This window comes from Parapedobacter lycopersici (assembly GCF_040395035.1).
Taxonomy (GTDB): domain Bacteria; phylum Bacteroidota; class Bacteroidia; order Sphingobacteriales; family Sphingobacteriaceae; genus Parapedobacter; species Parapedobacter lycopersici_A.
Map to the genome: position 1 here is coordinate 1 of NZ_JBEBRB010000011.1, position 53,792 is coordinate 53,792.

Sequence of the window (53,792 nt, forward strand, 5' to 3'; positions counted from 1 at the left end):
GCGCGTTCTCCGGGAAGTCCTGATAGCATACTGGCCGCGTAAACCGATAGATAGCGCCCGTTCCGACGGATGTGGACCGCGAGTCGGTGGTTGCCGGAAACGGACCCCCATGTACCATGGCGGGGCTAACCTCCACTCCGGTGGGAAATCCGTTAAACAACAGCCGTCCAACCTTGCGCTCCAGTATTTTCACCAATTCGCCATATTCTTCCAAGTCTGCGGGTGTGGCATGCACGGTTGCCGTTAAATGCCCTTCCAGGCGTTCAGCCACCTGATAAAGCTGCGCTTTGTCTTCTGCCGTTACCAACAGGCTGGACGGGCCGAATACCTCTTCGGCAAGCGCCGGATGGCGAAGGAGCGTAGCTGCGGAGGCCTGCATAAGGTAAGCAATGCCTTCATAGGGGGCATTCCGTGAAACTCCCTTGGCTATTTTACTTACGCCCTTGACCTGTTGCATCCGGAGGACCCCGTCGTTATAGGCCTGCTGTATAGCTGGCGTTAACATGATCCCCGGCGTCGTTGCATTTTTTTCAAGCGCGCCGGCTATTTCACCGATGAAGCTGACCATTTCCGGGCTGTCCAGTGCCAATACCATTCCGGGATTCGTGCAAAACTGTCCGGTACCCAACGTAATGGACGAAACGAGTCCCTGTGCGATTTGTTCCGATTTTTCTTTAATGGCACCGGGTAAAATGAACACCGGATTCGTACTTCCCATTTCTGCATAAACCGGAATGGGCTCCGGACGGGAGCTGGCTGCGGCGAAAATCGCCTTTCCGCCCCGCGTTGATCCCGTAAAACCAACGGCTTTTACGAGCGGATGCGTTACCATGGCCATCCCCACATCAGCTGAATGTCCCTGAATCAGGCTAAAAATACCTTTCGGCATTCCCAAGGCCTGCACAGCCCGATCGATCGCCTGCCCTACCATGGCCGACGTGCCGGGATGTGCGGGATGCCCTTTGACCACCACTGGACAGCCCGCGGCCAGTGCGGAAGCGGTATCACCCCCCGCTACCGAAAAGGCGAACGGAAAGTTGCTGGCGCCAAATACGCACACCACACCAAGTGGAATCTGCCACTGGCGCAGATCCGGCTTTGGCGCGGGCTGTCTTTGCGGCTGGGCACGGTCGATCCGTGCCCCCACCCAGGACCCCTCTTCAACCAGCCCGGCAAATAGGTTCAGCTGGTTGATCGTGCGGGTAAGCTCCCCGTGGAGGCGGGGGAACGGCAGGGCTGTTTCGGTTGTACACACCGCCACCAGCGCGGCTCTATTAGCCTCCAGCTCTTCACCAATCCGCCGCAGAAGCGCAACCCTCTGCTGGGGGGGCTCCCTACGGAATATTTCAAATGCCCGTTCAGCCTCCTGCACAGCGGCGTCAATTTCGGCAGCCGTATGTTCGCGGAAGCCACCGGGCAATGCTTCACCGGTGGCCGGGTTAATCGCGTAAAACAGGTTTTCGGTGTCGTTGGTCGTTTTCATCTTTTGATCATTAGGCTACATAATTCACCAATGTTCCAATGGGCTCAATGGTAATGCGGATCTCGTCGTTGCTTTGCAGGGTAAATTCGTCGGGTGGCACGATACCCGTACCCGTCATGAGATAGCATCCGTAAGGAAACGCACATTCCCGGAACAGAAAGGACGCCAGTTCTTCCTGACTGCGTTTCATTTTATCAATGCCCACCGTATTTGTAAAAATTGGGGTGCCGCCACGTAAGATTTCCAACGCAATCTTCGTATCCGCAGCGAGTGGCGTTTTGTTGACGTACAGGCAGGGGCCCAGACCGGCGCATCCCTCATAAACCTTGGCCTGTGGCAGGTAAAGTGGATTTTCAGCTTCAATTGCCCTGGAACTCATATCATTGCCTATGGTATATCCCTGGATCAGCCCCTGTTTGTTAATAAAAAGCGTGAGTTCGGGTTCGGGAACATCCCACGATGAATCTTTCCGGATGCGGACCACACCGTTGGTGCCCACGGTACGTCGGGCCGTCGCTTTGAAGAAAAGCTCCGGCCGTTCTGCTTCGTACACCCGGTCATAAAAATATCCTCCGCCCTGCGATTCCTCAATCCGGGCTTCGCGGCTCCTGAAGTAGGTTACCCCCGACGCCCACACTTCCTGGCGGGCTATCGGTGGCAACAATTTACCTTGCAGCAGGCGGGCGGCGTGATCTGCCTCCAGCCGCTGGAATTTTTCCAAGTGATCCGACAGGTAGTCAAAAAGGTGATTACGATTCACCAAGCTATCCCAGTTGACCCTTTCCACGCGGTAATAACCAGCGCCATGCGCTATTAAAATACCGCCCTTTATTTTATATAACTTCATGATTATCTGCTCTAAATCACCTATAAAAAGGCCGGTTATAAACGGGGCCTCTGGGGCCGTATATTGGTTCGTCCTGTCCCACCTCCAGCGCACCCAGGTCAGGTGCATTACCTGTGAAATTATCATTGATTGTCGGCAAAGGTACGCCCGCATCTACTGCCCTGCCCTCCGGGTTCAATTTGAAATCAAGGTCAACCGCGTGGTAAATAAATCCCCGTTTATCGGGGTCCGGGATGCTCAGGTTTTCAAAAACAGCTGTGTCCACTTCGATGCCGTGCGTCTCCAGGCCGGTAGCTGCTGTCAGCTCTTTCAGGCGATCAAACGATTTTCCGTTTTCACGTACGGTAATAGCATAGTTCATCAGCTCATTTCCCGGGGGGGCCACCCACCGATAATTGCTGTCTAATCCGTTCGGACGGTATCCGTTATAATCTGACGTCGAATAAGCTGTTGCAAAAGGGAACACCGCGACCGGGCGGCCGGGTGTTCCCGTTCCAATAAACAAGTTATTCCGATAATGGGCATTTGAATAGGTTTGGGAATTGGTATTCTCACTGATAAACGTATTATGCAGGACATACAGGCCGACCGGCTTGGACATAAACTTTAATGCACAGCCCGTTGGTACGTTATAAACAATATTCCTGACAAAATAGGCCGGTCCGCCGAACATGGGCTGTGCGCTTAACCCGCATTGCGCCGCGTTAACACCCCGGTTGCGCATCACGCGGATATTATGCACCCCTCCATCTGTTTCAATGAAATCATCAGCCATCAGGTGGATGTCGTTATTGTATATATCAATGGAAACCGCTTTCAGCTCCTGCTTATTCTCGGGGGTACCATAGGTAGAAACCGTAATCCCGTCATGGAAATACGCCACGTCGTTATGGCAGATTACGTGACCCGAACCGTATACTTTGATGCCAATGTAACTGTACATTTTATTTTCACCGTATACGCTCCGGGAGTTCGCCCACCCGAGCAACCGATAACGATCATCCTTCCCGATTAACACATTGTCAGCAATATAAAAGTCCCGGGAACCCGCATACTCCGATATGATACCCTGCCCCACATCTTCCATCCGGCAATTCCGGATGGTCAGGTTTTTGGCCCCGATCATGTGTTTGTTCCCCGCATGGAATGCGGTCCCGGCATTCCGGATGGTAATGCCTTCAAAAATATGGTGTTCAGTTGCAGAGACATCAAACAGCGTATGTGCCCCTGCTCCGTCAAAAATCACTTCACCATCCCCGGCGGCGCGGATAACGATGGGTTTTTCCGCCGTACCCTTCGCCGTCAGGAAATAGGTGCCGTCAAAGGTAATTCCTTCGGGGTTCACATACTTATGCCGTTCGCCTTCATATAACCCGGCGTGGATTTCGATGATGTCGCCCGGCTGGACTGTTCGCTCGCGGACAATCGACCAGTCGCCGGTACCCGAGCCATAATAAGCACCCTGTAAGGTGGTAAATGAGGGTTCTATTTTTTTTCCGGTATATTTTGCTGGATATACATGCAATACTCGCCCGCCTTCAGCAGCCTTCGGCTCTGTACGCGTCGTTACTTCCACCATTTTTACCGCTTCGCCGCGGACGCCATCGGCATCTTCCATGGTAAACCGGCACTCGTAAGTGGTACCGGGCTTTACATCCAGTATGCTTCCCGCAAACTTGGGGGGAACTTTGTAATCCAGGTATTCCGTTTCTCGGATCACCCGTTCTCCCCCCATTCGATGCAGCGGTAAAGCGGGCTTCCATGTGGAAGTACCTGTTTCTCGGTACTCCACTTTTACGGTTGCATTCCGGTTTTCATCTCCTTTGAAATTCCATTCAAATCCCATATTGATTAATGTGGGGGGTTCTATAATAAATTCGCCCACTTCAGTGGCATTGCCCTGGGCTGTGGCCTTCGTCGAAAAGGCGCACATCAAAAGCAGTAAACCAAGCAAAAAAAGAGACAGGCGGGGAGCCGGGCCATGTGACCACCAATCTACAGCGGGATTAAAATTTACGGCTGTTATGCAGCTACTTTCCATATGATGTTCTATCTTGTTCATTTTATTATTCTTTATCCCACCAAATCCGTGTCGTGAAAAAATCCGGTCCCTGCGCCGCCACTGCGGCCTGGTAATTCTCCGTGTTGACACTGGCGTCCGTTTCCGAATAACGTACCCGTCTCGGGATGGTACCTCCTGTTGCGTTTCCGGGGTAGTCATATGGAATAAGTACCGGATAGCCCGTACGCCGCCAATTTGAATAGGCCTCAACGTTGCTGCACATAAACTGCGCAACCCAGAACTGAGTATGGATCTGTTCCATCTGTTGTTCAAAGCTGCCTCCGGTATAGGGGTTGTTGGCCAAATAGGCAACAGCGGCGGCAGTAGCTTCTTCCAGGGCAATCGCATTGGGGTATATGGTCTGCAATTCAATGGATGCGCGGACACCCTTTTCATAATGTTCCTGCGGCGTACCGGCGGTCTCCCACCCCCGCAACGCGGCCTCGGCCAATAAAAATTCAACCTCTGCATAATGCTGGAAGATCGTGGGCGCATCCAGGTGACCTACTTTATGGATATTCCATTCCGAAAATTCGGAGAGCATTTCATCCGTCCAGGCCGGGATAATTGTACGTATGGAGCTGTTATCCTGGCCTCCGGGCAATCCCCGTTGCCGCTCCGATGCCGAATAAGCGGGCAATTGCGAGATATCTGCATTTCCCTGCCATAACGTTGCGTAAAAGGGTAACCTGGGGTCCTCCGTTTGGACCAGGTAATCAATAAAGGTTTGATTGATTTTAACAGAAGTCCTCCCTTTCGCCGATAGCGGAATGAATTTTTGCTGCAGGTATTGCGTATTTACATTCCAGTTGGTGGCAGATGCGGAAGTATGCAGCAGTCGGGCACCATCATCATTGCTTTGCATCACACCGCCCGCGATCGCTTTTTTAACCCAGGTTTCGGCCATTGCGGGATCCACTTTAGTTAACCGCATACCCAACCGCAACATCAGGGAATAGGCAAAACGCTTCCACTGTTCCACATTCCCTCCGTAGAGAAAGTCGGCATTTCCAAAGGAAGGCTTAGCCGGATCCAGTGCCTGGGCCGCAGCATCCAGCTCATTCAACATATCCGCGTAGATAGCCGACTGTGGATCATACTTAGGTTTATAAATCCCGTCTAAATATCCCTGTCCGGCCTCAAAATAGGGCACATCCCCATACATGTCGGTAATGCGATGGATTACCTCGACCCGCCAGATCCGTGTAATGGAATTTAAGTTCACCAGTTCGGGATCGTCCTTTGTTAATTCCAGGATTTGAACGGGTGCCCGCAATTCAGATGAATAAGCCTGTATCCAAAACCGCTCGTAGTTTCCAGCGAGCTCCAAATATTTATCACCGTAAAACTCAAACAATGTCAACGAAGCCAGGTATTGCACCCAGGCGCCTGCTTCCATGAGATCGGGATCGGAGATCTGTCCGTTTGCTGAGGCATGCTTGATCACGGCATCGGCAAACAGGCTTCCCAACACTGGACTGGTATACGCATTTGGATCCTCATTCATTTCTTCAAACCCTTTATCGCACGATGAAACGAGTATGAGCAGCGTTAATGTTGCCGTCAGTACGGCTGCGAATTTTTTCTTAATATATTTCATGATGATTAATGTCTGATTAAGAATTCCATGTTTAAAACCGCACCTTTAAATCCAGTCCAAAACTCCGGACCGGAGGTACCCCCTGGTTTTCGAGCCCCTGTGAATCGCCGGCACTGCTGTAATTGGATTCGGGATCTACATTATCCATGGCGCTGTATAACAGCAGCAGATTCCGTGCAACCAGTGACAGGCTGGCCGCCTTGATCGGCGTTCTTGCGAGCAGCGACTGCGGGAGGGAATACCCGAAGGTGATTTGGCGAAGTTTTACGAAGCTCGCATCTGACACGAAGAAATCGGTTATCGAAAAGGCGACACCCTGGTAATATTCCTGAGCCGTAATTGTATGGTGATACGGATCGCCGTTTTGATCCACGCCATCCAGGGTTACACCACTTTCCCGCACACCATTTTCCGCGGTTTGTTTATGCAGCCCATAAAACGTTCCATATGCGTCGGTCGACACATACATCTTCGACCCGAACTTACCGTCAATTAAAAAGCCCAGGGAGAAATTCTTAAAGGAAAAATCATTGGATATCCCCATGGTCAACGGCGGCACGCCCCGGCCCAGGCTCATGAGCTCGCTTTGGATCGGCAGCCCGGTGTCTTTGTTATATACGAAATTTCCATTCTCGTCCTGTTTTGGTTTGAATCCGGATACCATACCATAAGGCATGCCTTCGTAATGATAGATATACGCATTTTGAGTCCGCGGCCGGGCACCGACTAAACTGGTTAACCCATCCGCAATCTTCACAACCGTGTTTTTATTATAGGCCATGTTATAGCTGATGTTCCAGTTAAATCCTTCGGGCGACTGGAAGGGGCGGCCTGTTAGGAGGAGTTCAACACCCCGGTTCTGGATCTTGCCGATGTTAAGCCTGACATTGGTATATCCTGACGCCCGGGCTACTGATGCACTGACAATATCATTGGTTGTCGTACGGTCATATAACGTTACGTCCAGTCCGATCCGGTTATTAAACATCCAGGTTTCTATACCGGCTTCCGCTGTGGTCGATGTATAGGGCTGCAGTGCGTTGGGAATTGTATTTCCGCTGATGCTCATCAACTGCTGGCCGAAATGGGTAACCGAATTGGCGACATAACGAAGATTCAACCCGTATGGATCGGGCGCGCCGCCGCCAACCTGCGCCCAAGAGGTCCGCACTTTCGCAAAATTTAGCCAGGAAGGTCGCGTAGACCAGGCATCTGAAAGGAGGAAACTCAGTCCTACCGATGGGTAAAACAGGCTGTTACTCTCCGGAGACAAGGTAGAGAACCAATCCCGCCTTCCGGTGAGAGTTAGGTACAGGTAATTATTAAATCCGATATCGGCAGATGCGAACAGCGAATTAATAGCGAATTCGCTAAAACTCTTGGAAAACGTCTGGCTGGCGCCGTTACTGATAAAATATTGGAACGGAACACTAAACGGGCCGCTGGACAGGTCGACGGATGAAAGGTTATTATACATTTGATTGCCTCCGAAAATCGCATTGACCGAAAAAGCGCCAAAAGTACGTTCAAAGCCCAGCAGCAACTCGGCATTTGTCTCATATGTGGTATTTTTCCCCTCGGTCATCTGCCCGCTTTCCCGATATAGAATTCCGGTTGGGGTGATGTTGTAATCCTCGATATTAAAATAGTCGATCCCTACCCTCGCCCGGGCATAGAGGAAATCAGTGAAGTTATAACGCGTGGTGAATGATCCGATAAACCGGCGGCGTTCATCGCCGTTCTTGATTTTGTTGACCGCAAAATAAGGGTTTACCACATAGGCATAGTCATTCCAGGGAGTTTCATAACCATTTTCGTCGTAGCCCGGCGCCAGGGTACGGACGTCAATATTAGTCCCAACAAGGCCGACCGATGCATTCGGATTGTTAGTAAAATCGGCAATAAAGGTCCGATTTTTAGCTTCTTCGATATTGTATTGCGCATTTCCTTCGAAAAAAATCTTTCCTCCCAGATTAGCATTCGCGTTTAGGTTAAAGGTCTTGCGATTGACCGCTGAATTAGGAACGATCCCGTCATTGTTCATATCCGACATAGAAAAACGGAAATTTGCCCGCTCGCTTCCGCCGGTCAGCGCCAGGGTATTTGTAAACGTGGTTCCGGTATTGTAAAAGTTCTTAATGTTATTTTTTTGCGGCAAGTAGGGTCTTTCGACTCCGTTGGGCTGTATGACCATCGAACCATCCAGCCGGCCACCCCAGGAGGTCCTGCCATTAGCAATAGCCTCGCCCTGTGTTGCGGGCTTCTGGCCGCGTGTTCCTGAACCGTATTCATATTGCCAGTTGGCAAACGTCAGCGGCTCTTCCATGGTGTACGAAGAGTTAAACTCCACACCTAACCCCTCCTGCGCCCTGCCCGATTTGGTGGTAATCAGAATGACCCCATTTGCCGCCCGTGATCCATAAAGTGCTGCGGCTGTTCCCCCTTTCAGTATGGACATGCTTTCAATGTCATCTGGATTTATACTAAGCAGCCCGTCTCCCATATCCCGACCGCCATATGTACCGGCCGACCCCTGGTTGGCGTTATTGATCGGTACACCGTTCACTACATATAACGGCTGATTGTCACCACTCAGCGATCCATTTCCCCGGATCAGCACCCGGCTGGATCCTGCGGGGCCTGAAGCCGTGCTGGTGGCATTTACCCCCGCAATACGACCGGTTAATGCGTTTCCAAGATTAATTTCTCTGGCTTGGTTTAGGTCCTCACCACCCAGTTGCGTCACGGAATAACTCAGGGATTTCCGTTCGCGCGAAATACCCAGTGCCGTCACCACAACCTCACCCAGCTCGGCGTCCTCCATCTCCAGTACCACGTTGATTTTTGTGTTGCCTGTGAGCGCAATCTCCCGGGACTGGTAGCCTACATACGAAATGTGCAATGTCACATTCGTATTGGGGACAGTTAATAAAAATAGTCCTTCCCCATCGGTCAGCGTTCCCGCGCTGGCGTTACCTTTTACATTAACCGAAGCCCCCTGTAATGGGCGCCCATCGGCATCCACTACACTGCCGGTAATACGGATGTCCTGAATAACAGGAAGAGGCTCCAGTTTCTTTTTCAGCAGCGGCCCATTTGGCAACAGGTTGACAATTACGGTACTTTCTATCATTTTGTAGGTCATGTGCTGTTTGTCCATGATCCGTCGCAGCACATCGCTTACTTCCGCGTTTTTCACCTCAATACTTACCGGCTGGGCCTTTTCAATTAGCTCGTCGCTATACAAAAACTCAATCGCCGTCTGTTTAGTGATTTCGGAGAAAAGCCGTTCTATCTTTTCATTTTTCAGGGAAAGCGTAACTTTTTGTGCCATGCCTTCGGCGTGCACCGCAGTTACCAATACCAACAACATAAAAAAAGTAATTTTCATGGTCAGCATTATTTTTTGTAAAACCGAAAGGCAGGGGGTTGTTTTCGGTTCTTTGCCAAAAGAAAAGTAATTCATACTTTTGTAGAATAAGGTTAATTTAATAATGAGATTTAACAGGATTATTCGGTTAGCCTTAACCTTCGGGGGTGCTGCAACACTCCCGTTTTTTTATTCGGCCTGCCGTTTACGTCGGAGAAGGATAAATTCGTTTCATACAGTCCTAATTTAATTCGTAATTGGTTAGTTAAAAGTTACGGTTATCTGTCGGCCCGATACCGCGAACTGTGCACCACTGAGGTACGTCAGCATGTCCAGTACTTTTGATAAATTGACCTCCCGGCGAATTCTTCCGTTATATCGCTTTCCAAAGGAATGTCCGTCGTACTTCACTTCGACGTCGTACCAGCGGGCAAGCTGATCCATAATATCTTCTATATGATCACTTTTGAAATAAAAATAACCGTCCTTCCAAGCGATTACCTTATCAATATCCGCGGGATGTACGGTGATGTTTTGGCCTATCCGCGCCTCTTCGCCGGGTTTAAGTAATTGTTGGCCTGATGCATTGGTTATCTTGACCGAGCCTTCTACCAGCGTAGCGGTTAACTCATTGTAGGCATTCACATTGAACTGCGTTCCCAGCACGCTAATTTGTGTGCCATTTACACGCACGATAAATGGCTGCTTTGCATTATGTGAAACATCAAAATAAGCCTCGCCTTCCAAAATCACCGTTCGTTGCGCACCTGAAAAATGTAACGGATACTTAAGCGATGAACCCGCATTGAGCCACACTTTTGTTCCATCTGAAAGAGTTGTTTGATATTGGCCTCCGCGGGGTGTGGTAAGGGTTAGCTCAATGGGAGATTGCATGTTGCTATCCCCGCTTACTTCCACCAGCGAAGTACCGTCATTATAGGTAAGATCATCTCCGATAATTACGCCTTCTTTATCGGTATTTAATTCCACAACCCGGCCATCCGACAACGTAAGTGTCGCGCGGTCACCGCCAGCCGGTATGTCATCGCCATATCGGCTTGCTAACGATTGTGTGGCTTCCTGACGGGGCATCAAATAAAACCAGCCCAACCCAGCGGACAGGAATACCAGAATGGCCGCGGCCGCCAGCCATACCCTCGGCCGCAACCTGCGGTTTGGCCGTCCGATTAATGGATAGTGGCTTTTAAAACGCTCAAGCGCGCCAATGGTATCCACATTCAAAAATGACTGTTCATATGCGTCAAAATCACCGGCCTGCGTCATCTTTTCAAAGAGGTTACGATTAGTAGCGCTGGCACCCAGCCACGTGTCCAGCTGCTGCCGCTCGCTGTCGTTAAGCGTTCCTTCCACATGCTTCCGAATGAGCGAAGCAAGCTGAAAAGCCTTATTTACGTGCTGGTTTTCCATATCGTTATAATTGGCTTGGTCAAACCGCATCACGGTTTTCCCCGGTATTGTTATAGAAACCGGTTACCTGCACATTCTGTCCAAAAGAAAATTGATTTTTTTAATGGGTAGCCTACGATGGCCGCGGGCCTCAGCCCAAAAAGCGATCACTGATCGGATAGCTCATTACAATAGCCCACATCAGCAGATCCAGGTCTTTGTCAGCCAAGCGCTCCCGGAGCAGGGATAATCCACGTGCTTTCTGGCTGTTGATGGTACTGATGGAGATATTCAGTTGCTCCGCTATGTCGGCCGGCTTTTCTCCTTCCTCAAAAATCAACCGGATGATTTTCTGGCATTGCTCCGGCAATGTGGAGATGGCCGCCGACAGCGACGAATAAACTTCGGCCCGGATGATTTCTTCAATGACCGGCTGATCAACCTGTGTACCTAACCGTGCGTACTTATCCTGGTTTCTGGAGCGGTTCCGCGATTTGCTCAATTGATTCAAGGCAGCATTCTTTGCAGAAATATACAGGAAGGCTTTCAATGACCGCACTTCCGGAAAATCTTTCCGCCTTTCCCACGCTTTGTGAAACACATCCTGAACCACCTCTTCAGCGGTATCGCCATGCTCCAGAAAACGTGCTGCAAAAAGCAGTATTAATGGATAAAACCGATGAAAAAAATAATCAAAAGCGCGCTCATCTCCAGCACGCAAGCGATGCAAAAGCACATCTTCCCGATTATGATGTATAGGCTCGGACATGGTTAGTGTAAACCCAAAGTTAGGGAATTGGAATTAGTATATCAAATGCAGGCTGAGCTGACACATTGGGAAAGGCATTGCAGCTCCGTTAAAAACCAAGCGCCCCGAAAAGGGGCGCTTGGTCAGTTACAGTGGAACAGTAAATAAATTTATGGTTTATCCCACCACACCCTTCCCAGCAATGCGTCACTTTGCGCTTTAATGCTGGGGTCCAATGGGAATCCCTGCCTTGTCAGTGCCTCCTGCTGATTTTCGTTATTTGTTGCCCGTTCATCCGGATAAGGGAGTCTGCGGAACATTTCTCCGCCGGTTACCGAGCCCGGGTAGGGTTGGTTTCCTTCCCAGTTTTTAAAGTTGAAAGCCGGGTATCCTGTGCGCCTCCAATTGGCCCACACTTCATAATCATCTCCGAGGAGCGACAGCCATTTTTGTATGGAAATCTGTTCCAGCCGTTGCGCAAAGGTTCCGTTTTCATTATACGGATAGCCTGTTTCCAGGTATTGGGCAATGCGCTCTGCCGGAATATTGCTATCGTTCGGTGACAGCGAAGTCACCGTAGGCCACAACGCCCATTGTTCCATTGCACGCGTTACGGCAAGGTCATAGGCTGCCTTCTCGGTCACACCATTGTACCAGCCCCGCAATACTGCTTCCGCTACCAAAAGCTGTGCTTCGGCAGGTCCCAGAATAATCAGCGGTGAGGAATCGCGGTTCCACCAAAGCGGTGAATATTCGGAATAGCTGGTAAAATCAGCCGGGTAACCCAGCACCGAGCCCGGTACCATACCCCGTTGCGCCGCCATGGTAGTGTCCGGAACAAAACCATCTTCCGTTTCTTTCCACACCACGGAAAGTACATAAATGCGTGGATCATGGGTGGCCTTAAACTGATCTATCAAGGTGCTGGCCAACTTGCGTCCCTGCGCATTATCCGGATCCTGCGTGGCCTGGTACTCTCCAAAAGGTGCACGCGGATTCGTGGCTGTTGCGTTAAACTGAAGATATGCAATATCATCGATATCCGTCATCACCCCTCCCTCAATCGCCTTTACGGCGTACGTCTGTGCCGTTGCCGGATCTACATTTGAAAGCCGCATGGCCAGACGCAACATCAGCGTATAGGCAAACTTTTTCCACTTCGCGGTATCGCCTCCGTAGAACACGTCGGCCCCGCCGAATGTTGGCATATTGGGCGTCAACGATGCCGCTGCCTCATCCAGCTCCTTCAACATGTCGTGATAGATGAATTCCTGGGTGTCGTATTTAGGCTCCAGCACTCCGTCCAGTGCACCCATGGCCTCCGAATACGGAACATCGCCGGTTGCGTCGGTCAAAATATGGTATCCATATGCCCGGACAATGCGCAGCAGCGCAATCTTGTTTACATCATCCGAAGCCGTCAAAGCGTCCATACATTGTTTAATGGCATTAAATTGCTCGGAATAAATATCAAACTCAAAACCACCAATGTAATCAAACTGCTTGCCGCCAATGTCCGGCACATCCTTATACGTAGAAACATACTGCATGCCGCCGTGTAGCCCGCCATTCTGATACGGCATATTCAATTGAATCTGCGAAAAAAGATATTCGGGGATAACATAATCAACTTTATCCGGGTCGATATTCAAATCGGTCAGCTCATCCGGATTACACGCTGCCGTCAAAGCAACCGTAGCCATCAACGCGACCTTTGTCCTTGTCTTGAAAAATACATTCTTCATTGCGTTACAAATTAAGTGCGTTAGAATTTAATCATTAAATTGAGGCCAAATGTCCGAGCCCTCGGCATATTCACCCCTCCGGTACCCTGTGCGTTTGCAGTGGATTCCTGAAACTCCGGATCCAGGCCGGCTTCTTTCACACGCTTGTCTCGATAAAGAATCAGCAGGTTATTCGCCACTAAGCCAATAGAAGCCGACTGCAGTGGCAGATTCAGCTTGTCTACCGGAATACTGTAGTTCAACACTGCCCGACGCAGTTTAACGAAATCCGTATTATACGTAAAGAGTGCCGAATAGCCCCGTCCAATCTGGTTGTAGTAGGCCTGGATGTTCTGCGGCTCCCACAGGTAGTCAAATGGCGCTCCATTTTCGTCTACACCAGTTAATTGCAAACCATTGTCTCGGCCCTCCAGTGTCATTGGTGCTAAACCAAAGCGGGTAGCATAGAACATCAGGTTATTGTACCCCACTGCACCGAATTTACCGTCAAACAACACATTCAATGAAAAATTCTTGTAGCGGATGTTGTGGCTAAAACCAATGGTATGGGGTGGGTTCCCTACACCATAGGCCACCTCTTCCCCTTCCGGGAAATGGCTGATGGAGTTGTAAATCGGCGTACCGTCTGCCGTATGTTTCGGCTGGATAACCATTACCGTTCCATAAGGCAGGCCCGGGCGGTTTACAATGCGCGCACCCTGAATACCCTGGCCCAATGAGATCTCTGCTACCGTAGGCGCCAATTCCACAATTTTGCTCAAGTTATACGAATAGTTTAAGGTCATGTCCCAGCTGAAGGATCCGGAACGCACCGCGGTACCGTTTAACAATGCCTCAACCCCTTTATTGGTTACTTTGCCAATGTTCACGTTTCCTCCCGTAAACCCGCTTGCAGCAGTAATATTAACTCCCACAATGTCATTGCTGGTTACCTTGCTGTAATAAGTCAGATCCAGCCCAAGCCTGTTGTTGAACAACCGCGTCTCAAAACCTGCTTCTGATGTAGTCACCGTCAGCGGCCGTAAATCAGGCGTTGGCAACCTGTCTGAAACGATCTGCGTAGGCAGGTTGTAGCCGTTATTTGTAGAGATGGTATACGTCTGGTTTACCTGTCCGGCATTAATCGTAGCACTACCTACCTGTGCCCAGGATCCCCGAAGTTTCAGGAAGCTGATGGCCGAGGGCATTTCAATCAGGTCAGAAAGCACCACCGAACTACCCACTGATGGATAAAAGATGGAGTTCGTGCCCGGGTTTAGCGTGGAGAACCAATCATTCCGTCCGGTGAACGACAGGAACACCACGCCCCGCCAGTCAAAGTCGGCCGATGCAAACAACGAGTTCGTTCCCGTCCGCGTTTCCCGGTGGAATGGATTATTACCCGTGGCCGTCGTGGTAATCGTTTTCAGGTTTGTCAAGCTAATAAAGTTTGGAATAACAAAATCCCGACCGCTCAGGTTGTTCCGGATAAACGCCGCCCGTTCCATATTTGCGCCCGCCATTGCACTCACATTAAAATCACTCAGGAAAGACGTATTGTAGTTAATGGTTCCCTGAATGTTCGTAATCTGCTCCGTACCGTTACTGGTATTCATGGCACCAAACGGTGTTGAATTCTTTCCAATCGGCACATAGTCCATCCGCTCATACGATTGGAAGTCGCGCTGTGCCTTACCCAACAGGAACAACTTCGGACTCAGGTTCATCTGGATACTGGCCGACGCAATGTACCTTCTCGTTTTATCAGCGTTTCCCATCCGGTTCACGATAAAATACGGATTTGGTGCCTCCGGAGCCGGGTTCCAGGCTAATTCCTTTCCGGTTTCAGGATCGTATCCAGGGGCCAGATTGCGAATATCCACCGTGTTACCTACCAGGTAAATTGGCCAGGCCGCATTCATTTCAGCATAACCCACGGTTGGCCGGTTCTTGCCCTTTACCAGGTTATATTGCACATCCGAACGGATCACGAAAAGATCGTTTTTACCCAGTTTGGTCATCATCGACAAATTAGCCGTTTGGCGTCCATATGTAGAATTCGGCTGCATACTGTTTGAACGTAGGTCGGATAATGACAACCGCCCTGTAAACTTCTCCGTGCCAGCGTTAAACGCGATCGTATTCGTAATATCCGAACTTGGCCGATAAAAATTCTTAATGTTTTCCTTCACCGAAACCGGTGCATAAGGGTGCATTTTGCCATCTACCTGCATGTATTGAATAGAAGGATCTACTTTTGGGCCATAAGAAAGCCGCCCGGAAGCCTGTGCTTCAGCAACCGTTGTAGGCACCGTGCCATTCTGTCCCTGTCCATATTGATTCTGAAAATTAGGAAACTCGCTTGGTAGCCCGATGGTAGCAACCGAGTTAAACTCAATACCCAATCCCTGCTGAGCCTTACCCGATTTAGTGGTAATCAGGATCACCCCGTTTGCCGCCTGGCTGCCGTACAGGGCTGCTGCCGCACCACCCTTCAGTACCGAGATCGATTCAATGTCATCCGGGTTGATCATCGATACCCCGTCACCGCGGTCGATATTGAGTCCGGTGGTATTCTGGCTGGCCCCGTTATTGCTATTGTTGATGGGCAAACCATTTACCACATATAGAGGCTGTTGGTTCGGGTTCGATCCGCTCAACGAGTTGTTGCCCCGGATCACCACCCGGCTGGACCCACCCGGGCCGGAGTTAATCTGCGTAGCATCCACCCCCGCAATCTTACCGGTCAACGCGCTTGCAATGTTATTGTCGCGCGCCTGTGTAAAGCTTTCACCTTGCACCTGGGTCACGGAGTAACTCAGCGATCGCCGCTCACGGGTAATACCGAGTGCCGTAACAACCACCTCCCCCAGCTCTGACGCATCGCTGGCCAACACAACGGCCAACGTTCCGCCCTGCCCCACAGGCACCTCCTTCGAAACATATCCGATATAGGACACGATCAACACCGCATTTCTGTCTCGGACGTTGATCCCGAAACGGCCTTCATTATCCGTAGTGGTGCTGCCGCCGCCCCCCCTGATGTTGACAGAGGCCCCCTGCAGCGGGGTACCCACGGAATCGGTAACCACACCGGTAATCCGGATATCCTGCTGCAACACGGGTGATGGAGCCGGTCTTTCCGGCGATTCGGGAATGAGATCAACCGACACGGTCCCTGCGATCACTTTATACCGCAGCCTGCGGTTTGCCAGTACGTCGCGGAGTACCTTTTCCGCGTCCCTGTTGTTAACCCGGATGGTTACCGGTGCCGTCCGCCGCGCAACGTCGTCGCTATACACGAAACGGTAATTGGTCTGTTTGCTGATCTCCTCAAAGAATCGTTCGATTTTTGCGTCTTCCAGCGTAATTGTCACCTTTTGGGCCGCTACATTGGCTTGGGCAGCGGTGGTCAGTACGAACAGCAAAAAGGGGATGGTTTTTATCGTTTTTACCCAAAAACGGGTTTCGACCGGAAGACGGGGAGTCCGCTTCGGCCTTTTGCCAAATAAAAAGTAATTCATACTTTTACTGAATTAAGGTTAATTGAATGAGTTAATACAACGTGTTGAAACACTTAGCCTTAGTACACGGGGGTGCTGCGAACACCCCCGCTTTTATTTCTTTCAAGGAGGATAAAATGGTCTCATCATTGGCATTGGTTAGTTTGTGGTTCTATCGTTAGTTGTTAAAATTGTACAGTCACTTTCCGCTCTTCGATTTTGAATGTAGCCCGTGTGGCAAAACCCAATATGTCAAGCACTTCTGATAAGTTGACATCCCGGCTGATGTTACCGTTGTATCCTTTGTGGTAAGGGACATCGCCCACATATACCACGGAGAGGTCATACCAGCGTGCCAACTGTTGCATAATGTCGACAATCCCGTCGCTCCTGAAATAAAAATCCCCGTTTTTCCAGGCAATCGCTTTTCTCATATCGGCTGGTTCCACCACAATGTCCCCCGTCACCCGTGCCTGCTGGCCCGGTTTCAGCAATTCGGATTTTTCGGCGTGTATCACTTTCACTGATCCCTCTACAACGGTTGTTGTAACCGCGTTATAGGAATTGATATTGAAATGCGTGCCCAGCACTTCCACTACCGTGCCGTTCGCTTCCACCTTAAATGGCCGGCTGGCATCCGGAGCCACTTCAAAATACGCCTCGCCTTTCAGAAACACCTTGCGTTCCGTGTTTCCGAACCGGGTCGGGAATCGCAGTTCAGACATCGCATTCAGCCAAACACTGGTGCCATCGGACAGTGTGAGGTTATACATTCCCGCCTTGGGAACACGCAACTCATTGTACAGCAATTGCGTGGGTGCCGTTTCATCCGGTTGCTGCCGGTTAATATACGTCAGTTCGCCGCCGGTGGTTGTGATGGTTGTACCGTCGCGCTCTTTTACAGCGTTTGCACCGGTCGATAAATCAATGGTACGCCCATCCGACAGCTTCAATATTCCTTGCTGGCTGCCGGGCATCACATCGTTTCCCGTAACATTGGCCGTCGCCACCTCCGGGGTGTCCGTTTTCGGCGTTGTGCCATACCACCACCATCCGACTCCGACTGCGGCCAAAAAAATGACAGCGGCTGCCGCAATGCCCAAGTGCCGGAGCGCGCGGCCAGTCCCGGCCTCCTTTACAGGACGCCGACTGATCTTCTCCCAGGCTTGTTCCATATCAAGCCGGGCAAAAAAATCCATATCAAGCCGGGCCTGCGTATCACTTTGGATCGCTTCAAACGCCGCCCTGTTTTCCCCATTTGCTGCAACCCACTGTTCCAGCACCTCCTCTTCCTGGACGGTAAGGGTACCGCTTAAGTACTTACTGATTAGGTCGGCAATATGGTACGGATTGGTGCTCATCTAAAATAAGGACACAGATCATATGAAAAAGAGTGACAAAAGAATTGAGACAAGCTCAGGCAAGCCCGAATTTGATGAAACACAGCAGGAAAACACCCAGCAATTCCGGGCTGATCCTGCCTTTCAACAGTTTGAGGCCCCGTTGTTTTTGTGTCTTAACCGTATTGATACTTACCTGCAATTTTTCCGCGATTTTCGCATTGCTCCAGCCTTCGAGGTATCCCAGGCGAAAAATCCGCTGGCAACCCTGTGGCATTGCGGTAATTACCATATATACCTCATTCATTACCTCCGAGCGGATCATTTTGTTAATCACGGTCGATTCCTCCTCCACGACCTGAGGGTTAAGCCGGAAGTACCGCTCTTCAATTTTAGCGTCCCTTCCCACATTGTGGCAGGCATTTCGTATGGATGTATACAGGTAACTTTTTATGGCAGCATCCTTGTCTGCCACCATATGCCGGCGCTCGAGGAATGCAGCAAATGCATCCTGCACAACATCCTCAGCCATCACCTCATCCCCCAACAGCTGCCAGGCGAAATGACATAACCGGGCATAATACTTCCGGAATAATTTGTCTGCCGAGAACAGGTAAACTTCTTTCATGTAACTGTTTTTTTAATTAGTAGTTGATTGTCCCGGAACTGTTTATGAGTTAAGGCCTGCCCGATGGACGTATCCAAACCAAATCCAGCTGCATAGGCCAAGCCTATACATAGGGTCTGCATTCCCTCAATAGTTTTCCGATAAGGTGATAATTGGTGAATCAAATATTAGTATTAAAATTGATAAATCCAAAAACTTCGCCTCCGCCGTCCGGCCCGATTCATCGAAAACTGTCCTACAGGCAAAATTTAGCACGCAATCGATTGCAAAATGGCGATATGATAACAAGAATGTTATATAAAGACGGTTCAGGGGCTGTCCGGGGGGACCTGAAAAAGCACAAAGACGGCTTGGTATTTATGTAGCCGGAACACCGGATAAAAAAAGAGCGACACACCGGAACCGGTATGCCGCTCTTGGGCAACTTTAACTAACTACTAACTAATTACTGTTGCGACTGGTATTGTCGGTTACGGACGGATAATCGTTCCGTCCGCTTTCCGCACCTGCCAGTTCGACCGCGTATGGATCGGGTATTTTGCGGCTTCTTTTTCATTGATATCCACGCCAATGCCCGGCACCTCGTTTACCGACATATAGCCGTTGTCCATCGTCGGGCAGCCGGGGAATACTTCCTGCAGTTTATCGGAGAAGCGGCCGGCTTCCTGAATGCCGAAATTCCAGATCGCCATATCCATATGGGCATGTGCCGAATGGCCAACCGGCGAAACATCGCCCGGCCCGTGCCACGCGGTCCGCACATTGAACCATTCGCCCAGCCGGGCAACCTTCATTGCCGGCGTAATGCCGCCGATCTGCGACACATGGATCCGGATGTAATCGAACCAACGGTTCACAATCGGAAGTTTAAATTCGTTGATGTTGTTGAACAGCTCACCCATGGCTATCGGAACGGTTGTACTCGCGCGGAGCTGCTCGAACCATTCCATATTTTCCGGCGAAAACGGGTCCTCAATGAAAAACGGCCGGTATTGTTCCAGCTCTTTAATCATGTTGATCGCATCCATCGGCTGTACCCGTTCGTGGATATCATGCAGCAGTTCCACTTCCTCCCCGCAGGCTTTGCGCACGGTGGCAAACATTTCGGGTACCGATTTCAGGTACAGCTGCTGGTTCATGTATGAGTCGCGCTCATAGCCATACCCCGCTTTCCGGAAATCAGGTTCGTCTTCCGTGCTGCCTACGGCGCCATAGCCGCCCTGTTGAATCCGTACGTACTTAAATCCTTGGTCCATAAAGCCCTGCACGCTCTCGGCAACCTCGGCCGCGGTGCGACCGCTGGCGTGCGTATAACATGGGATGGCAAACCTGGTTTTACCGCCAAGCAGTTGGTACACGGGCATTCCCGCACGTTTTCCCTTGATGTCCCACAGCGCCTGGTCGAGTCCGCTCAGCGCATTGTTCAGTACCGGGCCATTCCGCCAGTAGGAGCTCACGTAGGCCGACTGCCACATGTCTTCGATGTTATCCACGTCTTTGCCCACACAGAATTCATTCAGGTATTTATCAATGGCCGTAACCACTGCAAATGCACGTTGTGTAAATGTGGCACAACCCAGGCCGTATAATCCCGGTTCGCTGGTTTCCACTTTCACCACGATCAGGTTCGAACCGCTCGGTGCTGTGGCAATGGCCTTAACATTTGTAATGGTAACCGGGGCCATGCCACGCGCATAGGCGGGTGTTTCCCGTTTTGCCGCGCGTGCCGCAGGGGCTCCAAAGAGGCCAAGCACGCCGGCAGCCGATCCTAAACCTAACATTTTCACCATCTCGCGACGGTCAAATCCATTTTTTTCTGTTGTTATGCTCATTGTTTTCCTATTAATTAAATGTAGTTAATGATATACTGTTCTGCTGCGCTGTTATTCGGTGTCCCACCATACCCTTGTATTAAGGTCGTCCGCTCCCTGGCGCGCATTGGCTTCCGCTACATGCTCACCATTGACCACATATTCAGAATCAGGGTATACCAGCCGGCGGATGAAGTTGCCGGTAATTTCCGAACCGGGATAAGGATTGGGGGCCAGGCTGGGGTAGCCGCTCCTGCGGAAATTTGCAAACAGCTCGTTGCCATTCAGGAAAGAGGCCACCCAATACTGGGTATTGATCTGCTCCAGCGCATTGGCCATATCCAGGGGGTGTGCGGCTAGATAGGCTTCAATGGCACTACCATCGATAACGCCCCCCGGACCGTATTCGGCCATCTGTTCCAGGTTAGCCCGGATACCACTTTCAAACACGGCTGCGGCATCCCCCACTGCCCATCCCCTTACGATAGCTTCAGCGAGCAGCAGTTGCGTCTGTGCGTAAGTGACGAAATATTCCGGCGCCGTTTGGGTGACCACGGTAGTCTGATTCGCCTGCGAATAGTCCCACAGGCTTGCGACGCCGTTCTCTTCATAGGTAGAGACAATGCTCACATCGTTGTAACCGAATGGCATACCGATCTGCATATCCGGATCGGAAGTTGCACGAGACGCCGTCTGTTGCGTGCCGTTCTGCGCACCCACATACCGGATCGCATACACCGATAGCCGGGGATCGTCATTTGCCAGCAAATAATCGACAAAGGGTTCAGCCAAATAGAAGTTGGCCTTTTCGCGACCCGAGAGCTGTTCACCCATCCAGTTGATGTACAGCGAAGAATGCCTGTTCTTGGCATTGTCGGCATTGGACGTCATCAATCCGCCGGCCACCGCCTTCCCTACGTAGGTTTCCGCTGTCGCCGGGTCCACCTTGGTTAACCGCATGGCCGCTCGAAGCATCAGGGAAAAGCCAAAGCGCTTCCATTGCGCTAGGTCGCCGCCGTAGAGAATATCACTGGTCACCACCGGGGCCGATTCGTCCAGGCCATTGGATGCCTCTTCCAACTCCTTCAGGATATCCTGATAGACAACCTCCTGCGCGTCGTATACCGGCGCCCTTACCCCTTCCGTATACCCCTTGCCAGCCTCGAAATAGGGAATATCACCATACGTATCGGTAAGCGCCATGAATACGTATGCCTTCCATATCCGCGCAAATTGATGCAGGTTGTGCTGTTCGGGCACATCACGCGTGCGCTCCACCACATCGACGATCTGCTTAACAATATTCGGGTAGTAATAGTTCCACAGACGGGTGGCATTCTCCCGGTGCAGCTGATTGTAGTTTCCCCCCGTCAGCGAACTGCCGAATGGCGTAAGAATCTGCTGCACGATGGGGAAGTTGTAACAAAGCATTGCCTGCGTATTCGCGGTAGAGGTAAACGTGATATCTACCACCGCCCGGTTCAACACAAAGACCGGGTCCAATGACGTTGGGTCAATTTTATTGGTATTCAGCTCATCAAAACCCCGGTCACATCCCGCTACCGTGGCCATGCCTATCAATACCAGTATGATATATCTTTTCATATTTCCATTAATTAAAAATGATCGTTAATCAGGTACTGCTCAAAACTTCACATTCAGGTTGAATCCGACACTCCGGGTCAGCGGCAAGCTTGACCAGCCGGATCCGGTACTGTTGCCCCCATAGTCGTAAAGCTCTTCCGGGTCCATATTCTCTGTCCATTTTTTCAGCACGGCAACATTATTGGCCACTACGTTCAGCCGGATTCCTTTCACGAAAAACGTGCTCGGCAGGTACCTGGTAAAGTCATAGCCCAAGCTCACCTGCCGGAGTTTCCAGAAGCCGGCATTATAGATGAAGGGCTCATAAATATTCTGTGAAGTGATCGATTCGTAATACGGCTGTACCTCGGCCTGCGTTTCATTGACGCCTCCGTCCGGGTTCACACCGTTGCCGACAACATAACCCACATCGCGGCCCGGCAGGGTCCCTTTGTGCAGCCCGTGCCGCCAGTAGTTGCGGTTCGATCCGCCACTGATGATGTAGTTTTTGCCCAGCTTGAAATCGATCAACGCCGAAAGGCTGACCCCTTTGTAATTGAACATGTTGGTGATACCGCCGAAAAACGAAGGCTGGTTAGTCCCCACGTTAACCATTTCGGCGGTCCGCAGTGGAAAACCGCTGTTTTCGTCAAAAATCTGCCGCCCCTGCGCATCCCGCAGGTACATGTACTCGTAAATCTGGCCCATGGGCATGCCCACTACCTGCCGGATCCCGCCAACGGTAATCATGTCATCCTCGTCGGTGAGCCCCAGCTGCAATACCTTGGACGTATTATAGGACAGGTTGGCATTGATATCCCACGTAAACGAACCGGTACGCACCGGTGCCACATTTACGGCCGTTTCCACCCCGCGGTTCATGCTTCTTCCGACATTGATCAGCTGCGCCGTATAGCCGGTGGTATTGGATATCTGGGCTGAAACGATCTGGTCACGCGATATCTTGTGGTAATAAGCCACGTCCAGACCCAGGATATTATTAAATAACCGCAGTTCCAGACCGACCTCCATTTCGGAAACCCGCAGCGGCCGCAACAATCCGTTCGGGATGGTGTTGGTATTGATTCCGCCAACCGGGATCATGCTGCCCTGCGGATTCGGAAACAGGTTATTGTTGACCTGGTAATACAGCGCGTTGGAATATGGGTCTACGTTATCATCGCCCACTTCAGCATAGGCCAGCCGCAGTTTACCGAAGGTCAGCCACTCGGGCATACCATCCAATGCATCCGTGAATACGAAGCTACCTGTTGCGGATGGGTACAGGATACTGCGGCTACCCGGTGCGAGGGTAGAGAACCAATCATTACGGGCCGTCACATTCAGGAAGAGATAATCCCGGAAAGATACTTCTGCAGCACCGTAAAGCGAATTTACTTTCCGTTCACTCACGCTGTAATCCGAACTTTTTACCCGCCCATTCATGATCGTATACAATCCGCGTTCAATAAAATCCTGTACCGATTGGTTTTCCTGATCGAAGCGGCGGTACATCTGGTTGCCGCCCAGGGTGATGTCGACCCCGAAGTCACCGAATTTGCGGTTGGCCCCCAGCAGAAAATCATAGTTCCGCTCGCGGAACCTGCGGTTATTCTTAAAATAGGAGCCATTTACAAAACCGGCAGGTGCCGGCCCGATGGCCGCGTAGCCGGTAGGGTAGTTAAAATCCTGGTTCCGTACATAAAAATCCTGCGCAATACGTCCCTGCAGATACAGCCAATCGGTAAAATTATATTTCAGCTGGATGTTCCCGATGAACCGGTCGCGTTTGATGTTCTCGAATTTTTCATACACGGAAAAATAGGGGTTGGTCCGCGGTAGGAACCGCGCGTATACGATTTCGTTCCCTGCGGCATCCTTCCGGTACTGATTCAGCAGGTCGAGCGGCATGGTGTTGGCCAGTGTTAATACGGAACTCGGGGTAGAGAACTCCTGTCCGCCTACCTGTGCCGGATTCCGGTTATATTCGTTGGAGTAGTTTACATTGCCCTGTACGGTCAGTTTTTTAAAGATGGTCTGCGTAAAACCCAGGTTTACGGTCCGACGGTTAAAATCCGAGTTGGGCACGATACTCTTGTTATCGGTGTTGGAGAGCGACAGGTTAAAACCGCCGTTTTCACCGCCATTGGAAAGCGCCAGCGAATTGGTGATGTTCTGGCCGGTATCGTAAAACTTCCGGATACGGTCGCGGACCGGCTCATAAGGCACTTCCACGCCATCGAAGAGTACCTGCGTCATCCCGGGTTCTATTTTCTCTCCGAAGCTCCAGATGCCTGAAGTGGGAAAAGGCTCCGTAGGCCGGACACCGCGTTCGCCCTGCCCGTATTCATACTGAAAATCGGTAAAATCCAGTGGCGTGTCCATGGTATAGTTCACGTTATACTCTATACCGATGCCGCGCCCTTCGCCTTTGAGCTTGGTGGTAATCATGACGACCCCGTCTTTTGCCCTGGAGCCGTATAGAGCTGCCGCCGCTGCACCTTTCAATACGGTCATCGACTCGATATCGTCAGCATTGATACTGGAAAAGCCATCACCGCCATCCGAGTTATTCAATCCCTGGCCGCCGAACCGGCTGTTGTCAATCGGTACGCCATTCACCACAATCAGTGGCGTGTTGGTACCTGTGAATGACGAGTTGCCGCGTATCCGGATCCGCGTGGAACCCTGCGGGCCGGTACCTAGGGTGGTGATGTTCACCCCGCTGACTTTTCCCTGCAGCGCGCCCATCGTCGTATTCGTGCGGTTTTCGGTCAGCTGCTCATGACCTACCTGTACCGTGGAGTACCCCAGGCTTTTGGCCGCGCGCTCAATACCCAACGCAGTAACCACTACTTCGCCAAGCGACTGTGCGTCTTCCGCAAGGGTAATGTTAAGTGTCGTCCGTCCGTTGACCGCCACATCCTGAGAAAGGTGGCCAATGAACGAGAATACCAGCGTACCCTGCGGGGGTACGGTTAGCGAAAACCGGCCCTGTGCATCGGTGGTGGTGCCGCGCTGCGTGCCGCGGAGGTTAACGGTTGCCCCCTGCAACGGCGTGCCGTCCGGACCGGTTACCGTGCCCGTCACCTGAATATCCTCCTGCAGGACCGGCAGCGGGGCCGACCGGGCACTGACCGGCTGTGCTTTTACATTAACGGTCACGGTCCCTTCGATCACGCGGTAGGTCATGTTCTGCCGGGCAATCACTTCGCGCAGCACATCGTTGACATCGGCGTTTCGTACCTGGATATTTACGGGCTGTGCTTTCTGCAACACCTCATTACTGTACAAGAACTGAATGTTCGTTTGCTTGGTAATTTCGGAGAAAAGCCGTTCTATTTTTTCATTTTTCAGGGAAAGTGTGACCTTCTGTGCCATACCCTCGGCATGTACACCGGTCACCAATACCAACAGCATAAAAAAGGTTATTTTCATGGTTAGCATTATTTTTTGTAAAACCGAAAGACGAGGGTCCCCCTTCGGCCTTTTGCCAAAAGAAAAGTAATTCATACTTTTGTAGAAATTAAGGTTAATTAATAGTTTGTTGTCAACACGATTATTGGGTTAGCCTTAACCATCGGGGGTGCCGCTAACACTCCCGTTTTTTATAAGTCTACTGAAGGCGTCCGGCACCTACTTGGGGTAGTGGTAAAAATTGCTCATCGTTTATCATATTTGGTTAAAAAATTGGTTTATTCAAATGTTACCGTAACCTGCCTGTCTTTCACTTCGAACCGCGCCCGGCTTACGTAGGTGAGCATCTCCAGCACGCTGGATAAATTCACTTCCCGGCGGATCCGTCCGTTATAGCCCTTATTGCCCGGTGCCGTACCTTTATAGGTTACCTCCACATCGTACCATCGAGCCACCTGATCCATGATTTCCATCATGTTATCGTCCTTAAAATGGAAATATCCATTTTTCCAGGCCGTTACCTTATCCAGGTCTGCTGCCTGCACGGTGATGTTTTCCCCAACGTGTGCCTCCTGTCCGGGCTTAAGTAACCGCTGGCCGGTATTATTGGCTATTTTCACCGAACCCTCCACCAGTGTAGCGGTGACGCTGCTATACGAATTCACGTTAAATTGGGTGCCCAACACCTCGATTTCCGTGTCATTTACCTGTACGGTAAAAGGCCGGCTGGCATCGTGGGAAACATCAAAGAAGGCTTCACCTTCAAGTGTCACTATGCGCTTATCCGCGGGAAAATGCATCGGATAGCGAAGCGAAGAGCCGGCGTTAAGCCATACTTTGGTGCCGTCAGAGAGGGTCGTCTGGTATTGCCCGCCGCGGGGCGTGGTCAGTGTCAGTTCCGTGAGTGCCGGCAGTTCATCCCTTCCTTCCACATCCACCAGCGATGTGCCGTCGTTATACGTGAGATCATCGCCGATCACCACCCCTTTTTTGTTGTTGTTCAGCATGACCACGCGACCATCCGACAGGGTCAGCGTAGCCCGGTCGCCACCGGCGGGCACATCTCCGCCATAAGGGCTAACCAATGCGATGTCCGCCGCCTGTCTTTCGCCAGTGGCGTAATAGAACCAGCCAATACCTACGGTAAATGCCAGCAATATGGATGCAGCGGCAAGTATCGCCGTTTTGGATAACCGGCGCAACCGACGCACGGGCACCGCCGGCGAATGCCCGTGAATGTGCCGCCTGATTTTTAACAATGACTCCGCTAATGCCCGTTGGACCTCCGGTGAAAGGGCCTCCGTCGATTCCAGTGGATCCGCAAGGCGCTGTCGCATCAGGTTGAGCACGTCCGCTTCCGTTTCGTTTCCTTCCTGAAAATAGGCAATCAGCTGCCGTACTTCTTCCGGAGAAGCCGTATTGCTAATGTACCGATCCAGCAATTTGCCGATATGCGTTGGTTTTTCCATTGGTTATACTGGTAATACGTCAGGGCGGAAAAATCCTACTACACCAAAATGAAAAAAAATGATTTACACCAGGGCATAACCCACGATCCCGAGAGCAAACAGGTAGCTTAAGTCTCTCGCATTTAACTGGTTGCGTATGTTTTTTGTTGCTTTGGAGAGTTGGTTTCCAATGGTAGCGATGGAAAGTTCCAGCATCGTGGCAACCTCTTCGTAGCTCCGCCCCTCTACGCGGCAGAGGATAAAGATCCGCCGTTGCTGCATGGGCAGCGCATCGATAGCCCGGTCCAATATAGCTGCCGTTTCCTTTTGCTGGAGCAGCCGTTCGATGTGCTCGTAGCCCTCCGTGGTAAGCGCAACCAACCGGTCAGCCAATTGCCTGTCCCGCGCTGCTTTGCGAAAGAAATCCCGGATCTGGTTATAGGTGATACGGAATAAATAAGCCCGGAAATCCTTATTCGGATCAATGGACTCGCGGCAATTCCAAATTTTAATAAAAAGCTCCTGCAACACATCCAACGCAACCTCCTCCGCTTTTACTAATTTCAGGATATTGACGTAGATGGTCGGGCTATATTTATTGTACAATACCGTAAAAGCGTGCTCATCGCCCCCCTTTAGGTTGCTGATCAGCAGCTTTTCCTCCTCGTTGTTCACTTTGTCCATATGGTATCCCTATATTTAAAATACAGGTTCAGCAACCTCCAGATGCAGTCTGTTATTCAGCGGCGGCCACTTAAGGTTAACATAGGCACCGTATGCCAATTGGTTTTATTCGTCGACGGCCAAAAATCGAAATCCATCGACAAACACAAAATTCAGAAGATTATCGGAAAAATCCAAAGTAAACTTCACCGGTAGCCGGGTCCGCCGGCTATCCCCACCATTTTGTTACTGCCTGCCAATCCGCGGAATCTGCCAGCTTATCCCAGCACGGGCTTGTTTTCCAGCAGTCTGCTGTACCGCAACAGTGCCTCAATATAATAATAATCGGCATACGTCAGTGGCACGTCAATTTCACTGCCGTGCGGAATGGAGCCTACGCTGTGTTTCAGGATAAACCCGCCGTTTGTTCCGATTGCTGCCTTATAGGCCTCGGTAGACAGGCTCCTCAGGATGGTCTCCGCCTTCCGAAGATACCCAACCTGCTCTTCGCCCGCGGTATAGGTACTCAGCTCCAGCAGCGCCGAAGCCAGAATGGCGGCAGCCGAGGCGTCCCGCATCGTTTTGTAGTGCCCGGCATAGGGGCTGTCTGCCGGTAAATCCGGGGCATCAAAATCCCAATAGGGCACACCATCTTCGGGCATGTTGTGATGGCCGAACAGGAACGAGGCAATATCCCGGGCAAAATCCAGGTAAACCGAATCCGACGTCTGCCGGTACATCATCACATAGCCGTACAGTCCCCACGCCTGGCCCCGGGCCCATGCCGATTCATCGAAGGCGCCCTGGGCTGTTTTCCGGCCGATGATCTCCCCGTTCTCCGGATTGTAGTCAATCACGTGGTATGCGCTATGATCGGGGCGGTAGTGGTTTTTCATCGTGGTGTTGGCGTGTATCACCGCAATATCGTAATATTTCGGGTCGCCGTCCAGCTCGGATGACGCCTGCGTGAGGAACTCCAGGTTCATCATGTTGTCGATGATGACCGGGAAATGCCAGCCCTCCCAGGAGCGGATGGTCTGCGTTGCCGGGTTAAACCGCGTGCTCAACGACTCCGCACCGGTCAGCAGGATGTCCCGGTAAGCCGATGTATCGCCGGTGATCCGCAGGGCATTTCCAAAGCTGCAATACAGCATGAACCCCAGGTCGTGTGTGCCGGTATTCTCTTTTTCTTTTTCGAGGAGAGCGAGCTTTTCCTTTGCCAGATCAAACAGTTGTGTATCGCCGGAATACTCATACAAGTAAAGCAGGGATCCCGGATAAAAACCGGAAGTCCACCACGATGTATTGGAACTCACACTCGTGCTGTGCTGGTATGTCCGCGGCAGCGAATCGGTGGGCACATGTTCGGCCAATACCTTGATCTGCGTCACGGCATCGTTCAGATTACTGTCTATGAATCCGGCGGTGAGGGTAAGCGGGGGAGTTGCCGCTGGCTGCTGGCAGGCGACGATCAGCGACACCATGATCGGAATAATGGCAATCATTTTTGCACGATAGAAGCAATTCATCATTGTTTTCGGTTTATCGTAAACAGGTTAGTCGGTGACCGGCGCAGTGCCGGCCAGCAACACAAAGATATCTTTTTTTTATAATCTTCAAGGTATACCTCCCCTTGCCTGCCGATTGTATCCGCATGTAAAATTCCAGGGATTTCCCAGGGAGCCAATAGGGACATGGTAGGGACTTTATAGGGACATTGTTGGGAGAAATCCCTACTACTTTCCTATCAGGTCCGGAGAAGATCTGGGTTATTATTGGATTGCTCACGGATTAGTTATAGCTTTGGGTAAGACCAAAAACCAATACTGCTATGGCAATCTTAAAAAAACGGACCCAATGGCGGGTTCACCGGAAAGGTCGGCAACGTTGTCGGCTATCAATGGCGGGGTAAGGATGTAATACGTGGTTTATCACGGCCGTCGCACAAAAAACAAAGTCCTGCCCAATTGGCTAATCAGCAAAAATTAGCCCTTGTACAACGTTTCCTTCAGGATATCATTTTCTTTATCCGGGTGGGATTCCATCGTTGGGAAGAGGCGCGACAGATGAGCGCGTTTAATCCTGCCATGTCAACCAATAAAAACAAGCGGTCGTGGGCGAATACCCGGATCTGCGGCTCGATTATAGCCGGTTTTGGTCAGCATGGGAGGGGCAGAGCGTATAACGGGCGGGGCGGCGCACTGGCGGGAAGGTGGGCCGGAGTTAACTTGGACAGACAACTCGGGAGAAGAACAAGCCAAAAGCAAGGACTACCTGCTCGTGCTGCTGTTTTTTCCGCAAACCAGCTACACCGAGTTCACTTTTAATGGCGCATACCGGCATAACGGCAGGCAATTTATCCGGTTGAGCGAGGATTGCAACGGGCAGCCCGTTCACATATATGCCTCATTTACCCGATACGATGGAAGCGACATCTCGCCGAGCAGTTATTTAACGGTTGGCTAAAGTTCTTCCTCACGCTCGAGCATCAAAATAGCACCCTGCGGCACGATGTAGTATTTTTCGCCCTGGTATTGGATTTCCGTGGATGCACCGACATGAAAAATAGCCAAATCGCCCTCTCGTGCCTGCAATGGGATGTATTTGACACGTTCTTCCTGGGGTTTCCACGCATCATCATCTTCTACCGGTGTCGGGATTGCGTAGCCCGGACCGGTTTTCATAATGTATCCCCATTGTACCTTTTCTTTCTCCTGCACGCCCGGAGGGAGGTACAGGCCGCTGGCCGTCCGTTCATTCGGCGTGGTGGGCTTGATCAACACCCGGTCGCCAACAACAATTAGCTTCTTTAATTTATTCTCCTCAGTCAGCTGTATGGTCATGATACTAAAACGCTTTATGGGAGCACCAGCAAAAGCTGTGCTGAACTGGCAATTATGCCATAATGACATTTAACGATTCCCGTACCGGCACAACAAAAGCTTTATTATCTTAGCGGCACAGAATCAAAATCAATTTTTAACTAACCGATAACGCATGAAACGTAGAGAAATCCTTAAAAGTTTAACGGTACTCCCTTTGGTCGGAGTAGCGGCGGCAACGCCTGAAAAAGCTTCAGCGGCACCCGCAAAGAAAGAAGCGTGGACACCCAAAAAAGAGGCGATCCCGCTGGCAAGCTATGCCACAACCAGCCCGCTGTCGACGTGTATCCGGTCGGGCAACCTGCTATTCATCTGCGGTATCGGCGGCTGGTATGAAGCCCGTCGCAAAGAACCGGGCGACATCCAGGTGCAGGTGAAAAGTGCCCTCACCATTATGAAGGAACTGCTGGAAAATGCCGGTTCTTCCATGGCTAACGTACTGAAAGTACACATGACCCTGGCCGAACCGAACAAGAACATTGGGCCGCTTAACGAAGTTTACGGCGACTTTTTTCCCGACCCCAAACCGGTACGTTCCTACAGTGGCGCAGGGGTGGATCAGATGGGGCGGGATGGCATTCTGATACAGATCGACTGCATTGCATATGTTGATTAGCACGGGTTATCCCCCGCGCTAATTGACAGTCGCAGGCAGTGTGTGGCCCAGAAACGGAATCCCCGGTACAACGTGTTGCAGCAGCTTGTTATGCCCGCAAACTGCTGCGGTGGCCCTATACTGTTCAACTTGGGTATATGTGCACGCCCGGGTATTCCGACTTGGACTGGATGTCTTTTGCGCTTTATAAAACTTGTCCTATATTCGCTATGGCGATGATCGAACGAATAAGACAGCTGTACTCCCCTATCCAGCCGGCCATCAGGCAATCGGCTGATCGTGTTATTTACCGGGAATTCACGCCTCACCCGCACCTGCGATCCCACATCTATTGTTACTGGACACTGCAAACCACACAGGCATTGGCAGCACCCTTCCATTACCGGGTGATTGCGGACGGATGCATCGATATGTTCGTTGAACTGCGGAATCCGGAACAAAGTTTTGTGATGGGTTTTTGCCGGCGGTACACGGAGTTTCTGCTCGCGGACACGTTTCATTACGTAGGCGTCCGGTTTTTGCCAACCATGTTTCCGCAGCTTTTCCGAATAGACGCCTCGCAGTTAAGCGACCGTTATGAAGCATTAGATGCCGTTATTCCATCGGCCGCGCAGTATATCGCCAACTACCTGACAGACCGGCTGACGATCGCCCAGACAACGGCACTGCTCGATCGGTATTTTTTAACACAGCTGGAATCTGCTCAATTTAATTACGACAACCGGTTCTATCGTGCGCTTGACCTTATTTTAATGAAACAGGGAATCGTCAATACCGATACGGAACTGGATACCGGGATCAGTCCGCGGCAGTTGCAGCGACTATTCAATTATTACATCGGTACCACGCAGAAAACATTCAGCCAGGTGGTGCAGTTCCAGCAGCTGTTACGAGCCACAGCGGCCGGCCGGGGGCTGGGAAAAGCCGGACTGTTTCTCGAATCCGGTTATTATGACCAGGCGCATTTCATCAAATCTTTCCGGAATTTCTACGGTATTACCCCGGGCAGGGCTTTCGGCGGGTAGCGATTGTCTGATTTTTACAATCTTCCTATCCGGGTAAAGCGGAATTTTACACCGGAATTTAACCAACATGAAAAAGATAGGTGTTTTATTATGCGGCCTGTTGTTCTTGGCAGCAACAGGGTATTCGCAGACCGACTCAATACTTAACAGTAAGACCATGAAACTCAATGCAGGAATTATTACCGAAAGACTAGCCGAAACCAAGAACTTTTACGTTAATACGCTCGGGTTTGGCATTACGTTCGAAAACGAATTTTACGTACTGCTGCACACGCCGGGAGGGGAGTCCGAGATCAGTTTCTTATTGCCCAACCACCCTTCACAGCAACACCTTTTCCATGCACCGTTCCAGGGTAAGGGCGTTTACCTGACACTGGAGGTTGCCGATGTAGATGCCCTGTATGACGAACTGAAAAAGAAAGGCGTCACCATCCGGATTGCATTACGCGACGAACCCTGGGGCGACCGGCATTTCGCTATTGAAGATCCCAATGGTATTGGTATTGACATCGTAACCTACTCGCCGCAGCAATAGCAACCTATCACCGAAGGGTGCGGTGGTAGGCCTTGTTATCCACCCATCAGCGGATCGGTTGTACTGGGTTTACCGGTTTCTACATGACCGGCAAAGCGCTGCTGGAATCCGGGATAGCCGACAGCTTCCACCAGTAGATCATACCAGCCATCCGAGCCAGACAGATCGATCAGCAGCGTTTGGCCGGATGTGTTTACGGATAGTGCACTTACCGGCCGGTGATAAGCCATGTCTTTCAGCACAAGCTGCATGTTTTGAACCGATGAAGCCATAAGCTTTAAATTTCCCGTTGCTGGGTCGCCTGACACCGAGAGCTGTAACTCCGGATCCTGCGGGCCACCGGAAAACTCCCTGAAAAATCCGTTAGGGCCGTGTACCTGCAGCCGATAATGCTGATCCGGAAAATCTTCCAGCGGCCACGTATAGTGGAGGTCTTCCTTTTCCCGAGCGGCAAAATTCCAGGTGCGCCCGGGCTGGTCGTCGGACAGGTATGGAACACGTGTGTGCACACGAAACGGTACGCCCATTATTTTGGTCTTCGGCAGTGTTCCCGCCAGTTTAAATACCATGGTGAGCTGCTGGGCGGCCCGATCGACACGGGCGTCCACCGTAACATCGTACGGAATGGCACACGCAGACCTGGTTCCCGGTTCCTGCTGCGGCAGCAACGTCGAGCGAAACGACTGCGTTCGCAGCTGCGCTAACGCATCGGGTTGAAGCAACCGGTAATTTCCGGGTAACCCCTTATCCCGTGCCGAGTAAATCTGCGCCACATAACCGTCGCGCCCCAGCGGCTGCAGCGCTGCATCCGCGACAGCCGTCGCCGGGCGGAAAACGGAGGTCAGGTTCCCACAAACCAATCGCCGCCAGGCACTGATATTGGACTCGTTTACTTTTTTACCCGTCCGTTTTTCCAGAAAATGTTCCAGAAACTGCAACGTAGAGGTATGGTCGAACACTTCGGAGTTTACCCATCCGCCCTTTGTCCACGGGGAGGCCACCACCAGCGGGACACGGAAACCGAGCCCGATCGGGCTGTCGAGCGTCGCGTCCGGATTGCCGGATCGCTCCTTTTCCTGGGCTGCGGTAACATACTCATCGACAGTATCAATTCCGGAGGCTACCGCGCCCGCTGCTTTTCTGTCGATATGCGGTGGCACAAACGGAGGCATGTGGTCGAAATAGCCGTCGTTTTCATCGTAGGTAAGCACAAAGATGGTCTTTTGCCATACTTCCGGGCGCTTCGTCAGGATATCGAGCGCTTCCGAAACGTACCATGCGCCATACCACGGCGCCCCGGGGTGGTCGGAGAAATTACAGGGGGCGACCAGCCACGAAACGGTGGGCAGGTCCCCCGATTCGACGTCTTTCCGGAACTGGTGGAAGATATCGCCCTTGGGTACCTGCACGCTTTTGGCCCCGGCTTCATCGGAATAGTGGATGGTTTCCAGCCGATGATAATCCGGATCCGCCGTATTGGTAGTAAATGCCCGCCGGTGAATTTCGCGTTCAAACTCCGTCAGTTTATCAAAGTTTTCGGCGCTGTAAGTCTCGAGATCCGCCTGCAGCTGTGCCAGCAGCCCCCGCTTATCTTTCAATGCGGCGTCTGCCTGGTTATCGGCACGGATTTCTGCCTCCAGCTGCTGCACCCGCTTTTTTAGGTAAGCACGGTGCGCCGGATGGAAACGGACGTGGTATTGCCGGGAAAACTCCAGGTTATTATCGGTAAAATTGGCAAGCCAGTCTTCCTCCTCTCCTTCAAAACCAATGGGAAGGCTGAGCTCATTCTGGTAGACCTTCCAGGGTATTCCCGCTTCCTGGAGCCGCTCGGGGTATGTTTTCCAACCGATGTTTTTGTAATTAATCTGCCCGTTGTCTACGTGCGCCACCGACTCCGGATTACGGGGTTCCTCCCGGATGGTGCCCGACCAGAAATATGACCGGTTGGCGCTGGTGCCTGTTAGCGAAGAGCAAAAATGATGATCACATACGGTAAAGGCATCTGCCAGCGCATAGTAAAACGGAATATCTTCGCGGTCGTAATACCCCATCGTCAGCGGCATGTGCCTGTATTCGGGGTTGCCTGCTTTTTTCGCTTCCAGCCAGGTATCCATTTTCCCGTCGTTCCGGGCGTGGACCATGTCCTTCCAGCCGTGGGGGAGCGAACCCATCCAGGTGGTCTTCGTATTTTTGATGTCCAAGCGGAAGGGGGCGAAGCTTTCGCCCTGCGCGTTGCTTTGTGCCCATACAGGAAGGCCATTCGGCAGTGTAATTGCCCGCGGGTCATTAAACCCACGCACGCCGCGCAGGCTGCCGTAGCAGTGGTCAAACGACCGGTTTTCCTGCATGAGAAACACCACATGTTCCGCGTCGAGGTAGGTGGTGCCCGCCAACGGTTCTATCGCCAGCGCACGCTGGATGGAAGGCGGCAGCGTATGTGCTGCCGCTGTTGCTCCGGCGAGTAATGCTGCCTTTTTCAAGAACGATCTTCTGGATTCCATAATATGGAGGTTAAATTACAAAATCTGTTCAATATACCTTCGGTTATCAAAAAGTAGTTTTCCTATCATTATCATTTTCTGCGTTTCAATGGATTGGATGGCTTGGTTCAAAAACGAAGGCCATTCACCGACCAATAATCACCGTTGGTCTAATGTGTTTCCTTTTGGTCGACCGTCAATGGCCGTTGGTCTATTTTCCCGGAAACCTATGCAACATTTATTGCTGTCCCACGTCCATTTCTTACAACAAAACAGGAAATAAATCGCAAAACATTAAAATTTAACTGTCATGAAATTTATCGTATTAAGTGCATTAATTGGCGTAACAATCACCGGAAATAACGCCGCATTTTCATCACCCTCGGCCACAATCGAAGCTGTATACAGTAAAGACCCGAAGGATCCGGTACAACAGGTGGATGCCTTTAAACAACAGCTCAGCTTTCATCAACGGAACGTTGAACTGCTCTGGCAACAGTATGAACTGGGGTTGGAACGCATTGCAAACACCGAGGGCAACCACGCCGAACTCGATCGTGAGCAAGCCCACCTCATACAGGGATACAAAAACGATATTGAGCAAGGCATCCGGGTAACCGAAAGCGAGCAGGCAATAGCAAAAATCGCGGCCCGATATGCTAAAAAACATGCCCGCAGGGATGCTTTGGAAAAAAAGGAAATCGTCCGGTTGCAGGATTTATTACAAGCCCGTCTCGAAACAGAAAAGCGGCTTTTTGAGCAGTCTAAAAAGAAATATTCCGATGCGATTAATGCAGAAACACGTCCACTTTTGGAAGCTGTAGAGCAACGTTTTATACAAGACATCCGGCGCGCCCAGTCCCTGGGTACCGGTGCCGGCACACCAATGGCGATGCACAAATAAGCGTACTGCCACCTAAACAGCTGTCCTAAGGGCGGCTGTTTACAATATTAACCATCGTCGCCCGGTAATCTTTCGTCGCCGGATTTGCCATCGGGGTCTGTTAGGTCATCCGGACTTTTCTGAACGATCATGCTTTGGGTTGGAAATGCAAATTCAATCCGCTCCCGATTAAAGGTGTCATACAGGTACAGGTTAATGGCCTGCTGAATGTCCATATATCGGTTATAGTTATCGGTAAGGACGAAATAGACCGATTCAAAAATCAGGCTGAAATCACCCAATGACGTAAAATGGGCCCGGTCAAATAAGGTATCAGCCTGCTGTGTAATGGCTTCCTGGATAATCTGCGGAATTTTTTCCAGCTTTTCCTTTGGTGTACTATATGTGACTCCAATGGTGAATACCACCCGCCGGCGCTGCATCCGCTTAAAATTATGCAGCCGCGAATTGGTCAGGTCCGTGTTGGAGAAGATGAGCTGCTCACCTGTTAACGCCCTGACCCGGGTGGTTTTGATACCGATGGCTTCGACAGTACCGCTTTTATCTTCAACCACAATGAAATCACCTACTTCGAAAGGGCGATCGAAAAAAAGGACAAAGTAATTGAAGAGGTCTGCCAGGATCGTCTGTGTAGCCAAGGCTATCGCGATGCCACCGATGCCAAGGCCGGTCAGGATCGTCGCAACGTTGTACCCAAGGTTATTGATAAAAAAAAGAATCGCCAGACTCCAGATAACCATCGATACAATCAGCGTGATACCCCGAAGCTGTGTGATTGCCGTGTGCTGTCCTCGCTTCTCAAGGTAGTTTTGCAGAAAATAGCGTATTGCGAAAATGATCAGGCGGGTAATTAAAAAAGTCCACAGGAACATGCCCGCAATATCCAGCGCCCGGTTGAGCCACGGCGGCAATTCGAGCAGATTGAGCGCATAGTAGAATACACCATAATACAGCAAAGGCAAAAAAGCGGTACTGAGCCCCTGAATCAAAAAGTCGTCCAACGTATTGGATGTTCCCGCGACTTTTCGCCGTAACCAGTTTAAAAAGACGTATTTAAATATCCGGATAATAAGCAGGCCAGCGACGATAATGCCGACCACGATAAGGTAAGATTTTACAGTATTGCCAAAGAAAATTTGTTCCATAAATGTATTGATCCAAGGTAGTTGACCGACGTGTTATAGGCTAACAAGTTATAAAAAAAATTGTTGGATTAAAATTGACTTTTGAATGCCGTGCGTGGTTTAAAGTAATACCTTTGTCTTTCGCAATACGCGTTTTGGAGAAGTTTTTGTAAGACCCGGCGATATGACAGGCAGCAGCATTAAACACATTGATATTACCGTCTCCGGAAAAGTACAGGGTGTCTATTTCCGACTTTCTACCAAGGCAGTGGCCGACCAGCTGGGTGTGAAGGGCATTGCATGCAATGAACCGGACGGTACCGTTTACCTGGAAGCCGAAGGGGACGATTTCGCGCTGGACGCTTTTTTGGAATGGTGCCGTGAAGGTCCTGATCGGGCAGTCGTAGAAAACGTTGTTTGCCGTGCCGGCGATGTGAAAAACTATCGTAACTTTGAGGTTATTAGGAAATCCCGTTAGCTCCCTTAACGCGTAAAACTTGTCTGTACTTAGAAAATTTGCCGGCCAAACTGCCATTTATGGGCTAAGCACCGTTATTGCACGGTTACTCAACTTTGTCCTTACCCCGCTCTTTGTACGCAAATTCCCGGCAGCGGTATACGGCATATTCACCAATATGTATAGCTGGGCAGCCATGCTGAATGCCGTGCTGGCTTTCGGGATGGAAACCACGTATTTCCGCTACCTGCAGAAATATGAAGGCGATAAGGCCCGGGTATTCAATAACAGTTTCATCGTGATCTGTTTCATTTCCGTGCTGTTCCTGGGCATGATTTCCCTATTTGCAACCGGTATATCCACCTGGCTCAATAATGGTGTTTATGATCCCGATTACCGCCGCTACGTGATCTACTTCGCGCTGATTCTGGTCGCGGATGCCCTTGCGGTAATCCCTTTTGCCCGCCTGCGGGCCGAAGGAAGGCCGATACGTTTTGCGCTGTTGAAGCTGCTTAATATCCTCACGTTTGTGGGGTGCACACTGGGTTTTATTGTGGTCATCCCTCAACTAATGCAAACTTACCCGGGGCTGGCCACCTATTTTAGCGGCTGGTACCGGCAGGAGTGGCTGGGCTATGTCTTTATTTCCAATCTGATCGCCAGCCTGGTCACCTTGATACTGCTGCTGCCTGAGCTGCTGAAGATCCGGCTCCATCTTGAGCGTAAACTTGTGGTGGATATGCTTACCTACAGTTTCCCGGTACTGATCGCCAACATTTCATTTATCATTAACGAACACATCGATAAGCTGTTAATCCCAAAGTTAATTCCGGGTGACGCCGGTAGCCGCGACCTGGGGATTTATGGAGCCGTAAGCAAAATTGCTATCTTTTTAAGCATTTTTGTACAGGCCTTCCGCCTGGGGGCCGAGCCCTTTTTCTTCAGCCACGCCAAGAGCAAAAATGCCCGGCAGACTTATGCGCTGATCATGGATTACTTCGTTATTGCGATGGTATTGGTGATGACGGGCATAACCGTGAATATCGAATTACTCAAAAACTTTATCCGTGGCGGAAGCCCGGCTGAGCAGGCTGAATACTGGTCTGGCCTGCCGATTATCCCGGTTCTGTTGTTGAATTATGTGTTTTTGGGTGTCTACATGAATTTATCGATCTGGTATAAACTATCCGACCAGACTCGTTTCGGCCTATATATCTCCGGCATTGGGGCGGTCATCACGCTGGTGCTGAATTACCTGTTTATTCCGCAGTACAGTTATGTCGCTTCCGCATGGACTACACTGGCAGCTTACGGCAGCATGGTGGTGTTATCGTACCTCTGGGGCAACCGGCGCTATCCCATACCCTACCGTGTGGGCAAAAATCTCAGTTATATTGGCGTTGGCGTAGTAGTCTGTTGGCTGGCATTCATCGTTTTTGACCGCAGTATCATTGCCGGCAATCTGCTGTTTATCGCGTTTGCTGGGGCTACATTCCTTGTAGAATGGAAGAATATACGCGTATTATTAAAAAGTAAGTAGCGTAATGGGTAAGCGGAGAGAAGAGATGCAGCTAGGCTACTTCCAGCTCGAATTGCTCACTGATTTCGTCGAGTACACCATGGATATCGGCAAGGGTCGTTAGCGATACCAGTTTCATCCGGTATTCTTTAACATGCGGAATGCCTTTAAAATAGCTGGCATAGTGCCGTCGCATTTCAAATATCCCCGTCTTCTCGCCTTTCCATTCCACAGATTTCTCCAGGTGTGTCCGGCAGACCGCCACCCGTTCGGCAATGGTAGGCCCGGCCAAGTATTCACCTGTTTCAAAAAAGTGCCTGATTTCCCGGAAGATCCAAGGGTAACCGATAGCCGCACGGCCGATCATAATGCCATCCACCTCGTATTCCATGCGCCACGCGGCAGCTTTATCCACACTATCCACATCACCATTTCCGAAGATCGGGATACGGATACGCGGATTACGCTTAATGTCACGGATCAGTTGCCAGTCGGCCTGACCCTTATACAGCTGCGCACGGGTACGCCCATGTATACTCAGCGCCTGGATACCGACATCCTGCAGGCGCTCGGCCACATCATATACATTTTTGGAGTTATCATCCCAGCCCAGCCTTGTCTTTACGGTCACGGGGAGGTGGGTAGCCGATACGACAGCCTTGGTCATGGCGGTCATCTTATCGATATCGCGCAGCAGGCTGGCTCCTGCACCTCGGCAAGCTACATTCTTCACTGGACATCCGTAGTTAATGTCGATCAGGTCGGGATTGGCCTGTGAAGCAATTTCAGTGGCTTCGCGCATCGTATCGATATCACTGCCGAAAATCTGGATGCCGATCGGGCGTTCGTATTCAAAGATATCCAGCTTCTGACGGCTCTTCGCCGCCGCGCGGATGAGTCCTTCGGAGGAAATGAACTCGGTATACATCATGTCGACCCCGTTTTGCTTGCAAACCAGGCGAAATGGCGGATCGCTCACGTCCTCCATGGGGGCGAGTAAAAGCGGGAATTTGCCTAAGTCGATGTTTCCAATCTTGACAGACATGTTGTTAACCAATGCTATGCGGGTGCAAAGATACGAAATTTATGGTTCTTCATTCGTTGACGGCCTACATTGCCGTTGCGCGTAAGGCATTCCGTTGCTCGCTGCAATAGGGCAATACTTTTTTTCCGCAAAAAAAAGTAACAAAAAAACTCGCCGCTTGGATCTCTTGCTACAGCGGTAGTGCATCCCACTGCAAGCCGCAAGATCTCCCATGCGGCATTTTAAGCAGCACAACGGTTCGTGCTCCCATTCTCCGTTTACCTGCGCTCTTCTATTCTTTCTTGCACTGGTTTTTCTTTCCTTTTTTGTCCGGGTTGGCTGTTTATACCATCCTAATCCGTAACAGCGAATAAGATGTTAGCCGATAGCATGGGCTGCGTGTTTGGCCATGGCCCCACGCGGTGGGTAAACCGGCCTTGTGGGATGCCGCAGCAGTGAGCAGCAGGGTGTTTTGCAGCGGCGTTTGGGTAGCCGCTACCAAGCAGGCCGTAAAAGTGGAGCGAAGCAGAACGGCTCCGGGATGCGCCGTAAATGCCCTGCAATCAATTGCAAGGCATCCCGTACAGCCTTGATTTTGGTTACTTTTTTATCAAGAAAACCGCGAAGCAGCATGAGTGCCGCTGAAAATAAAATTGTACGAATAAAGTAATACCTACCCGGCGAGGGTTTCCACAAATTCCTGTATCGCCTGCGCCGGATCTTCGGTCCTCATAAAATTCTCCCCGATCAGGAATCCCTGGAAACCGGCTTCGCGCAACGACGTGATGGTCGCCGGGTCGCTGATTCCGCTTTCGGAGACCTTGATGAACCGGTCGGGGATTAGGGATACGAGTTCGAGAGAATGTGCAATGGATACCGAAAAATCTTTCAAATTCCGGTTATTCACACCAATAGCGTCGACACTGTCTACCATGCTGCGCTCAAGCTCATCACGGTCATGCACTTCCAATAACACATTCAATCTCAGCGATTTTGCAAACTCCGACAGGGTTCTCACCTGTTCCGGGGAAAGGACTGCAGCGATCAATAACACAATATCGGCACCGTAAGCCTTTGCTTCGGTAATCTGATAAGTATCGATGATGAATTCCTTTCGAAGCAACGGCAGCTGGAGTGCTGCGCGCGCTGCCTTCAAATCGTCGAGGCTCCCGCGGAAAAAGTCGGCATCAGTAAGAACCGAAACCGCTGATGCTCCGGCCTGTTGATAGCCCGAAACGACATCATTTACGGTCGCCCGATCGTTAATTATGCCCTTCGAGGGTGACGCCCGCTTATACTCGGCAATGATCCCGGTTTTTGCGGTATCCAGAATCGATGTCCGCAGTACGTGGCACGTCCGGTCGAACAATGGCTGACGTTCCAGGTCCGAAAGCGGTACTGCAGCCTTTGCCTGTGCTACTTCAACGCGTTTTCTCGCGATAATTTTATCCAGTATAGTCATTTTACTTCTGATCTGTGGTCGATGATCCGTGATCTGTAGTGCGGGCCTGCAGCCAATTGGCCATCATTTCCCGGCCATGGGCGGTCAGCACCGATTCAGGGTGAAACTGGAGCCCTTTAACATCCAGTGTTTTATGTGAAAGTCCCATAATTACACCTTCGCTATCTTCCGCCGTAATGCGAAGCGTATCAGGAAGTCCTTCACGTGATACCGCCCAGGAATGATAGCGCCCGGCGGGAAACTCATTCGGTAATCCCCGGAATATGGGTTCATCCGGATCGGTAATCAGCAACGGGGTCGCTGTACCATGGACCGGCTTAGCCAGGTTATACAATTGCCCCCCATATACTTCGGCAATGGCCTGTTGTCCGAGGCAAATGCCCAGAATACTTTTGGTGTTACCATATTCGCGGATTACATCCATCAGTAGCCCTGCTTCCTTCGGAATGCCCGGTCCCGGAGAGAGTAGGATCTTATCGAATCCAGCCACGTCTTTCAATTCAAATTTATCATTCCGCCATACCGTGGCATCGTACCCGCACTCATGCAGCAGGTGCACAAGATTGAACGTAAATGAATCATAGTTATCTATAACCAATATCCTGGGTGAGGATTGTTGTGGGTTTTCCATGTGATGCGGTGTGCTTATTGATGGTTATTGATTTCCTGCGCCAGTTCCAACGCTTTGCGCAGCGCGGCAATCTTATTGTCTACTTCGTTGAGTTCTTTCTCCGGGTCGGAGTCTGCGACGATACCGGCTCCTGCCTGGTAGTGCAGGACGTTATTTTTACTTAAAAACGACCGGATCATAATCGCGTGATTAAAATCATCATTGAAACCCATGTACCCAATGGCACCGCTATAGAAGCTTCGCTGCTGGTTTTCATATCGGTCTATCAGCTGCATGGCCATGTGCTTCGGGGCTCCGCTCAGCGTACCTGCGGGATAGGTATCACCCACGACATCAAATGAATTCACGCCGGCCTTGAGCACACCGCACACTTTGGAAACCAAGTGAATGATGTGCGAATAGTACTGGGCCTCTTTATAGGATTTTACGTGTACTTTTTCGCAATGGCGGCTCAGGTCGTTGCGTGCGAGGTCTACCAGCATCACGTGTTCGGCCGTTTCCTTGGGATCGGCCTTCAGGGCCTCAGCGATCTGTTCGTCCTGCTGCAGGTTACCGCTTCGTTTAAACGTGCCCGCAATGGGGTGGATGGTGGCCACGTTATTATGGATGGTAAGCTGCGCTTCGGGCGATGAGCCAAAAAGCTTGAAGTCGCCGTAATCAAAGTAAAATAAATAGGGCGACGGGTTGATGGACCGCAACGTGCGGTATACATTGAATTCATCGCCCAGAAACGACCTGGAAAAGGCGCGGGAAGGCACAATCTGAAAGACGTCGCCCCGGTGAATATGCTCTTTCATTTTCATCACCAGCGCTTTAAAATCATCCCCCGTCATATTTGAACCTTCTTCCCCGACCAGCGAAAAGCTGTATTCCGGAAAGTTCTTGTTTTGAATCAGGTACTGGATTTTTTCCAACCCGGGCGCCGTATCCGACCCTTCGAGCTGATGCTCGAAAATGTACAGCTGATTACGGAAATGGTCTATGGCAATGACATAGCGGTAAACGTGATACTGCATGTATGGAATATCCCGCTGCGCATCGGGCGGGCTCTGCAGGGATATGTCTTCAAAATGAGTAACGGTATCAAACGTAAAAAAACCAAATAGCCCATTGGAGATGAAATTAAAATCAGCCTGGTCGGCTCCCTGAAATGCCTGCCGGAATGCCGAAACTTCCTGACGAAGGTCAATTGCCGAGGCCGGTTTACGTTCGATTGCCCTATCCGGGTACTGGATTTCAAGCATATCTTTATCCAGCTTAATTCCGGCGATGGGCTGGCAGCAGATATAACTCATGTTATTTTCGCGGCTGTGGTAATCCGAACTCTCCAGCAATAGGGTGTTCGGGAACACATCACGCAGCCGAAGGTAAATGCTTACCGGCGTCGCAGTGTCCGCTAATAACTGCTTATACGTGGTTTTAAAATGATATTTCATCGCTCATGCTATTAATTAAAAACACAAAAAAACCCGACGGATTTTCCAAAACGTCGGGCCAACTTTCATAAGGCTCTGGTTGATTATGAATACGATAATAATCCATATGACCCGACGTTCTTTCCTTCGGGCCACCACCAGATCATATTATGGTATGCATGCTTCAACATTACCGGCAAAAATATAAAAAAAATCGACTAAACAAATTTTTGCTTATAAATTAATCATCGAGCAGATCGGGACGGCGGGTTTTCGTCCGTTGCATTGCCTGTTCATCACGCCACCGGTTTATTGCGGCTTCATTACCGCTTAACAGCACATCCGGCACCTGATGCCCCCGCCAGTTAGCCGGCCGGGTATACACTGGTGCGTCCAGCAACTCACCCTGAAAGGAATCAGAAAGCGCGGATGTTTCATCTGAAAGCACCCCCGGAATGAGTCGTGTTACAGCGTCTACCAACACAGCCGCGGGAAGCTCTCCCCCCGACAGGACATAATCGCCGATGGAGATTTCGCGGGTAACAAAAAGATCGCGGATGCGCTGGTCTATTCCCTTGTAATGACCGCAAAGAACCATCAGGTTACCTTTGGTAGACAAGTTGTTCGCAATGGTCTGGTTGAGGGTTTCGCCATCGGGTGTCATGAAGATCACCTCATCGTATTGCCGCTTTTCCTGCAACTGTTCGATACATACCGCAAACGGCTCGATTTGCATGACCATGCCGCTTCCGCCACCGTAAGGATAATCGTCCACGCTCCGGTGTTTATTGTGGGCATAATCCCGCAGGTTGTGCACGACAATTTCACACAAACCTTTCTGCTGTGCACGTTGCAGGATGGAATGCGCAAAAGGGCTTTCCAATAAGCCGGGCAGTACTGTAATAATATCAAACCGCATGGCGCAAAGATAGTGTTTTTTGGTGGTGACGGGTGATCCGTGGTGAGCGACGGGAGCCCCCGTGGTTAACAAACATAAACAAAGGACCCCGCCGCCGGAACCGGCAGCGGGGTCGAAAAAACTATTTTACCGGGTAATGGCAAACTATACCGCTTCAGCAATACCACGCAGTGTTTTCGCTGCGTCGACCATCGCTTCAAGTGCGGCTTTGGTTTCCGGCCATGCCCGGGTTTTCAGTCCGCAGTCGGGATTGACCCACAGCTGTCCGGCAGGAATAACGGCTTTGGCTTTTTCAAGCAGTTTTACCATTTCTTCCTTACTGGGCACCCGTGGTGAGTGGATGTCGTACACGCCCGGCCCGATATCATTAGGGTAATTAAAGTCTGCAAATGCATCCAGCAGCTCCATTTGGGAACGCGACGTTTCAATGGTAATTACGTCGGCATCCATCGCTGCGATATGCTCGATGATATCGTTAAACTCCGAGTAGCACATGTGGGTATGAATCTGCGTATCGTCGTCCACATTGGAGGATGATACCCGGAAGGCCCGTACTGCCCAGTCCAGATAGGCTTTATGATCCGCTTTGCGCAGCGGCAATCCTTCACGGATAGCCGGTTCGTCAATCTGGATAATTTTGATGCCGGCCTTTTCCAGCGCCTGTACTTCATCAAGAATAGCCAGTGCAATCTGATACGTAGTTTCCGAGCGCGGTTGGTCGTTCCGTACAAAAGACCATTGCAAGATGGTGACCGGACCGGTCAACATGCCTTTTACCGGACGGGTGGTCAATGTCTGTGCGTAAGCTGACCAGCGTACGGTCATGTCGCTGGGCCGCGATACGTCTCCATAAATAACGGGGGGCTTTACACAGCGCGAACCGTAGGATTGCACCCATCCGTTTTTAGTGAAAGCGTATCCCGACAGCTGTTCGCCGAAATATTCCACCATGTCATTCCGTTCAAATTCGCCGTGTACCAATACGTCGATGTCCAGTTCTTCCTGCAGGCGGATGGTACGTTCGGTTTCCTCCGCGATCAGCTGGTCGTATTCCGCCTGGCTGATGGCCCCTTTCTTCAGATCTGCACGCCATTTACGTACATCCCTGGTCTGGGGGAACGATCCAATGGTCGTGGTAGCAAAGGCAGGCAGGTTAAACTTCTCCTGCTGTTTTGCCTTCCGCGCAGCAAACGGGCTGGTCCGCTGTGCATCTTCGTCGGTAATGCTGCTAACGCGGGCCTTCACCTCCTCGCGATGAATCAGTGAAGACGTACGTCGGCTCTCTTGGGCCGACTTATTGGCTGCAAACCGTTGCGCTACAGCTGTGTCAGCATCTCCTGTTGCCAGTACCGCCAGGTCTTTCACTTCCTGAAGTTTCTGTTTTGCAAATGCCATCCAGTTCTTCACCTCTGCCGGCAACGATTGCTCGTTGTCTTCGAGGTCCAGGTCAAACGGCACATGCAGCAACGAGCTCGACGGTGCGATCCATACGCGGTCTGCGCCCCGTTGCTCTATTGCCAGGTTAATTTTCCCGAGAGAAGCTTCGTAATCATTTTTCCAGATGTTCCGGCCATCGACCACACCCAAGGAAAGGATCAGGTCTGCTGGAGCAGCGGCCAACAGCGCGTCCAATTGATCTTCACCACGCACCAGGTCAACATGAAGCGCCTGTACTGGCAGGTTCAGTGCAGTCTTGGTATTTTCGCGCAGCGATTCAAAATACGTTGCCACAACCAGGTTTACACCGGCAGCAGCGGCCGACAGGCGGCTGTAAACCTGCTGATAAAGCTCGCGGGTTTTTTCATCGATATCCAACGCAAGGAATGGTTCATCCAGTTGGATCCACTGCGCGCCGGCCGCAGCAAGCTTGCCCAGGATTTCTTCATACACCGGCAATAACCGGTCAATGAGGTCGATCCGGTTGAAACCAGCCTCTTTTTCCTTGCCTAATAGCAGGTATGTGATCGGGCCGATCAATACAGGCTTGGTTTGGATGCCCAGTTGCTTTGCCTCGTTAAATTCGTTGATGATTTTTTCAGAAGTCAGCTTGAACTGCTGATCCTTTACAAATTCCGGAACAATATAGTGGTAGTTGGTGTCGAACCACTTGGTCATTTCCATGGCCGTAACGTCGAGGCCTTCCTGCTGAAAGCCGCGGGCCATGGCAAAATACAAATCAAGATTGTAGGATGACGCACCCTCTACTGCAAAACCCTGGTAGCGTGCCGGAATAGCACCTACGGTCAGTGTCAGATCCAGCACTTGATCGTAAAATGAAAAATCGTTGGAAGGAATCAGGTCAATACCCGCATCCTGTTGGGTTTTCCAGTTTCCCTCGCGGATCTGGCGGCCAGCCTGTAATAGCTCGTCCTGACTGATTTTTTTTGCCCAATAGGCTTCATTCGCTTTTTTCAGCTCACGGAGGGCCCCAATGCGCGGATAACCCAAATTGTTAGTTTTCAACATAATGATGTTAATAATGTGTTAATGTACAACCCATGCACCGGCATTTACCGGTAATCACCTATATTTTCGATTGCTTTAAAGAGAGGACACAAGTCATGCGTTGTGTGCTGCTTATCTTTCCCCCTCATCGGGCGGGTAGAATTTAGCACCTTGTCTGGTGACAGGTTGCTAAGGCTTCACAGGGTCCATTCCCTCTGCCTTTCTCCATAAGCGGCCGCTAATATCGGCAATAAGATTGAATTACACAAAATTTTTTGCCGCAATCAGTTCACCAGCAGCTTATATCCCTTGCCATGTACGTTCACGATTTCGACTTTAGGGTCATCGCGCAGGTATTTGCGCAGCTTACTTAAAAAGACATCCATGCTGCGGCCATTGAAATAATTGTCGTCATGCCATATTTTAAGTAACGCCTCCTCCCTTGTGAGCACGTCATTTTTTTTCAGGCAGAGCAAGCGCAGCAACTCCGCTTCCTTGGTGGACAGCTTCTGCGTATGTCCCTTATAGGCAATCTGCTGAGCCACATAATCGAAGTAATAGTCGCCAATCTCAAAATTATCCGGCAGTTCTTCTTCCACCGTCGATTTTTCCCTGGATGCACGCTTAAGCAATGCCTGGATGCGGAGTAGCAGCTCTTCCACGCGGAACGGCTTGGTGATGTAATCATCGCCACCGAGGCCGAATGCCTCGGTCTTGTCTTCCATCATTCCCTTCGCAGTTGCGAAAATGATGGGAATATCGGCGTTCGTTTTCCGGATTTCACGACCCAGCGTAAACCCATCTTTCCGGGGCATCATAACATCCAGGATACACAAGTCAAATACCCCTTTATTGAATTCGCGCAGGGCTTCATCGCCGTCCTTACAAAGCGTTACCCCGAATTTGCCTTTCAGCTCGAGGTAGTCCTTTAGGATATCACCTAAGTTGGGGTCGTCTTCAGCTAATAGAATTTTTTGCATATCGTTCGTACAAGATCATGCTGCATGGGTAGAGCAACGGTGATACTATCCCTTAAGCGGTAATATTACATCGAATGTGGTTCCCTTATCCTTATCACTTTTTACCTGCACCTTGCCCCCCAACCGCTTGACAATGTCATTCACATAACTTAACCCTAAACCGAACCCTTTTACATCATGCCGGTTGCCGGTTGGAATCCGGTAAAACTGATCGAATATTTTTGCTAATTGGTCTTTATTCATTCCAATACCGTTATCGGTAACGGTAATCATTAATTGCTTGCCGATGGTTTTGGTTCTGACGGTGATCTCCGGATCACCTTTGCTATATTTTATCGCGTTATCCACTAAATTAAACAAAACGTTGGAAAGATGCAACTCATCACCCACTACAATTGCATCGCTGGCATCCAGGTGCATATGGACCTGTGCCCCGTGCTTTTGCAGTTGCAGGTCCATGCTGTCAATCACCGCTTGGGCCAGTTCATTGATGTCGACCTCCTGATGTTCCAGCTTCAGGTTATCTTTCTCCAACCGGGCAATATTAAGCACCCGCTCAATATGGCTTCCAAGGCGTACGTTTTCGTCGTATATGATGCCGGCCAGCCGCTGTAGGCGGGATTGGTCAGCCGAAATCTCGGGGTCCTTCAATGATTCACTTGCAATCATAATGGTCGCAACCGGTGTCTTGAATTCATGCGTCATGTTGTTGATGAAATCTGTTTTCATCTCCGAAATCTTCTTCTGCCGCACCATCGTAAAAATGGTATAGGCAAAACAACCTACCAGTACGAGGAGCAGGGCGACGGAGGAAAACAGCATAACCGCCATGTTACTCATCAATATGGCGCTCTTGCTGGGAAAGTAAATGGAAAGCCGTCCGGGCGACTGTTCACTGTCGGCCTGGAACAGTGCTGTCGAATACACACTTTCCGAGGCCGGCTGTACTTCACTGAAGCTGGCGAAACTATATACCGTATGGTTGTTATTTTTGATTTCCAGGTTAAAGGGCGATCGAATGTCCCGTTTTATCAGTTCCCGCTGCAATTCATTTTTGATGTATGCCGCATTAATCCGCTCATTAAAAGGACGCTTAGCCAGTTCGATCTCGGCGGCAAATCCCTCTACCATCAGCGGGTCTTTTCCGCTTAATACGGCAATGGTATCCAGCAACGTATTGGCCTGAAGCAATTTAAGCTGCTGTTCCATATGGTCGATCTGCCGCTCCATTTTAATGTCCTTCCGGGGAGGGAGCGCCTTTACCGTGTAATTGAGGCTCCTTGCCGCGTATCGTTGCTGTCCGAGAATGATTAGGTAACGCAGGCTGTCGTCTTTTGCCTTCTGCATGGGCACCGGCTTGGTAGCGTACACGCGTACCGTATTATCGCTCCGCTGAAAGGTGCCGTCAGCTACGGAGTTGACGTCTACGTTAACCTGCAAAAATTCCTGGTTGCGCTCATCCTTGATATAGGTTTCATAGAATTCGTTGCTTTCGATGGGTATCACCACCGGAAAACGGTCATACAGCTCCTGCTCCTGTTGCTTGAAGGCCAAGTAATATTCCGCCTGCCGGTCGCGCATGTGCTCGATGTCAGTCTGAATCCGGAGCTGCTCCTTCAGCCGACGCTGTTCTCGTTCGTACTTTTCCCGGTTTTTATGCTGCTGTGCCATGGCAAACTCCATAACCTCGCGCTTCTCAGCTTTCGATGCGACCGTGGTAAGTGCCGCATTTACCGACTCGTCAAACAACTGGGCCTTCTGGATATACGACTGCCGGATGAAAAAATACTGCATCGCCACCACACCCAGCAGTGCGATGGTCATTAAGCCGATGATCAAGCCGATGCTTTTTTTATGCCTCATTCCAGACAAAAATACACAAGCCTAAAGGCAAAACGGAGCTTTTAACATATTTTAACAAGAAACAAATCAGCGCATTGCAGGTCATGGCCGGTGTTAGCCGGCTTTGGTGACATGTAGTTTCCGGCCCATTGGGATAAACCGGTACCCCGCCTTCTTATCGCCAAAATATTCGTCGACGGCATGGCGGCAACCCGACCATTCGTAATAGTCATCAAAAATCAGTCGCCCCCCCGCCACCAAATTCGGCACTATTTCCCGCAGACATACCATGACCGATTCATACCAGTCGCAGTCGATATGCGCAAATGCGACGGGTTCATTAATCGTGAGTGTGTTTTCGAAATAGCCTTTGATCAGGCTGATGTTATTCGGTTCAGGAGCCACATGATGGCGGGTCAGGTTCGCTGCAACGACTGTTTCCAGGTTCTCGGTATATCCGTAATACAGGTTTCCGCCAATGCCCTGCGACCGCCCGTTCTTTATTTCCCGGTACCGGGCATGTACATCGGCATCGTCTTTATCGGACGGTGGCGGAATCATGCCGAAAGCATCGTATATCCGGAACGGCCGCTGCACAGCTTTCGCCTTGCCGATGGCAATGGCAGATCCCCCGAGCGCACATCCCGCTTCAATAAAAAGGCCGGAAATTCCGGCTTTTTCTATTGACTTAGCAGCGTCGTACAGATTGAACAGGTCCTTCGTCGCCAAATAGGTCAGGTGGTCGGTCTTGATCTTCATCAAATCCGCTTTTTCCCTGTTGGTTAAGGCATACAGGCGGGCCTGTACCCACGTAAGAAAGTGTTCCGCATTCAGCTGCATAGACGGGATTATTCCATTTCCGTAACTTTAATTGTATTGGTACGCCCCTTTTTATGTAATGGTGTGGATGCCGTATTGATTACGATCTGGCCGGTATCCACCAGCCTTTTCTCCTTCAGCAGCGAGTTAACGTCGTTGATACTGCCATCGGTGCTTTCGAATTTATCGTAAAAAAAGGTGCGGACACCCCAGAGCAGACTGAGGGTGTTAAGCAACACCGTATTGCCGGTAAAAATATAAATATCGGCGTTCGGACGATAACTGGATATTTCAAATGCGGTATACCCCGAAAAGGTCATGGCCACAATGGCCGAGGCATTAGTCTTCTCGGCCAGGTAGATCGATGAGCTGCAAATGGCATCGGGTATCCGTGATTCGACGATCTGCTCGGGTCTTTTTGCAATATAATAGGGATAAGAGGTTTGTTCGACGTGTACAATGATCTTACTCATCGTTTCAATGACAATTTCCGGAAATTCCCCAACCGAGGTTTCGCCACTGAGCATGACCGCATCTGCACCGTCGAGCACTGAATTGGCCACATCGTTTACCTCAGCCCGTGTAGGCCGCGGTGTCGTGATCATGCTCTCCAACATCTGGGTAGCAATGATCACCGGTTTTGCCGCGTCGCGGCACTTCTTAACGATCATTTTTTGCAGTACCGGCACGTCTTCCATGGGCATTTCCACACCGAGGTCGCCCCGGGCCACCATGATTCCATCCGTAACGGAAATGATCTCGTCAATGTTTTCAATCGCTTCGGGCTTTTCGATTTTGGCGATGACACGCGCTGTCTTCTTTTTATCCTTGATAATTTCCTTAAGCCGCCGGATATCGTCCGCCGTCCGTACAAACGACATCCCGATCCACTCCACATCGTGTTCAAGCACAAAGCTGAGGTTATCAAGATCCTCTTCGGTAAGACTGGGAATGGAAACCTTGGTGTTTGGCAGGTTTACGCCTTTGCGCGAGGTGAGCACGCCTCCGTGTACCACTTCGCACCGTACCGTATCAACATGATTGGTATGCAGCACCCGCAGCTGTATTTTTCCGTCATCAAGCAGGATGATCTCGCCCGTTTTTACATCCTTCGGAAAGTCCGGATAGGTAATGTACACCCGTTGCTCATTACCGATAAGCTCGTTGGTCGTGATCTCCACTTCGGCATTATTGAGCAGTATGGCGCCGCCTTCCTTCATTTTGCCAATCCGGATTTTAGGGCCCTGCAAGTCGGCCAGGATGGCGATATTCAACTGGTGCTCTTTGCTGATTTCCCGAATGGTTTTGATGACGGCGAGGTGGTCAGCCTGGCTGCCATGCGAGAAGTTGAGCCGGCATACATCAACCCCTTTCGCGATCATGCTGGTTAATGTTTCCTTTTTGGCTGACGCCGGACCCAAAGTGGCTACAATTTTAGTTCGCTTTTGAACCTTTTCCATGTAATATCCTTTTTATTTAATTGCACACGCTGTTGTGATGTGCTGAATCAATTCGTTTTACTGCAGCTATGCCGAGTGTGAAAGATACACTTTCTAAATTACGTGGCTAAAATATCAGATTTTCTTTGGATTTCAATCGTTGGGGGGATATTTCGCTGGCGACTACAACCTCCGGAATCGACGCAACGGCTTCCTGCAATGCTTCCAGGTCTTCCTCATCGATAAAATTCCGCACCAGAAAAAAATAATCCGAATGTTTCATTTCGGGAACAAGTACCCCGCCTTCCGCACTCCGATTGGCCAACAGGTAATATTCCGTCTCCGTTGCCTCGGAAAGGGCTGCATATCGGCTAAAATACCGATGCCCTTCGGACGAAGAAAGCCAGATTTCGTGGTCGTCGACCTTGGCTAAATCCAATCCGGCATACTTATTAATGAAGTAGCATAACCGGTAATCTTTAAGGGAGGAGGTGATCGCGATCAGGATGAAATCTAAGTCTAATTCGTATTTTAATGTAACTTTATTCAAAGTATTTTTCTATATTCATCGCAAAATTACAAAAACAAAAAGGATTAGCATGGCATTATACTAAAAAGATAATGGTATTGCAGACGCAGCAGTTAAGGGGGAGTCAACCAATTAAACATAAACACCAAAACAGGGCGCACAGGACTTTTACACAGGGCGGTCCGCGCGGTCTGGAATGCCGGTTTAACCGGCGAAAATCAAAAACGTTTTACTATTTGCCGAAATTTATTTTTCTTTGCACAGATTTATTAAACAATTAAACTATAAAATCATGTCTGATATCGCATCAAGAGTTAAAGCAATCATCGTTGAAAAGCTAGGTGTAGACGAAAACGAAGTGACCCCGGAAGCTTCATTCACCAACGATTTGGGCGCCGACTCACTCGACACCGTGGAGTTGATTATGGAATTCGAAAAGGAATTCAACGTAGCAATCCCCGATGACCAAGCTGAAACCATCAGCACGGTAGGACAAGCAATCGCTTATTTAGAAAAAAACGTTAACTAACTAAATTCATTAGGCCAATCGTAATAAATGGAGCTTAAAAGAGTAGTAGTAACAGGGTTAGGTGCGCTTACTCCTATTGGGAATACCGTCCCGGAATTTTGGGATAACCTAATTAAAGGGGTAAGCGGCGCTGCTCCTATTACCCGATTTGACGCTTCGAAGTTTAAAACCCGCTTTGCCTGTGAGGTAAAAGGTTTTAATGCCGAAGATTTTATGGAGCGTAAGGAAGCACGCAAAGTAGATCCATTTGTGCATTATGCGTTGGCCGCTACAGACGAAGCCGTTGCGGATGCCGCACTGCAGTTTGACAAGCTAGACACCAACCGCATCGGCGTGATCTGGGGTGCAGGTATCGGCGGGTTGAAGACCTTCCTCGATGAGGTAAGCAACTTTGCCAATGGTGACGGTACGCCGCGCTTCAATCCTTTTTTCATTCCCAAGATGATCCTGGACATCGCTCCGGGACACATCTCGATGCGCTATGGCTTGCATGGCCTTAATTTTTCGACTGTATCCGCTTGCGCCTCTTCTACGAATGCCCTGATCGATTCCCTTAATTATATCCGGACCGGATATGCCGA

Annotated in this window: 40 protein-coding genes, 1 pseudogene and 1 riboswitch; of the genes and pseudogenes, 10 read left to right on the forward strand and 31 right to left on the reverse strand. The window is 50.5% G+C overall.

The genetic code is table 11. The features are described from left to right. The 17 genes from ABWO75_RS04365 to ABWO75_RS04445 all read right to left on the reverse strand — a co-directional run. On the reverse strand, positions 1-1,483 hold a 1,483-nt coding region (locus ABWO75_RS04365), incomplete at its 3' end, for an aldehyde dehydrogenase (NADP(+)) (protein WP_353182946.1). Positions 1,484-1,493: 10 nt separating this feature from the next. Next, the gene (locus ABWO75_RS04370; RefSeq protein ID WP_353182948.1) at positions 1,494-2,330 is read right to left on the reverse strand and encodes a fumarylacetoacetate hydrolase family protein; all 837 of its coding nucleotides are present in this window, start codon (positions 2,328-2,330) and stop codon (positions 1,494-1,496) included. Positions 2,331-2,346: 16 nt separating this feature from the next. Then, positions 2,347-4,392 carry a NosD domain-containing protein gene (locus tag ABWO75_RS04375; protein WP_353182950.1) on the reverse strand — a complete coding sequence of 682 codons (2,046 nt, stop codon included), beginning with the start codon at positions 4,390-4,392 and terminating at the stop codon, positions 2,347-2,349. Between the two features lie 4 nt (positions 4,393-4,396). Beyond that, positions 4,397-5,992 (reverse strand): SusD/RagB family nutrient-binding outer membrane lipoprotein, encoded by a 1,596-nt coding sequence (locus ABWO75_RS04380; protein ID WP_353182952.1) that lies wholly within the window; start codon positions 5,990-5,992, stop codon positions 4,397-4,399. Positions 5,993-6,023: 31 nt separating this feature from the next. Then, a complete protein-coding gene (locus ABWO75_RS04385) occupies positions 6,024-9,383 on the reverse strand; it encodes a SusC/RagA family TonB-linked outer membrane protein (protein WP_353182954.1) in 3,360 nt (1,119 codons plus the stop codon). 240 nt (positions 9,384-9,623) lie between these two features. After that, positions 9,624-10,820: a FecR family protein gene (locus tag ABWO75_RS04390; RefSeq protein ID WP_353182955.1), complete on the reverse strand. Its 1,197-nt coding sequence runs from the start codon at positions 10,818-10,820 to the stop codon at positions 9,624-9,626. A 100-nt stretch (positions 10,821-10,920) separates the two neighbouring features. Beyond that, the gene (locus tag ABWO75_RS04395; RefSeq protein WP_353182957.1) at positions 10,921-11,538 is read right to left on the reverse strand and encodes an RNA polymerase sigma factor; all 618 of its coding nucleotides are present in this window, start codon (positions 11,536-11,538) and stop codon (positions 10,921-10,923) included. A 149-nt stretch (positions 11,539-11,687) separates the two neighbouring features. Continuing rightward, positions 11,688-13,262: a SusD/RagB family nutrient-binding outer membrane lipoprotein gene (locus ABWO75_RS04400; RefSeq protein ID WP_353182959.1), complete on the reverse strand. Its 1,575-nt coding sequence runs from the start codon at positions 13,260-13,262 to the stop codon at positions 11,688-11,690. A 20-nt stretch (positions 13,263-13,282) separates the two neighbouring features. Next, on the reverse strand, positions 13,283-16,765 hold the full coding sequence (locus ABWO75_RS04405) for a SusC/RagA family TonB-linked outer membrane protein (protein WP_353182961.1): 3,483 nt from the start codon (positions 16,763-16,765) through the stop codon (positions 13,283-13,285). A 164-nt stretch (positions 16,766-16,929) separates the two neighbouring features. Continuing rightward, positions 16,930-18,105, reverse strand: a complete 1,176-nt coding sequence (locus tag ABWO75_RS04410) for a FecR family protein (RefSeq protein WP_353182963.1) — start codon at positions 18,103-18,105, stop codon at positions 16,930-16,932. Positions 18,106-18,160: 55 nt separating this feature from the next. Then, the gene (locus ABWO75_RS04415) at positions 18,161-18,712 is read right to left on the reverse strand and encodes an RNA polymerase sigma-70 factor (RefSeq protein WP_353182965.1); all 552 of its coding nucleotides are present in this window, start codon (positions 18,710-18,712) and stop codon (positions 18,161-18,163) included. Between the two features lie 470 nt (positions 18,713-19,182). After that, positions 19,183-20,544 carry an enolase C-terminal domain-like protein gene (locus tag ABWO75_RS04420; protein WP_353182967.1) on the reverse strand — a complete coding sequence of 454 codons (1,362 nt, stop codon included), beginning with the start codon at positions 20,542-20,544 and terminating at the stop codon, positions 19,183-19,185. Positions 20,545-20,595: 51 nt separating this feature from the next. Then, the gene (locus tag ABWO75_RS04425; protein ID WP_353182969.1) at positions 20,596-22,128 is read right to left on the reverse strand and encodes a SusD/RagB family nutrient-binding outer membrane lipoprotein; all 1,533 of its coding nucleotides are present in this window, start codon (positions 22,126-22,128) and stop codon (positions 20,596-20,598) included. 39 nt (positions 22,129-22,167) lie between these two features. Then, positions 22,168-25,545: a SusC/RagA family TonB-linked outer membrane protein gene (locus tag ABWO75_RS04430; protein WP_353182971.1), complete on the reverse strand. Its 3,378-nt coding sequence runs from the start codon at positions 25,543-25,545 to the stop codon at positions 22,168-22,170. Between the two features lie 257 nt (positions 25,546-25,802). Next, positions 25,803-26,993 (reverse strand): FecR family protein, encoded by a 1,191-nt coding sequence (locus tag ABWO75_RS04435; protein ID WP_353182973.1) that lies wholly within the window; start codon positions 26,991-26,993, stop codon positions 25,803-25,805. A 63-nt stretch (positions 26,994-27,056) separates the two neighbouring features. Next, complete coding sequence (locus tag ABWO75_RS04440) at positions 27,057-27,656, reverse strand: RNA polymerase sigma factor (RefSeq protein WP_353182975.1); 600 nt, start codon at positions 27,654-27,656, stop codon at positions 27,057-27,059. A 257-nt stretch (positions 27,657-27,913) separates the two neighbouring features. Then, positions 27,914-29,167 carry a glycoside hydrolase family 88 protein gene (locus ABWO75_RS04445; RefSeq protein ID WP_353182978.1) on the reverse strand — a complete coding sequence of 418 codons (1,254 nt, stop codon included), beginning with the start codon at positions 29,165-29,167 and terminating at the stop codon, positions 27,914-27,916. A gap of 345 nt (positions 29,168-29,512) precedes the next feature. Between ABWO75_RS04445 and ABWO75_RS04450 the strand changes: the two are divergent. After that, a pseudogene (locus tag ABWO75_RS04450) lies at positions 29,513-29,728 on the forward strand (DUF6266 family protein); the annotation flags it as partial. 70 nt (positions 29,729-29,798) lie between these two features. Then, on the forward strand, positions 29,799-30,101 hold the full coding sequence (locus ABWO75_RS04455; RefSeq protein WP_353182980.1) for a DUF6266 family protein: 303 nt from the start codon (positions 29,799-29,801) through the stop codon (positions 30,099-30,101). Here ABWO75_RS04455 and ABWO75_RS04460 read toward each other — a convergent pair. Then, complete coding sequence (locus ABWO75_RS04460) at positions 30,098-30,478, reverse strand: co-chaperone GroES (protein ID WP_353182982.1); 381 nt, start codon at positions 30,476-30,478, stop codon at positions 30,098-30,100. The two genes, ABWO75_RS04455 and ABWO75_RS04460, sit on opposite strands and share 4 nt — an antisense overlap. A 154-nt stretch (positions 30,479-30,632) precedes the next feature. Between ABWO75_RS04460 and ABWO75_RS04465 the strand changes: the two genes are divergently transcribed. The 3 genes from ABWO75_RS04465 to ABWO75_RS04475 all read left to right on the forward strand — a co-directional run bounded on the left by ABWO75_RS04465 (position 30,633) and on the right by ABWO75_RS04475 (position 32,693). Further along, a complete protein-coding gene (locus tag ABWO75_RS04465; RefSeq protein WP_353182984.1) occupies positions 30,633-31,133 on the forward strand; it encodes a RidA family protein in 501 nt (166 codons plus the stop codon). Between the two features lie 215 nt (positions 31,134-31,348). Further along, the gene (locus tag ABWO75_RS04470; RefSeq protein WP_353182986.1) at positions 31,349-32,158 is read left to right on the forward strand and encodes an AraC family transcriptional regulator; all 810 of its coding nucleotides are present in this window, start codon (positions 31,349-31,351) and stop codon (positions 32,156-32,158) included. Positions 32,159-32,225: 67 nt separating this feature from the next. After that, positions 32,226-32,693, forward strand: coding sequence for a VOC family protein (locus ABWO75_RS04475; protein WP_353182988.1), 468 nt, complete (start codon positions 32,226-32,228; stop codon positions 32,691-32,693). A 35-nt stretch (positions 32,694-32,728) separates the two neighbouring features. Here ABWO75_RS04475 and ABWO75_RS04480 read toward each other — a convergent pair whose 3' ends face one another. Beyond that, a complete protein-coding gene (locus ABWO75_RS04480) occupies positions 32,729-35,194 on the reverse strand; it encodes a phosphocholine-specific phospholipase C (protein ID WP_353182990.1) in 2,466 nt (821 codons plus the stop codon). Between the two features lie 289 nt (positions 35,195-35,483). On the opposite strand from ABWO75_RS04480, the gene ABWO75_RS04485 reads away from it, so the two are divergent. Further along, the gene (locus ABWO75_RS04485; protein ID WP_353182992.1) at positions 35,484-36,077 is read left to right on the forward strand and encodes a hypothetical protein; all 594 of its coding nucleotides are present in this window, start codon (positions 35,484-35,486) and stop codon (positions 36,075-36,077) included. 47 nt (positions 36,078-36,124) lie between these two features. On the opposite strand, the gene ABWO75_RS04490 is transcribed toward ABWO75_RS04485, so the two are convergent. Beyond that, positions 36,125-37,222, reverse strand: coding sequence for a mechanosensitive ion channel family protein (locus tag ABWO75_RS04490; protein WP_353182994.1), 1,098 nt, complete (start codon positions 37,220-37,222; stop codon positions 36,125-36,127). Between the two features lie 163 nt (positions 37,223-37,385). Between ABWO75_RS04490 and ABWO75_RS04495 the strand changes: the two genes are divergently transcribed. Further along, positions 37,386-37,679: an acylphosphatase gene (locus ABWO75_RS04495; RefSeq protein WP_307876435.1), complete on the forward strand. Its 294-nt coding sequence runs from the start codon at positions 37,386-37,388 to the stop codon at positions 37,677-37,679. 19 nt (positions 37,680-37,698) lie between these two features. Next, a complete protein-coding gene (locus ABWO75_RS04500) occupies positions 37,699-39,198 on the forward strand; it encodes a lipopolysaccharide biosynthesis protein (RefSeq protein WP_353182997.1) in 1,500 nt (499 codons plus the stop codon). A 31-nt stretch (positions 39,199-39,229) separates the two neighbouring features. On the opposite strand, the gene dusB is transcribed toward ABWO75_RS04500, so the two are convergent. The 11 genes from dusB to ABWO75_RS04555 all read right to left on the reverse strand — a co-directional run bounded on the left by dusB (position 39,230) and on the right by ABWO75_RS04555 (position 52,703). After that, positions 39,230-40,222: a tRNA dihydrouridine synthase DusB gene (gene dusB, locus ABWO75_RS04505; protein ID WP_353182999.1), complete on the reverse strand. Its 993-nt coding sequence runs from the start codon at positions 40,220-40,222 to the stop codon at positions 39,230-39,232. A gap of 652 nt (positions 40,223-40,874) precedes the next feature. Then, positions 40,875-41,663, reverse strand: coding sequence for an indole-3-glycerol phosphate synthase TrpC (gene trpC, locus ABWO75_RS04510; RefSeq protein ID WP_353183001.1), 789 nt, complete (start codon positions 41,661-41,663; stop codon positions 40,875-40,877). 1 nt (position 41,664) lies between these two features. Next, positions 41,665-42,294: an anthranilate synthase component II gene (locus ABWO75_RS04515; protein WP_353183003.1), complete on the reverse strand. Its 630-nt coding sequence runs from the start codon at positions 42,292-42,294 to the stop codon at positions 41,665-41,667. A 14-nt stretch (positions 42,295-42,308) separates the two neighbouring features. Next, positions 42,309-43,730, reverse strand: coding sequence for an anthranilate synthase component I family protein (locus ABWO75_RS04520; RefSeq protein WP_353183005.1), 1,422 nt, complete (start codon positions 43,728-43,730; stop codon positions 42,309-42,311). A gap of 220 nt (positions 43,731-43,950) precedes the next feature. After that, complete coding sequence (gene trmD, locus ABWO75_RS04525) at positions 43,951-44,628, reverse strand: tRNA (guanosine(37)-N1)-methyltransferase TrmD (protein ID WP_353183008.1); 678 nt, start codon at positions 44,626-44,628, stop codon at positions 43,951-43,953. Between the two features lie 144 nt (positions 44,629-44,772). Beyond that, positions 44,773-47,094 (reverse strand): 5-methyltetrahydropteroyltriglutamate--homocysteine S-methyltransferase, encoded by a 2,322-nt coding sequence (metE, locus tag ABWO75_RS04530; RefSeq protein ID WP_353183010.1) that lies wholly within the window; start codon positions 47,092-47,094, stop codon positions 44,773-44,775. Between the two features lie 108 nt (positions 47,095-47,202). Then, a riboswitch (SAM riboswitch) is annotated at positions 47,203-47,307 on the reverse strand. Between the two features lie 50 nt (positions 47,308-47,357). Beyond that, positions 47,358-48,053, reverse strand: a complete 696-nt coding sequence (locus ABWO75_RS04535) for a response regulator transcription factor (RefSeq protein ID WP_353183013.1) — start codon at positions 48,051-48,053, stop codon at positions 47,358-47,360. A gap of 45 nt (positions 48,054-48,098) precedes the next feature. Beyond that, complete coding sequence (locus tag ABWO75_RS04540) at positions 48,099-49,916, reverse strand: sensor histidine kinase (RefSeq protein ID WP_353183015.1); 1,818 nt, start codon at positions 49,914-49,916, stop codon at positions 48,099-48,101. Positions 49,917-50,009: 93 nt separating this feature from the next. Further along, on the reverse strand, positions 50,010-50,735 hold the full coding sequence (locus ABWO75_RS04545) for a TylF/MycF/NovP-related O-methyltransferase (RefSeq protein ID WP_353183017.1): 726 nt from the start codon (positions 50,733-50,735) through the stop codon (positions 50,010-50,012). 8 nt (positions 50,736-50,743) lie between these two features. Then, positions 50,744-52,174 (reverse strand): pyruvate kinase, encoded by a 1,431-nt coding sequence (pyk, locus tag ABWO75_RS04550; protein ID WP_353183019.1) that lies wholly within the window; start codon positions 52,172-52,174, stop codon positions 50,744-50,746. Between the two features lie 106 nt (positions 52,175-52,280). After that, a complete protein-coding gene (locus tag ABWO75_RS04555; protein ID WP_353183022.1) occupies positions 52,281-52,703 on the reverse strand; it encodes an IPExxxVDY family protein in 423 nt (140 codons plus the stop codon). Positions 52,704-52,974: 271 nt separating this feature from the next. Between ABWO75_RS04555 and ABWO75_RS04560 the strand changes: the two genes are divergently transcribed. Both ABWO75_RS04560 and ABWO75_RS04565 read left to right on the forward strand, forming a co-directional pair. After that, entirely contained in the window at positions 52,975-53,211 is a 237-nt protein-coding gene (locus tag ABWO75_RS04560; RefSeq protein WP_079717265.1) for an acyl carrier protein, read from the forward strand. A 27-nt stretch (positions 53,212-53,238) separates the two neighbouring features. Further along, the coding region (locus ABWO75_RS04565; RefSeq protein ID WP_353183024.1) for a beta-ketoacyl synthase N-terminal-like domain-containing protein at positions 53,239-53,792 on the forward strand (554 nt) is incomplete at its 3' end.

Bases quoted from the DNA above. Each gene is read 5' to 3' on its own strand.
- ABWO75_RS04475 (WP_353182988.1), top strand. From the start codon at position 32,226: ATGAAAAAGATAGGTGTTTTATTATGCGGCCTGTTGTTCTTGGCAGCA.
- ABWO75_RS04410 (WP_353182963.1), bottom strand. From the start codon at position 18,105: ATGAGCACCAATCCGTACCATATTGCCGACCTAATCAGTAAGTACTTA.
- pyk (WP_353183019.1), bottom strand. From the start codon at position 52,174: ATGGAAAAGGTTCAAAAGCGAACTAAAATTGTAGCCACTTTGGGTCCG.
- ABWO75_RS04445 (WP_353182978.1), bottom strand. From the start codon at position 29,167: ATGATGAATTGCTTCTATCGTGCAAAAATGATTGCCATTATTCCGATC.
- ABWO75_RS04520 (WP_353183005.1), bottom strand. From the start codon at position 43,730: ATGAAATATCATTTTAAAACCACGTATAAGCAGTTATTAGCGGACACT.
- ABWO75_RS04560 (WP_079717265.1), top strand. From the start codon at position 52,975: ATGTCTGATATCGCATCAAGAGTTAAAGCAATCATCGTTGAAAAGCTA.
- ABWO75_RS04400 (WP_353182959.1), bottom strand. From the start codon at position 13,262: ATGAAGAATGTATTTTTCAAGACAAGGACAAAGGTCGCGTTGATGGCT.
- ABWO75_RS04415 (WP_353182965.1), bottom strand. From the start codon at position 18,712: ATGAAAGAAGTTTACCTGTTCTCGGCAGACAAATTATTCCGGAAGTAT.
- ABWO75_RS04385 (WP_353182954.1), bottom strand. From the start codon at position 9,383: ATGAAAATTACTTTTTTTATGTTGTTGGTATTGGTAACTGCGGTGCAC.
- ABWO75_RS04485 (WP_353182992.1), top strand. From the start codon at position 35,484: ATGAAATTTATCGTATTAAGTGCATTAATTGGCGTAACAATCACCGGA.
- ABWO75_RS04390 (WP_353182955.1), bottom strand. From the start codon at position 10,820: ATGCGGTTTGACCAAGCCAATTATAACGATATGGAAAACCAGCACGTA.
- ABWO75_RS04430 (WP_353182971.1), bottom strand. From the start codon at position 25,545: ATGAAAATAACCTTTTTTATGCTGTTGGTATTGGTGACCGGTGTACAT.
- ABWO75_RS04380 (WP_353182952.1), bottom strand. From the start codon at position 5,992: ATGAAATATATTAAGAAAAAATTCGCAGCCGTACTGACGGCAACATTA.
- ABWO75_RS04395 (WP_353182957.1), bottom strand. From the start codon at position 11,538: ATGTCCGAGCCTATACATCATAATCGGGAAGATGTGCTTTTGCATCGC.
- trmD (WP_353183008.1), bottom strand. From the start codon at position 44,628: ATGCGGTTTGATATTATTACAGTACTGCCCGGCTTATTGGAAAGCCCT.
- ABWO75_RS04375 (WP_353182950.1), bottom strand. From the start codon at position 4,392: ATGAACAAGATAGAACATCATATGGAAAGTAGCTGCATAACAGCCGTA.
- dusB (WP_353182999.1), bottom strand. From the start codon at position 40,222: ATGTCTGTCAAGATTGGAAACATCGACTTAGGCAAATTCCCGCTTTTA.
- ABWO75_RS04490 (WP_353182994.1), bottom strand. From the start codon at position 37,222: ATGGAACAAATTTTCTTTGGCAATACTGTAAAATCTTACCTTATCGTG.
- ABWO75_RS04540 (WP_353183015.1), bottom strand. From the start codon at position 49,916: ATGAGGCATAAAAAAAGCATCGGCTTGATCATCGGCTTAATGACCATC.
- metE (WP_353183010.1), bottom strand. From the start codon at position 47,094: ATGTTGAAAACTAACAATTTGGGTTATCCGCGCATTGGGGCCCTCCGT.
- ABWO75_RS04455 (WP_353182980.1), top strand. From the start codon at position 29,799: ATGGGAGGGGCAGAGCGTATAACGGGCGGGGCGGCGCACTGGCGGGAA.
- ABWO75_RS04480 (WP_353182990.1), bottom strand. From the start codon at position 35,194: ATGGAATCCAGAAGATCGTTCTTGAAAAAGGCAGCATTACTCGCCGGA.
- trpC (WP_353183001.1), bottom strand. From the start codon at position 41,663: ATGACTATACTGGATAAAATTATCGCGAGAAAACGCGTTGAAGTAGCA.
- ABWO75_RS04420 (WP_353182967.1), bottom strand. From the start codon at position 20,544: ATGAGCATAACAACAGAAAAAAATGGATTTGACCGTCGCGAGATGGTG.
- ABWO75_RS04545 (WP_353183017.1), bottom strand. From the start codon at position 50,735: ATGCAGCTGAATGCGGAACACTTTCTTACGTGGGTACAGGCCCGCCTG.
- ABWO75_RS04495 (WP_307876435.1), top strand. From the start codon at position 37,386: ATGACAGGCAGCAGCATTAAACACATTGATATTACCGTCTCCGGAAAA.
- ABWO75_RS04460 (WP_353182982.1), bottom strand. From the start codon at position 30,478: ATGACCATACAGCTGACTGAGGAGAATAAATTAAAGAAGCTAATTGTT.
- ABWO75_RS04465 (WP_353182984.1), top strand. From the start codon at position 30,633: ATGAAACGTAGAGAAATCCTTAAAAGTTTAACGGTACTCCCTTTGGTC.
- ABWO75_RS04425 (WP_353182969.1), bottom strand. From the start codon at position 22,128: ATGAAAAGATATATCATACTGGTATTGATAGGCATGGCCACGGTAGCG.
- ABWO75_RS04370 (WP_353182948.1), bottom strand. From the start codon at position 2,330: ATGAAGTTATATAAAATAAAGGGCGGTATTTTAATAGCGCATGGCGCT.
- ABWO75_RS04515 (WP_353183003.1), bottom strand. From the start codon at position 42,294: ATGGAAAACCCACAACAATCCTCACCCAGGATATTGGTTATAGATAAC.
- ABWO75_RS04440 (WP_353182975.1), bottom strand. From the start codon at position 27,656: ATGGACAAAGTGAACAACGAGGAGGAAAAGCTGCTGATCAGCAACCTA.
- ABWO75_RS04405 (WP_353182961.1), bottom strand. From the start codon at position 16,765: ATGAATTACTTTTTATTTGGCAAAAGGCCGAAGCGGACTCCCCGTCTT.
- ABWO75_RS04435 (WP_353182973.1), bottom strand. From the start codon at position 26,993: ATGGAAAAACCAACGCATATCGGCAAATTGCTGGATCGGTACATTAGC.
- ABWO75_RS04470 (WP_353182986.1), top strand. From the start codon at position 31,349: ATGATCGAACGAATAAGACAGCTGTACTCCCCTATCCAGCCGGCCATC.
- ABWO75_RS04535 (WP_353183013.1), bottom strand. From the start codon at position 48,053: ATGCAAAAAATTCTATTAGCTGAAGACGACCCCAACTTAGGTGATATC.